We start from the raw sequence: 55,006 nt of genomic DNA, 5'->3' as shown, positions 1-55,006 counted from the left end.
TTAGCGTGAGTCATGAGTGGGTCTCTTCTGGCAGGTGGGTGGTGTAGGAACCTCCATCCTGCGGGGCGGGGCCCACTCGTCTCATCTCAGCCCGGTACCCATGTCAAGAACCTCATGACCCACAACAGTTAGCATCACAGGGTGAGTGAGAAACCCGTACGCCCCCGCATCTCTGTGGTCATCCCCGCGTACAACGCCGAGCGCTTTCTGCCGCTTCAGCTCGAGGCTCTCGATATGCAGTCGGACGCCCCGCCGTACGAGGTCATCGTGGTGGACAACCGGTCGTCGGACGGGACGGCCGCCCTCGTCGATCGACTGGTCGAGGAGGTCTCCTATCCCCTGCGGCGTGTCAGTGCTGACCAGCACCAGGGACCCGGCTATGCGCGGAATGTGGGCGCGGCCCACGCGCGCGCCGACCTGCTCATGTTCGCCGACGCCGACGACGTGGTCTCACGTTGGTGGGTGCGCAATGGTGCGCTGGCCTTCGAGACCTCCGTGCTCTGGTCCGGTGGCGCGCGGTTCATGACGGACGAGGAGATGATAGGTGGCGTCGAAGACATCCGGCGCGCGGCCGGTGATTCTGATGCGTGGTCACCACCCGAAGCTGCGGACGCGGACGAAGCCTTTCCAGTGCTCATGGGTGGGGATTTCGGAGTCACCCGTGACGTATTCCTCCGGATCGGCGGCTTCGACCACTCGCTCGGCGGCGTCTACGAGGACAACGACCTCGGTATCCGGGCCCATCTCGCCGGCGTCGTGATCGACCACGCGCCCGATGTGCGCATCGCCTTCCGCGGCAAGTGGGACGAAGGGTTCCGATCCCGGCTCGCCCGGCGATCCGCCCGGTCTCACGCTCTGGTGGCTCACCGCTATGGCCTCACCCGGAGGTCCCACTTCCCGAATCCCTGGGGGGAACTGGCTCGGAGCGCCGGCGCTGCTGTGCTGATGGCCGCGGGCAGGAAGAACCGCGACTGGGAGGGTGTCCGCCTACGGGCTGCGACGGCGCTCGGTCACGCCCACGGGACGGTCAAGTACCAGTGGCTGAAGCGGTCTGTCCCTCCGCAGATCGGCCTCGGCCTGGATTCGGCAGACGCGTCGGCGGCGCACCGGTGAGGTCCTCGGGAAAGTCAACCGCACGGCGGCTGGCTGCTCATGTCGTCCGATCGTCCATGGTGCTTGACCGGCATCGTCACGGATTCTTTTGCCGGCCTGGCCTCCGCGGCGCGGGGGATCCCTGGCTCTCCGGGGGGTGCCAATTCCGGATCCTCAGGACGCTGTCGCGAGAGCGAAGTCCTTCCTCAACGAGGAGGTGTTCTTCGACTGCGGGGGAGTCATCCGCAACGCCAACGTCGTCACCGGGAATCTCGCACCGCACGGCGTCTACGCCGGTGTGCCGACGACCCGCAAGAAAGCCCTCCCAGGAGCAGGAGAACAATGACCCACCCTCATGAGCCCCTCGCCACCGTGGTGATCCCTGCACGCAACGCCGAGGCATGGATCGGCGAGCAGCTGCAGTCCCTGGCCGAGCAGGTCGACGCCCCGCCGTTCGACGTCGTCGTCGCGGACAACGGCAGCACGGACGGGACCGCCCGCACTGCCGCAAACGCCATGGTGCCGTTCGAGGTAACGGTCGTGGACGCATCGCAGGTGGCCAGCGCGTCGCATGCCCGCAACGTGGGCGCGTCACTCGCGCGCGGGGAGGTCCTGCTCTTCTGCGATTCTGACGACCTCGTTGGACTGCACTGGGTTCGAGCGCTGCACCACGCAGTGGCCACGCATTCCCGTGTGGTGGCTCGGGGCGTGCTGGAACATGGCCGCTTCAATGGGCCGGACGTCCTGGCGGCGTATCGCATCGATCTGAGCGACGACGTCCGGACTCACCCCGGCGACCTCGCCGTCACGCCCGTCACCGGCGGCTTCGCGGGCTACCTGCCCACCGTGCCGGGTTGCAACTTCGCGATCCGGCGTGAGGACTACCTGGATCTCGGAGGGATGGACCCGCGCTATCCGGGCGGCTCAGAGGAGACGGACTTCGTCTGGCGCGCCCAGGAAGCGGGCTGGGCCGTGGTGCAGGTCCCCGGTGCCGTGGTCCACTACCGCCTGCGTTCAACCCAGCGGGCGATCCTCCGGCAGCAGCGGAACCAGCAGCGCGGGCGCATGTACCTGTGGACCCGGTTCCGTGACCGCGGCATGAACGGGCCGAGCGTCAAAGCATCCGTGCTGGCGTTGGCCAGGCAGATCGGACGCGCGCCCGGCGCGGTGGCCGACCCGGCCGCTCGGCTCGCCTGGGCGTACACCACCGGTGCCCACCTCGGGGCCCTGGAAGGGATGGCACGCTACCGGTTCCGCCGCACGCGGCGCCCGGACTCGCCCGTGACGGTCGAGGAGCAGCAGGCGTGACCTGGGTCGTCACGGGAGGGGCCGGGTACATCGGCGCGCACGTGGTGCGGGCGTTCCAAGCGTCCGGGATGGACGTGGCCGTCATCGATGACCTGTCCACAGGCCACCGCCGTTTCGTTCCCGAGGGGGTTCCCTTCTTGGAGGCGGACATCACAGCGACCACATCGGTGGCCCATTTCCTCCGCGCCCAGCAGGCTCGGGGCGTCGTCCACGTGGCCGGCTACAAGTACGCCGGTGAATCCGTGAGGTCGCCACTGCTGACCTACCGCATCAATGTGCAGGGCACCGTCAGCGTGCTCGAGGCGATGCAGTCTGCGGAGGTCGGCTCCCTGGTCTTCTCCTCGTCGGCGGCGGTCTATGGAACGCCTGAATCGGAGGTGGTCACGGAGGACACCGCGCTGCGCCCGGAGTCGCCCTATGGGGAGTCCAAGCTCATCGGAGAGTGGCTGCTCGCTGACCAGGGAAGGGCTGCCGACCTGAGGCACACGAGTCTGCGCTACTTCAACGTCGTCGGTTCGGGGTCGCACCAGGTATGGGACTCCAGCCCGCACAACCTCTTTCCGCTTGTGTTCGACGCACTGCAGCAGGGAAAACGGCCCCGCATCTTCGGGGACGACTATCCGACGGAGGACGGCACCTGCGTCCGGGACTATGTGCACGTCTCCGATGTGGCCGCCGCCCATGTCACCGCCGCACGGAGGCTGGCCGGCGGCGACCCCGTCGAGCCGGTCTACAACCTCGGGTCCGGTGCAGGGACCTCCGTGCGCTCCATCATGGACACGGTTCGGAAGGTGACCGGGGTCAATGTGGAACCGCTCGTTAAGGCTCGGCGCCCCGGCGATCCTGCACGGATCGTGGCTGATGGCTCCCGCGCGGCGCGAGACCTGGAGTGGCGTATGCGGCATTCGCTGGAGGACATGGTCCTCAGCGCGTGGCGGGCCCGGGCGGGCCGCTGAGGATCACACGTCATCCCACCGGGTCGGGGCGTCGCTCCGTAGCGCGCGCAGCGGGCCGCGGGGGTACCAGGCGGCATCCGTCAGGGGTTCTCCCGCCAACAGGGCCGCCCATGCCTCACGCAATGCGTCGTCGTCGAGTGATCCCAGGCGTCGCCAGTGGTAGGCAAGGTCCTCCGAGGTGCCTGCGAGCGCGATCGCCGCCGCCCCCTTGCGGTTCTTCCGGGCGAACTGATCGAAGGACCGCCACGGAAGGTGGAGAATGCGGAGCCCCTCGGCCCGAACCCCCGGGCGGAGAACGTCGTGGTTGCCCATCTGGATCACAGCGCCATCGCGCGGGGTGAAGGCCACCTTGACGTCGAAGTGCGGCGTGGGGTCGAGATCGAACGCGGAGCCGTCAGTACGAGGGAAGGCGTTGAACATCTGCGCACGCAGGACAGGGGCGTCCGACGCCTCCAGGGCCTCACGGAGGGAGCCATCCTGTCCGAACCAGAACTCATCAGCGTCGAAGGGAACCACCCGGGTGGCGCCCGCGCCGGAGACCAGGTCGGCAAGCCGGGTCATCTTCGCCGACTGCACATACGCAGGTTCAGCGTCGTCACCCACGATCAGCCCGGGGATCTCCGCGGACAACCGACGGAGGATCGTTCCCGTTCCGTCCTCGGACAGGTTGTCCACGACCACGATGTGCTCGATCCCCTGACCCGCGAGGTGCCGAATGGACCGCTCGATCACGTCCGCCTCGTCGCGCACCATGGCGATGGCGCACGGCCCGGTCATGGCGGGAAGCGGGGGAAGCTCGAACCCGGCCGTAGCCATCTCGTACTCCCGGCGAAACTGCTCGGAGCCTCTGAGCTCGCGGGCTTGCCGGATCAGCTCTCGGTTCCGTTGTGCGAGGAAGATCTGGTGCTTGGCCTTGCGCGCAAGGCCCAGAGGGGTCGTCACGGGCGGCTCCTAGTGATCAGAGGGTGCAATGGGGCGGTCGGTGGCGTGGCGTCATTCCACCATCTTGAACTCGCGCGCGAGGTCTGGGGTAACGGGCCAGCCGAGGGTGGTGGTGAGGTGATGCAGCCGGTGGCGCCAGTCGATCGTGGCCCGCGCCCGACGCTGCTGTGCGGTGGCCTTGGCGGCACCCCAGGACTCCGCCGCCTGCTGCAGCGCTGGCCAGGCCTCCGCGCGGTCTTCGGGGGAGATCTCGAGCGTCGCCCCCGGCCACAGCAGGTCTGTGGCGGTGGCGGGGGCCGTTCCCGCCACCAAGCATCCCGCGGCCAGCGCGTCCATCCAGCGGCCGGTCACGTACTCGCGGGTCGGGTGCGTGTAGGCCGCGGGGCTCACACGATTCGAGAATGCCAGGACCACCTTGGCCTCGAGGAGCGCCTGGCGGACGTTCTCCTGGTTCGTCAACGGATCGGCCGCCGCCGGGGGCCGTCCGCGGAAGGACAGCCCGTGCCGTTCGGCGTCCTTCGCCGTGACGGCGTCGTCGTCCCAGGCCGACGGTTGCCGCCCGAGCCGTAACAGGTCGATCGACTTCTCCCCGGCGACGGGCTCGAAGGCCAAGGTGTCCGCTCCCCAGGGGAGCACGTCCACGGGCCGCCCGGTGCGGTCTGCCCATTCGTCGACGAGGTCGGGGTCCGTGATGAACAGGTGGTCGAAATGTGGGCGATGCTTTGCAATCCCGGCGATCCGGTCAGTCCAGAAGGAGTCGATCACCCACGCCGTCGTGGATGCGTACCCGGGGAACCACAGGTGGCGACGAGCCGCGAAGGCGAGCGCGGCCGGGTTGCCCGCGATGACCAACAGGCGCCGTCCGCCGGCACGACGCCCCCGGGGGAGGAGCACGGCGCCGCGCTCGACTGCCGAGGCCCGACCGCGATCATCGATCTCCGTCAACGTCGCCCCGAGCAGGCGTGCCGTGAGGTGAGCCAGCTCCGCCACGGGGCCCCACCCGGTGCCTCCGGGACGGATGTAGACGACGTCGACGCTCATGCCTTCCAGGGTAGGCGGGGGTGGGACGTCTGGCCGCCGGGGGCAGTAATCTGGCGAGGGTTTGACCTCCGCCTTCTTCGAGAGAGGTCGGGACAGGAGAGCCATGCGACTTCCTTCAGCCAGAGACATCGCCGCCGGTGCCCTGAGTGGCATCCGCCGGGCCGATCCGCCGGTGATGTGGGGCGCTGAGCCGATGAACGGCGGCAACTTCCTGTACCTGTGGGCCACCGCGTGGGCGCGCCGTCGGGAGACCGGGCGGCCGTGGCTGGTGCGCTTCAAACCGAAGATGGAGCCCTGGCTGGCCGAGTTCCCGGCGTTGGACGCCTTGACCGTCATGGAGTCGGACGTCGGATTCCGGCAGGAGCGCACGGTGGAGTGGGGGCAGCAGACCTACCGTGATTGGTTCTTCCAGGATCTCCGCGACTTCTCCCGGGAGCTGCTCCTGGCCAGCGCGTCGTTCCAGGGCCGGCTCGAGCGGGTTGAGCGGGACGCTGTTGTGGTGAACGTCCGTCGCGGCGACTACTACTCCAATCCCACGTTCCGTGCCCAGTTCGGTTTCGACATTGCCGGATACGTCCGTGCAGCGGTCAGCAGGATCCCGTCCCCGGAGGTCTCGTCCTTCATTCTCGTCTCCGACGACGTGCCGTGGTGCCATGAGAATCTCGGCTTCCTGTCAGACCTGGCGCCGGTGGGGACGATTCCGGGCCCGCACGACATGTTCAATGACCTCGCGCAGATCGCCGGCGGTCGGCACCTGATCCTGGCCAACTCCACCTTCTCCTATTGGGGCGGCTACCTTGCGAGCTCCCTGCCGCCGGAGGAACGCGCCCGCTCCGTCCAGGCACCCCTGCATTTCAACCGTCTCTACGCACGCGGGGAGTCGCCGCTCCTGCTGCCGGAGTGGCGAGCTGTCCCGGAGGACGAATTCATTACCTCGTGCCCGGAGGCGGCCCCGGACCTCAGGAGAATCGTCGGCGGCCGGGTACCCTGAAGGTCCTGGAGTCCACACGTACGGAGGAGATGACAGATGGCCAGCGTTCTCCATGCCGCTCGACAAGTGAAGCATGCCGGATTCGTGGCGTTGAAGAAGGCGAAGTTCGCGGCAGGAGAGGTCAAGGACGTGGGCTATCGTGGCGCCACCGCGCTCCGGCCGTACGTCTTTGATGCCGGCCACTACCCGCTGGATTTCGTCAGCCTGGACACTCCGGACCCCGTCGGCCCGCCTCAGGCGGAGGTCCCCCGCGTCATCTGGTGCGTATGGAGCGGTGACAATCCTATGACGCCAAATCGGCTGGAAGCCATGGATTCTATTCGAAACACCACTCCTGGTGTCGAGATCCGCCTCGTGACTCCAGACAACTTGGAACAATGGGTGGTTCCAGGACACCCATTGCATGAGGCATACCCCTACCTGTCCAATGTCCATCGCTCGGATTACCTTCAGGCCTATCTCCTCCATCATCATGGCGGCGGGTACACGGGGGTGAAGAAGCATCCGACGCCGTGGACATCCGCATTCGAGACAATGGATCGGGATCCAGAGGCATGGGTTGTGGGATACCAGGTTCCCCGCTCCGCAGAATCTGCGTGGTTCGAGGGACGTCTCGGGCGAGATGTCCGCCGGAACTTCTCCCGCCTCGTTGGGCTTGGCGGCATGGTAGTTCGGGCCAATACTCAACTCACCTCGGACTGGCTGGGTGAGGTGGAGCGACGCCTCGATTATTACACCTCACTTTTGAAGCGCTCCCCGGGGAATGTATGGGGAGATAACCCTAGCTACCCTATCCCCTGGACGAAGATCTGCTCGCAGGTGTTTGAACCTCTGTGCTTGCGGCATTTGGACAGGGTGAGAATCGACCCCGCGGTGAAGCCACAGCTCTGGGGCCACCGGTGACTCCCTTCTCCAAGGTCACATACTGTCTCAGCGGTAGGCCTCGTCCGGCGGGGTGAACCCCTTCTCCAAACGGATGTGGTCATGGTGCTTGAGGGAGAGGGGATAGGCGATGTCAGCGAGGATCTGGGTCCATCCCACGGGGTACAGGTCGATCTCGTCCCGCACGCCTCCCGGGTTGTCCCTCAGAAGAGGGAGGAAGTAGTCCAGGCGCCGTTCGACCTCGTGGAACCACTCCGCCGTGAAGGGTGAGCGGGGGCGCGCGATCATGGCCATGGTCCCCATGACGCTGGCGAAGTGGATCCGCAGGTCCCGCTCCATGTGACCGCCATACGGGGGGATCCTCCCCTTGGAGTCCTCGGGATACCCGAGGACCCACGCCTCGGGATCGCTGTTCAGGCGGGTGAACTTGTCCGCCCATGAACCCGCAGGGGCCTTGAGGTCCATGTATCCGCCGCCATGGTGGTGGAGAAGGTAGGCCCGCAGATAATCCGAGCGGTGCGTCAGGGACAGATGCGGGTAGGCCGGGTGCAGAGGATGATGCTCCACGATCCAGTCATGCAGCGTGCCCGGAGTCACCAGTTCGACCGGGACCCCGACCGTCGCGCGGATCCGGTCCAGGTTGGCAGAGCGGATCGACGGCATCTCATTCATCCCCGTCCATAGAACGAAGACCCGTTCTGGCGCCGGCAATACCTCCTGTATCGGCTCATCGAAACGCAGAAAACGATGAAGTGGGTAACGGTAAGGGTTGAATTTCAGCGGCTGGAGACGCTGTGCCGTCGAATTCATGAACGCTCGGGCCTGCTGTACCGACGCCTTCCTGAGAGTCCAGGCCTGGTGCTTGGCGCTGCGGGCGGCCTGGAGCACCTTCTCGTCGGTCATGGTCATGATTCTTACCGTTCCTCTCGGTACGGCTTACACAGACCATCTGACACGCCCGGCGAGTGGGGCCCATGCCCGCTACAACTACTCCCCGATACCCTGACCCCATGCGCATCCTCGTCACCGGCGGCGCCGGGTTCATCGGCTCCAACTTCGTGCACCACCTGGTCCGCCACACGGACCACGACGTCGTCGTCCTGGACAAGCTGACCTACGCCGGCAACCGGGAGAACCTCGCCGGCCTGCCGGAGGACCGCGTCACTCTCGAGGTCGGGGACATCTGCGACGCGGCCCTGGTGGACCGCCTGGTCGCCGAGTCGGACGCCGTCGTGCACTACGCGGCGGAGTCCCACAACGACAATTCGCTGAACGATCCCTCGCCGTTCATCCAGACGAACATCGTCGGAACCTTCGTCCTCCTGGAGGCGGTGCGCAAGCACGGCAAGCGGTTCCACCACGTGTCCACGGACGAGGTCTACGGCGACCTCGAGCTGGACGATCCGGCGAAGTTCACCGAGTCCACCCCGTACAACCCCTCCAGCCCCTACTCGGCCTCGAAGGCCGGCTCGGACCACCTGGTGCGCGCGTGGGTCCGCTCCTTCGGCGTGCAGGCCACGCTGAGCAACTGCTCCAACAACTACGGCCCGTACCAGCACATCGAGAAGTTCATCCCGCGCCAGATCACCAACCTGATCGACGGCGTCCGCCCCCGCCTCTACGGCCAGGGCGTCAACGTCCGGGACTGGATCCACACGGAGGACCACTCCTCGGCCGTGCTGCGCATCCTCGAACGCGGCGAGATCGGCCGCACGTACCTGATCGGTTCGGACGGCGAGAGGAACAACAGGGAGATCGTGGAGATCCTCCTCGAGCTCTTCGACCGCCCCGCGGACGACTACGACCTCGTCGCCGACCGCCCGGGCCACGACCTGCGCTACGCGATCGACAACACCGCGCTGCGCACCGAGCTCGGCTGGGAGCCGCAGTTCACGGACATCCGCGCCGGTCTGGCGGACACGGTCCGCTGGTACCGCGAGAACGAGGCCTGGTGGCGCCCGGCCAAGGCCGCCGTCGAGGCCACCTACCGCGCCCAGGGCCAGTGAGGGGGCACCGCTGATGCGCATCACCGAGACCGCCATCCCCGGCCTGCTCGTCCTCGACCTCGACGTCCACGGGGACAACCGCGGCTGGTTCAAGGAGAACTGGCAGCGGGAGAAGATCCGCGCCCTCGCCGCCGGGCACCCCCGCCTGGCCTCGCTCGCCCCGGTGCAGAACAACATCTCCTTCAACGACGCCGTCGGCACCACGCGCGGCATCCATGCCGAACCCTGGGACAAGTACGTGGCCGTCGCCCACGGCCGGATCTTCGGCGCCTGGGTGGACCTGCGCGAGGGGCCGTCCTTCGGCGCCGTCGCCACCGTGGAGCTCGGCCCGGAGAAGGCCGTCTTCGTGCCGCGCGGGGTGGGCAACTCCTACCAGACGCTCGAACCGGACACCGCCTACACGTACCTGGTGAACGACCACTGGTCCGCCGACGCGCAGGGCCGGTACACGTTCCTCAACCTCGCGGACCCGACGGCGGCCATCGCCTGGCCCATCCCGCTCGAGGACGCCGAGCTCTCGGACAAGGACCGCGCCCACCCGATGCTCGCGGACGTCACCCCCATGCCGCCCGCCCCGATCCTCGTGCTCGGCGCCGGCGGGCAGCTCGGCCGTGCCCTCGTGGCCCGCGCCGAGGCCGCGGGGATCCCGGTCGAGGCCCACGGCCGGGACACGTGGGACATGACCGATCCGGTGTCCTGGTCGCGGGAGCACTTCCGCGGCCTGCGCGCCGTGGTCAACGCGTCCGCCATGACCGCGGTGGACGCCGCCGAGACACCCGAGGGCCGGGCCCAGGCCTGGGCCGTCAACGCGACCGCCGTCGCCGAGCTCGCGCGCCGCTGCACCGAGGCCGGCGTCCCCCTGGCGCACGTCTCCACGGACTACGTGTTCGACGGCGCCCTCCCCGTGGGGCAGGAGCACCCGGTGGATCACCCGCTCGCGCCGCTGGGCGTCTACGGCCAGTCGAAGGCCGCCGGCGAGGCCGCCGTGCGCACCGTGCCGCGGCACTGGATCGTCCGCACCTCCTGGGTGATCGGGGAGGGGAAGAACTTCGTGGCCACCATGGCCTCCCTCGCCGAGCGCGGGATCGACCCGGCCGTCGTCGCCGACCAGCACGGCCGCCTCACCTTCGCCGACGACCTCGCCGACGCCCTGCTGCACCTGGTCACCACGGACGCGCCCACGGGCACGTTCCACATGACCAACAGCGGCGACGTGGTCACCTGGCACGACGTCGCCCGGTGGGTCTTCGAGGACACCGGCCACGACGTCGGGCGCGTCTCCGCCACGACCACCGCCGCGTACTTGGCCGGCAAGGCGGGCGTGGCCCCGCGGCCGACGAACAGCGCCCTCGACCTCGGGCCCCTGGCCGCCGTCGGCTACACCGCCCCGGACCAGCGCGAACGGCTGCGAGACCACCTGTCAGAAATGACGGGTGGCACACGCTGATACTGTTGCCCCGGACGTGTCTGCACAGCGGAAATACATCAGGCACACGTAGTCCTCCCGAATCGGCACACGTTGTCTCCCTGGAAGGTCCCGTTATGAACGCTCACTCTGCTTCCACCACCGAGTCAGGCCTCGGCCGGCGCGCCGTCGCCACCGGTCTGGCCTGGTCTGTCCCCGCCGTCGCCATGGTCTCGGCGGCACCGTCCTTCGCCGCTTCGCTGCGCAAGGACCCCGGCATCAACGGCTGGGTGCTCAACTCTCCTGAGTATCACTACTTCTGCCGGCGGTCTCTCGAGGTGAATTCGGCGCCCTCCAACCCGGGCCCCACTCCCGACGGAGCGCCCTTCGGGCTCTACCTCTACGACGTCTCGAAGGACGCCAGCTACAGCGACGCCAAGCTGGTCTACTGGGTGCGTGGCGACCACGTGAAGCAGAACAAGATCACCTGGCAGACGGCCACCGGGCATTCCGCGAAGTGGGAAGGCCCTGAGACGGGTAGGCCGCAGACCAAGGCCGACGGTTTCGAGTACACCCCCTACACCTGGAAGTACACCGGCACCATCGACCCGGAGGACGTCAAGAGTGACGGGCGGCTCTACCTTGAGACCTTCCATGTGAAGGCCGTCAACTTCTCCATGTCCGAAAATGGCCAGTGCCTACCCTTGGACTACTGGACGTACCGGGAGATCGTCGTGGACCCGGACGGGCCCACCGGGCCGCAGCAGCCCACGACCCTGCACTTCGAACGCCGCAACGGGCCGAGCGGCCCCTACCCTCCCCGCGCTCAGGGGCGTTCGGCGGTCACGCCCGATGCCGAAGCCACGGCAGAACTGCAGCAGCTGAGCAGCTGAACCGGGCCACCCGTCCCCGTCGCGTGGGTGCTATCCTGTCCAGGTTGCCCAGGAGAGGGACCGCGCGCCGTGATCGACGAGGCCGCCGCCAGTACTGGCCGGCGCGCACAGACGCAGTGGGGCCCCGCACCGGAAGGTGCGGGGCCCCAGCGCGTGGAGGGGACTGGCGTCAGCCCTTCTTCGCGCGTGCGGCCCGACGGGACTTCTTTCCGCCCTTGCCGGCCGTGCCGGTTCCCTGCAGGTACTTGTCATGGGACTTGTGGTACGTGCTCTCGTACCCGTAGCCATAGGAGTAGCCGCCGCCGCGCTGGGAGCGCGCGACGCCGTTCATGACGACGCCCAGCAGATGCGCGTCCACCGCGGCGAGATTCTCCACAGCCGCCTCCAGGTGGTCCTTGCGGGTCCGCCCCTGACGCACCACGAGCACAGTCCCGTCCACGGCCGTGGCCAGGAGGGAGCCGTCCGTGACGGGCAGCAGGGGAGGGGAGTCGACGATGACGAAGAAGTCCTCCGATGCCAGCTTCAGCAGGGCCCGCATGCGCTTCGAGCCCAGCAGCTCCGACGGGTTCGGGGGCGTCCGGCCGGCGGGGAGCAGCGTGAGGTTCGGGATTCCGGTGGCCGCGAGGGCGTCGTCCGGCTGCACCTCACCGGCCAGCACCTCGGACAGGCCCACGTCGCCTGCCACCTGGAAGAGGTCGTGCTGCCGGGGCCGCCGCAGGTCGGCGTCCACCACGAGCACCCGTTCGCCGGCCAGGGCCAGGGCGCGGGCCAGGTTCGACGCGACCGTCGACTTGCCCTCGGAGGGGTCCGCGCTCGTGAACGAGACGACGCGCGGCGGCTCGTCGACGGAGACGAACTTGAGGTTGGTGCGCAGCGCCCGGATGGCCTCGCCGGCCCGGGGGTCGAGGTCCACGGCCTCCTCGCCCGTGCGGGTCAGGGACGCGTTCTCCGGAACGGCTCCGATCACGCCGGCGCCGGTGATCTCCTTCACGTCGGCGCGGCTGCGCACCTTCACGTCCAGGAGACGACGGAGCACGGCGATGGCGAGTCCCGCACCCAGCCCGGCCACCGCGCCCACGAGGACGTTGCGCCGGGTGTCAGGGCTCACGGGGGCAGAGGGCACGCGGGCGTCGGACAGCGGCACGACCTCCAGCGGGCTGTTCTTGTCCACGTCCGCCGCCACGTCCGCCGTCGCCTGCAGGGCGCTGTTCGCCAGCTGTGCGGCGGTCTCGGGGTCCGTCGAGGTGGCGGTCACCTTGATCATGCTGGACTCGGGGACGAGCACCGCGGAGAGCGAGCCGTCGCTGTCCTGCCCGGTGTCCTGCGCCACGCGTTCCCGCACGGCCTGGCTGTTGATCAGGGCGACGTAGGCCTGAGCCCGGCCCTCGGCGGGCAGGTTGCCGGTGATGAGGCTCTGATCTGCAGCCCGCGCGGCGAGGAACCCCTGAGATTCGGATGCGTAGATCCGGGGCTGCAGTGCGGAGTAGCCCCAGCCCAGCAGACCCCCCACGAGGGCTGCTGCCAGGAGCAGGAGGAGGTTGGCGCGCAGAAGGCGGAAGAAGTCGACGATCGTCACGGAGCACCTCGGGGGTCATGGACGTGGATGCGCGGGCCGTTGTGGCCGAGGCACGCGGGGTCTACGGTACCAACACCTACCGTGCGCTCTGAGGCCCCGAGGACGAGGCCCGCCACCGCGCTACGCTGAGCCGAGTATTGCCCGGCGTCCACGAAAGGTTCCGCACCATGCGCCCGAGCACGCCCCGTGACCGGACGGCTGCCCGCGCCATGGGGGCCGTCGCGCCACCCGAGGCCCGGCCTGCCAGGCGTCACGCCTCACTCGGCCTCGTCCCGGACGGTCAGGCCGCGTGGACCCGCTCCCCGTGGAACCCCTTGGTCACGCCGGCCTCACCGCGGCTGTTCGAGGCCGTGCTGGCCATCGGCCTGGTGATGGATGCGTTCACCGCTCCCGGCCTGCCGATCCCGTTCGCGGAGTTCTCCGCCATCCTTCTGCTGCTCCTCGCCTCATTCCGGCAGCCCCGCCGGGACCTCTCCCACTACGGCGTGCTGGCCCTCGTCGCACTGGCCCTGGTGGCGTATCTCGTCGCGGTGACTGTGCACAACGACCTCGACCCCACGCGTCGCGCCACGAGGATCACGCTCCTGATCCTGCTGATCTACGCCATCGCCAGCGAGAGGATCGACATCAAGGGCGTCCTCTACGGGATGACGGCCGGCGCACTGATCAACGTGCCCCTCTTCTACGCGGGCCTGGCCCCGGACACCTACGGCGGCTACCTCACCGGGTTCCTGGGGGACAAGAACGTCTCCGGCCTCTTCTACGCGCTCCTGCCCGTGCTGCTCGTGGCCACCATGCAGCGCATGGGCCCCAAGCTCCTCGTGCTGGGCGCCGGCTCCGCCCTGACGTTCCTCACCGGCTCGCGGACCTCGATGGCCGGTCTGCTCTGCGCCGTCGTGTGGATCCTCGTGAGCCCCTACCTGGGGCGGGTCCTCCGTATCGCACTCGCGGTCGTCATGGGCTGGTTCGTCAGCTGGGCCGAGGAGAACCTGGCCGACCTCGGCATCTTCGGAGACCGCACCGGCACGGACTGGTTCCGGGCCGAGATCCAGCAGGCGTCCGCGGAGAAGGTCGCGGACACGTCCTTCTTCGGCCAGGGCCTCTCCACAGCATTCGTGGAGCTGGACAACGTGACCATGTTCTTCCACAACTCCTATCTGGGGCTGCTGGTGGAGGGCGGCTGGCCGTTCCTGATCGTGGTGGTGGGCGCCTACCTGTGGCTGTGCCTGCGGCCCTTCGCCCGGACGCACCGATCGCCGTCCCGCGTGGCTGTCGAGGCCGCCGCGCTCATCATCCTGGTGACCTCCCTCCAGCTGGGGGAGGTGTTCATCACGATCTTCGGCGCCGTCGTCCTCGGCTGCGGCCTGCTGCTGAGCGCCCAGGAGGACGACGAATCCCACGGCGCGTCCGCGGGTGAACGGGCTCACCGCCGCAAGCTGGACCGCATCGTGGAGCGGTCCCGACGAGCGGGCCGCTGAGCGCGACGAGCATCACCGGTGCTATCCTGTCCAGGTTGCCCAGGCGAGGGAGCGCGCGCTCCGTGATCGACGAGGCCGCCGCCGCGTGTCAGCATGCTGGCCCGCTGCGGCACTGAAGCCCCCTCCTGGCCGCATCCCGCGCCGCCCCCGGCTGCGCGGCCGAGACCCCCACAGGAGGACGCATCATGTCTGACCAGCTCAAGATCAAGGTCACCCGCCGCACCGACTTCGGCAAGGGTGCCGCCCGCCAGGCCCGCCGTGCCGGCCTGATCCCCGCCGTCGTCTACGGCCACGGCCAGGATCCCGTGCACCTGCTGCTGCCGGCCCAGGAGACCACCCTGGCCGTCCGGAACCCCAACGCCCTGCTCACCGTCGTGAACGAGGCCGGCGAGGAGCACCTGGTCCTGCCCAAGGACATCCAGCGCCACGCCATCAAGGACACCGTGGAGCACCTGGACCTCATCGAGGTCCGCCGCGGCGAGAAGGTCATCGTCGAGGTCACCGTGCATGTCGAGGGCGAGGTCGCCCCCGGCAACGACTACGTGCTGGACTACGTCACCGTGCCGGTCGAGGCCGACGCCACCGACCTGCCCGAGGCCGTCACCATCTCCGTCGAGGGCCGCGAGGCCGGCGACCACGTGTACGCCCCGGACGTGCAGGTCCCCGCCGGCACCACCCTGCAGCTCGAGGACGACATCGTCATCGCCACCGTCTCGGAGGTCGTCGAGCAGGACCTCGGCGACGAGTCCGTGCAGGAGGAGCAGGCCGCCGAGGGCGAGTCCGAGGGCTCCGAGGACTGATCACGCCATGACGACGGGGACCACGCTCATCGTCGGGCTCGGCAATCCCGGGCCCGAGTACAAGCGCACCCGTCACAACGTCGGCCAGATGGTGGCGGATGAGCTCGCCTCCCGCATGGGGGTCGGGTTCACCCGCCACCGGGCCGGCGCCGTGGTGGCCACGGGTCGCCTCGGCATCGGGGGACCGCGGGTCGTGCTCGCGAAGTCCACCGGCTACATGAACGTCTCCGGACGCCCCGTCTCCGCGCTGGCGTCCTTCTACGGGATCGGCTCCGAGGACCTCGTGGTGGTCCATGACGAGCTGGACATCCCGTTCGACACCCTGCGCCTCAAGCGCGGCGGGGGAGAGGGCGGCCACAACGGCCTGAAGTCCATCACCGCCTCCCTCGGCACCAAGGACTACGCCCGCGTGCGCGTCGGCATCGGCCGGCCCCCGGGGCGCTTGGACGTGGCCGACTTCGTGCTGCGCCCCTTCACCAAGACCGAGCAGGACGTCCTGCCGCTGCACGTGGACCGCGCGGCGGACGCCGTTGAGAAGCTCGTCACGGACGGTCTCGAGCCCGCCCAGCAGGCGTTCCACTGACCTCCCGCCCCGCGCGGACGTCCTCGACGGGGGGCAGCCCCAGGCTCAGGGGGTCGGGGTCACGGCACGGGCCAGGGCATCCGCGATGGTCTCCAGCGCGGGATCCATGATCCGGATCATCTCCGCGTACCCCTCCACCGGCCCGCGGAACGGGTCCACGACGTCGAGGGGCTGGGTGGTCGACCGTGCGAGGGCCCGGTGGTGGGCCGCCTCCGCCGCGAAGGCACGCACTCCTCGGCCCGCGGGGATCCAGTCCCGTCCGTCCCGCGCGTCCAAGATGCGGACCAGCGCTGCGAGCTCCAGTACGGTGAACACCCGCGCGACGGCCTGCGGCACCTCCCGCAGCGCGAAGCGCATGTGCTCCTGAGCCGCCGCCAACACGAGATCCGCCTCCGCGACCATGAACGGCTGCAACGCGGCGGGACGGTGGCCTTCCAGCCCGGTGACGCCGGCCTCGGCGCCGAGCCGCACGAGCGGCGGCGGCACCGTCAGGGCCTGGTTCGGCTGGGAGCCGGCGCTGCCGACCTCCACCCGGCCGGGGGCCAGGACCGCCAGCCGGCCCTGCAGGGCCCGGCTCGCATAGGCCGAGCGGCACACGTTGCCGGTGCACACGATGAGCACGGCGTCCGGCGAGGGAAGGGCCCGGCGCCCCCTCCGGGCAGGCGGAGCCGAGCTCGTCGGTGCCGGGCGACGGGAGAACGAGATCAACCGCGCGCGGCTCCGCCGTCACGCTCGAGCCACGAGGACAGCGCCCGGGCCTGACGATTGACGACCTTGCCGACCATCGGCTCGGCCTTCGCCGCGAGCTTCGAGCCCACCAGCGGGATCCGGCAGACGAGGGTGCCGTCCAGGGAGAACTGGGAGCCCTCACCGGCGGCGGTCAGGCGGAGGGAGCCGTCCGCCGTCGCCTTGGCGGAGGGCACGGTGATGGTGGTGGTGCCGGTGCGGGAGCCGTCCGCGGCGGGCGCGTCCCACCGCTCCACCTGCTCCACCTGGAGGGCGGAGCCGATGAGCTTGCGGGCCATGTCCGGGACACGGTCCGGGATGCGGTCCGCGGGCAGGGAGCGCACGGCGGTGACGGTCATCGGGCCCTCCGGGGAGCCCTCCACGGAGAACGAAACCAGGGAGCCGCCGAAGGACTCGACCACGGAACGGTGGAAGTCCTCGGACGCCAGGGCGGCTGCCACGGCCGACGGCGGGTGCGGGATGGACTGCTGAGCGGAAAAGGCCACGGTGTCTCCTCGGGGTCAAGTCGGACCGCGCCCGGCGGGCCGTGAGAGGGCCGGCACCGGTTCGCCGACGGCGATGGGCGTCCAACCCTCACCTTATATGCTGGCCTCCGCGACCCGGGTCCCGTGCACGGCGCCGGGACCGGCCGCGCGACCCCTCGTGAACCCCCTGGAAGGTGTGTCCGCCATGTCGGCACTCTGGGCCGTGGCCCTCATCATGCTCCTGAGCGGGACGGCGAAGCTCCGTTCCGGCGAGGACGTGCAGGCCACGTTCACCCGACTCAGGGTGCCCCGCCCGTTCGCGGCTCCCGCCCTGGCGCGCGCGTTCCCCTGGCTCGAGCTGCTGCTCGCCGCCGCCCTCCTGCAGCCCTTCACCCTGCTGCGTCCCGTCGTCGGCCTGGTGGCCGTGGCCCTCTTCGCCGCCTTCCTCGCGCTCGTGGTCCGGGCCCAGGACGACGGCGTCTCGTGCGGCTGCTTCGGGGAGGCCTCGGCCGCCCCGATCTCCCGCACCACCGTGGTCCGCAACGTCGTCTTCCTGGCCCTCGCCGTCCTGGCCCTGGCCGAGGGGATCGTCTCGCTGGCGGTGCACGGCGCGGGCCTGGCCTGGCAGCCGCTCATCGCCTTCGGCGCCGGGGCGTGGGCGTGGGCCCTGCTCGTGTCCGTGCTGCTCGCCACCGCCGCGTTCCTGGCCGGGCGCGAGTCCGTCCCGGCCGCACCCGACGCCGCCCCGGCGACGCCCGAGGCTGAGGCCGCCGTCGACCCGGCCGACGGTGCCGAACCCGAACGCCACCCGTTCCCGGACGCCGTCGTGGTCGCGGACGGCGAGTACACCGGTCTGCACCGGCTGGTCACGGACGGGGCCGTGGTGGCTCTGCGCCTGTCCACCGGATGCGGCTCCTGCGCGCGGGTGATCGAGCGGCTGGACGAGTTCAAGGACGCGCTCGGGCCGGTCCGGCTGCGGGTCCTCATGCCCCAGCACGCCCCCGGCGCCGAGGGGGCGATCCACAGCGGCGCCGTCGACGCGTCGCTCGTGCTCGCCGACCCGGCCGGCGCCGCCTCGCAGGCCCTCGGCCTGCACTCGTTCCCCACCGCGGTGCTGCTCGGCACGGACCGGCTCACCGCCGGCGGCCCGGTGGGCGGCGCCGACGACGTCCTCGCCTTCCTCGAAGAGATCCGGGAGATCATGACCACCGAACTGCCCGCCGCCACGGACGGCTCCGCCGCCACCCCGGAGGTCCGCGCATGAGCGCCCCCGAGACCACCCCCGTCCTCGCCCCGCTGCTGCCGCGCCTGCGCGCCGAACGCGCCATCGAGGCGGCCGCCGCCTCCGCCGCCCGGCCGCTCGAGGCCCGGGGCGTCGAGCTGGAGATCGGCCTGCCCGACGGCGCCCGCGCGCCCCTGCTGACCGTCCTCGCCGAGGCGCTGGCCGAGGGCCACGGCGAGCGCGCCGCCGTCCTCGTGGTCACCGCGACCACCCGCGAGGCCGAGGACCTCGTGACCGACCTCGCCGCCTGGGCCCCCGCCGGTGCCGCCGCGCTGTTCCCGTCCTGGGAGACGTTGCCCCACGAGCGCCTGTCCCCGCGCTCGGACACCGTGGGCGCGCGCCTGGCCGTGCTGCGCCGCCTCGCCCACCCGGAGGAGCACGCGGAGGGTCCGCTGCGCATCGTCGTCGCCCCCGTGCGCGCCGTGCTGCAGCCCCTCGTGGCCGGGCTCGGCGAGCTGAGCCCCGTGACCCTGCGGACGGGGGAGGAACGGGACTTCGACGGCGTGGTGGCCGCGCTCGCGGACGCCGCCTACTCCCGCGTGGACATGGTCAGCCGGCGCGGCGAGTTCGCCGTGCGCGGCGGGCTGATCGACGTGTTCCCGCCCACCGAGGACTACCCCGTGCGCATCGAGTTCTTCGGGGACGAGGTGGAGCAGATGCGCTGGTTCTCCGTGGCGGACCAGCGCTCCCTCGAGGACACCACGGAGGACGGCTCGGGCCACCCGTCCGAGCTGTACGCGCCCCCGTGCCGGGAGCTGCTGATCACGGACCACGTGCGCCGACGCGCGAAGGAGCTGATCCCGGCCATGCCCGCCGCCGCGGACATGCTGGACCGGATCGCGGAGGGCGTGGCCGTGGAGGGCATGGAGTCCCTCTCGCCGCTGCTGGCCGAGGCCATGACGTCGCTGCCGCGCATGCTGCCCGCCGGGTCGCTGACCGTCCTCGTGGAGCCCGAGCGCCTGCGCGGCCGCGCCGACGACCTGCTGGCCACCAACGAGGAGTTCCTCCAGGCCGCGTGGGCCGGTGCCGCGCAGGGCGCGGTCGCCCCGGTGGACGTGGCCGGGGCGGACCAGTCCGCCGCGGGCGGCTTCCTCACGGTGGCCGAACTCCGCGCGGCCGCGCTCGAGCAGGACCAGGGGTTCTGGTCCGTCACCGCGCTGGTCTCGGACGATGAGCTGCTGCCCGACGCCGCCACCCTGCGCGCCACCCTCGGCGTCCCGCAGACCTTCTCGGGCGACATCGAGGCCATGGTCGCGCACACCCGCGTCCGGCTCGCGGAGGGGTGGCATGCCGTGGTCCTCACCGACGGCCCCGGCTCCGCCCGCCGTCTCGCCGAGCTCACCACGGAGGCCGGCCTCACGGCCTCCGTGGTGGACGGGCCCCTGCCCGCGGACCTCGCCCCGGGGCGGGTCTCCATCGCGACGGCGCCCGTCGGCTCCGGCTTCACGATCCCGGACGCGCAGATCGCCCTGATCACGGAGCACGACCTCTTCGGCCGGCACCGCACCGCGGGCACGCGCGCCCCCGGGGCGCGGCTGGCCCGGAAGCGGCGCAACGCCGTCGACCCGCTGACCCTGCAGCCCGGCGACCACGTGGTGCACTCCCAGCACGGCATCGCCCGCTTCGTGGAGCTGCAGCGCCGCAAGGTCACCGGCGGCCCGCGCACCGCCCCCGGCGCCGAGGAGTCCTACCGCGAGTACCTCGTGCTCGAGTACGCGCCCTCGAAGCGCGGCGCCCCCGGCGACCGGCTGTTCGTGCCCACCGACCAGCTCGACCTGATCTCCACCTACGTGGGCGGGGAGACGCCGTCGCTGTCCAAGATGGGCGGCTCGGACTGGGCGCAGACCAAGTCCAAGGCCAAGCGCGCCACCCGCGAGATCGCCGGCGAGCTCATCCGCCTGTACTCGGCCCGCATGGCCTCGCGCGGCCACGCGTTCGCCCCGGACACCCCGTGGCAGGGCGAGCTGGAGGAGGCGTTCCCGTTCATCGAGACGCCGGACCAGCTGACCACCATCGAGGACGTCAAGAAGGACATGGAGGCGGCCGTCCCCATGGACCGGCTCGTCTCCGGCGACGTCGGCTTCGGCAAGACCGAGGTGGCCGTGCGCGCCGCGTTCAAGGCGGTGCAGGACGGCAAGCAGGTGGCCGTCCTCGTCCCGACGACGCTGCTCGCCCGCCAGCACCACCAGACGTTCTCCGACCGGTTCGCCGGCTTCCCCGTGAAGGTGGCCGCGCTCTCCCGGTTCCAGACCGCCAAGGAGTCCAAGGAGGTCGTCGAGGGGCTCGCGCACGGTGAGGTGGACGTGGTGATCGGCACCCACCGGCTGCTCTCCGACCAGGTGCAGTTCAAGGACCTGGGCCTGGTGATCGTGGACGAGGAGCAGCGCTTCGGCGTCGAGCACAAGGAGGCGCTGAAGAAGATGCGCACCAACGTGGACGTGCTCGCCATGTCCGCCACGCCCATCCCGCGCACCCTCGAGATGTCCCTCACCGGCATCCGCGAGACCTCCACGCTGGCCACCGCCCCGGAGGAGCGCCACCCCGTGCTCACCTCGGTGGGCCCGTACTCGGACCAGCAGGTCACCGCGGCCATCCGCCGCGAGCTGATGCGTGAGGGCCAGGTGTTCTACGTGCACAACCGCGTCACCACCATCGACAAGGTGGCCAAGCGCATCGCCGAGCTGGTGCCGGAGGCCCGGATCGCCGTCGCCCACGGCAAGATGAGCGAGGCCCGGCTCGAGCAGATCATGGTGGACTTCTGGGAGCGGAAGTTCGACGTGCTCGTCTCCACCACGATCATCGAGACCGGCCTGGACATCGCCAACGCCAACACCCTGATCGTGGAGGACGCCCACCGCTACGGCCTCTCCCAGCTGCACCAGCTGCGCGGCCGCGTGGGCCGTGGCCGCGAGCGGGCGTACGCGTACTTCCTGTACGACCCGCAGAAGCCCCTCGGCGAGGTGGCCCTCGAACGCCTCAAGGCCGTGGCCACCCACAACGAGCTCGGCGCGGGCATGCAGCTGGCCATGAAGGACCTCGAGATCCGCGGCGCCGGCAACCTGCTGGGCGGGGAGCAGTCCGGCCACATCGCCGGCGTGGGCTTCGACCTCTACCTGCGGATGGTGGGCGAGGCCGTGGCCGACTTCAAGGGCGAGGAGGACACCGCGCCCGCCGAGGTGAAGGTGGAGCTGCCGGTCAACGCCCATCTGCCGCACGACTACGTGCCGGGGGAGCGGCTGCGCCTGGAGATGTACCGCAACCTCGCCCAGGCCGCGGACGACGCCGCCGTGGACGCCGTGGTGGAGGAGCTCAAGGACCGCTACGGCCCGCTGCCGGAGCCGGTGGAGGCGCTCGTCGCCGTCGCCCGGTTCCGCAACCGGGCGCGAGCCGCGGGCGTCACCGAGGTCATGCTGCTGGGGCAGAACGTGAAGTTCGGCCCCGCCGCGGACCTGCCGGAGTCCCGCCAGATGCGCCTGACCCGCATGTACAAGGGCGCCCAGGTCAAGCCGGCCCTGAACGGCGTCCTCATCCCGCGTCCCAAGACCAAGCCGGTCATGGGTCAGGATCTCGTGGACGTCCCGCTGCTCGAGTGGGCGCAGCAGGTGGTCGACGCGATCTTCGCGCCGGAGGGCTGAGCCGGGTCAGGCCGTCCTCACGCGGTCGAGGACGCCGTGCGTCTCGAGCATCTCGAGGAAGGCATGGACGTCGGCCGCGACGTCGGCGGGAGCGAGGCCGAACGCCTCCGCCACCTGGACCGTGACGTCCGTCGTCGACAGCGGCACCGGCGGATCCGCGATCAGGTCGTCCCCCGGGGTGCGGCCGCCCACGAGGACGTCCCAGATCACGTCGCCCGAGGCGCCCAACAGCAGCGGCTGACCGGCCTCGAGCGTCATGACGGCGGCCTGGCCGCCGGCGGTGCGGGCCCACGCGATGTCGGGGGCGAGCGCCCAGCCCTCGGTGGTCTCACCGGTCACGGCGCACCGCCTTCGTCCAGGCCCAGCCGGCGAGTGCGCCGAGCCGGGCGCGCTGCTCGCGCCACAGGTCTGCGCGGGTGACGGGTCGGCCCAGGCGCATCTGCAGATGGGGGCGGTTCACCGGGATCGTGCGGGCCACGAGGGCGGCCCGCTCCCGCACCGTGGCGGCCGACCGCCACCGGGTGCGGAACAGCTCAAGACCGCTCTGGCTCTCGTGCAGCGCCGCGAAGAGGGTCAGCTGCCGGGTGTCGACGCCGTCGGCGGCCTCGCCCGTGGCGACGTGCCAGGCCGCACCCGCGTCCAGCCGGTGGGCTTCCTCGCGCAGGGCGGCCCAGCTCTCGGCGGGGAGGGACTCCCGGATGTGCCGGACGTCGAGGCCACCGCGGAACGGGTCGCGGGCCGCGTGGACGATCACGACGAGCCGCTGATGGCGCGGGCTCGGCACCGGGACAGACCGGCCGGCGATCACGAGGTGGATGTGCTCGCTCCACAGGGCGTCGAAGGCCGCCTCGGGGGACGCGCCGAGGCCGGGGAAGAGCCGATGCACGTCCACGTACCCCAGCTGGTCATGCCAGAGCGTGGCCGCGTGCTGGAAGATCGACCCCTGAGAGAAGGTGGCGACCGGTTCCCAGCCGTGGGAGCCCAGGAGTGCGATGACGGCGTCGGCATCGGCCGGAGGGACCAGCAGGTCCACGTCCGAACTGCGGCGGTGGTCGGGGTAGACGCCGGGCTCGGTGGCGTAGCCCTTGAGATGCAGGCCGCGGATGCCGGCCCGGTCCAGCAGATGCGTGATGCGGGCGTGAGCGAGGCGGACGCGGACCTCGAGGTCCAGGGACGGCGGGGCGGCCGGTCGCTGTCCCGTCGCATGTTCCCCCATGGCCGCGAGCTTAGTCGAGCGAAAGGAGGGCCGTCGTCGACTGTGCTTGATACGTTGTTGGGCGAGGTTGAACTTCGGGTGAATTCATGGACCGGTGGCAGGAGATCCGCATGGTCCCGGGAGCCACGACGCGGCGCGCCCGCCAGGAATGTGCGAGAGGGCTGGCAATGAGCTGTGCGGCCCATCTACACTCAGCTGGAGAGTTCCACAGCAAATACTCACCGAGTATCCCGCGGTGCTCCGTCCACTCGCGTAACCCCGTTCGGGCGCGAAAGCCACACCTCGACTCGAAACGAGTGAAGCCATGCAGAAGAACACCTCCACCCTCTCCCGTCGCAAGGTGACCGCCGGCATCGCGTGGTCGGTCCCGGCCGTCGCCGCCGTCGCCGCCGCCCCGTTCGCCGCGGCCTCCCCGACCGGCTGTGCCGACGTGACCACGGGCACCGCCGTGAAGCACCAGGGCGGCGGCCACTCCGATGGCATCAAGCAGGCCTACGGCTTCACCATCACCATCACCAACACGTCGCCCACCCCCGTGTACGTCAACCCGGGCACGGTGACCGTGGTGTTCGGCGGTCATACCACCCGAAACGGTGAGGCGCGTCTCTACACCGACAGCCCGTGCGATGGAGGCAGGCGACTGGCCGCCATGGACCCCGAGCTGCTCCTGCAGCCGGGCGAGTCCAAGACCTACTACTACCTGGTGAACAACACCGGCAACTCGGCCAACGAGTCCGGCTGCGTCAAGGGCAAGCTGCAGCTGGCCCTGCCGACGAGCGCTCCTGAGGGCGCGGATCTCTGCAACGACGGTGTCGTCGAGTTCAGCAACTGCTTCGAGACCACCCCGCCCTCGGTGAAGTGCTGATCTTCTGAGCACCGCCACGAAGGGCCCCGCCTCCTCAGAGGCGGGGCCCTTCTGCATCCCCGTGCCCGCGTCGTCATTGCGACGACCTGGCCCTGCGGCCGGGCGCGGTCAGCGTCGTGACGTGTCGCCCGCGGTCCCGGCCGCGGCCTCGGCGGCGTCCCGGGGCGCCTGGTAGTAGGCGTCGTAGCTGCCGCCGTCCGCGCCGTAGCCCCCGCCGTAGTAGTCCGAGCCCACGCCGGAGGCCGGGGTGCCGTTGAGCACGACGCCGAGCACCCGGGCGTGGACGCCCGCGAGCATGTCCCGGGCCACCTCGAGGTGCTCCTTGCGGGTCTTGCCGTGGCGGATCACCAGGACGGTGCCGTCCACCGCCGTGGCGAGCAGGGTGGAGTCCGTGACGGGCAGCACGGGCGGGGCGTCCACGAGCACCATGTGCGTCTCGGCGAGGGCGGTGAGCAGGTCCTTCATCCGCTCGGAGCCGAGCTGCTCGGACGGGTTCGGGGGAGTGCGGCCGGCAGGCAGGAGGAGTAGCCCCTCCTCGCCCACGGGGATCAGCACGTCCTGGAGGGCGACGTCCCCGTTGAGGACCTCGGACAGACCCACGCGGCCGTCGACGCCGAACTGCATTGCCTGACGGGGGCGACGCAGATCGGCGTCGATGAGGATCACCGGCTGGCCGGCGGCCGCCACGGTCAGGGCCAGGTTGCCGATCACCGTCGACTTGCCCTCGCCGGGGTTCGAACTGGTGAACGCGATGGTGCGGGGCGGGTCGTCCACCGCGGCGAACCGCAGGTTGGTCCGCAGCTGGCGCACCGCCTCCGACGCGCGGGGGGAGAGGGGCGCCATCGGCGCCGTGCGGTCCGCCTTCATGCTGGGGTCCAGGGGGATGGCGCCGAGCAGGCCCGCCCCGCCCGCCACCTGGGCGTCCGTGGTCGTCCGCACGTTGACGTCCAGCAGCCGCCGCAGGAACGCGACGATCAGGCCGAGGACCAGACCTGCGCCCAGGCCGTACAGCAGGTGGCGGACGCGGTCCGGGCTCGAGGGCGCGGCCGGCGCGAGGGCGTCCTCCATGGCCGTGACCTTGACGTTGGACGTCGGATCGAGCTCGTTCGCCACGTCGGCGGTCGCCACGAGCGCCCCGTTGGCCAGCGCGGCGGCCTGCTGCGCATCGGGGGCCACGGCGGACACCGTGATGAGGTTGGAGTTCGGCACCAGGGCGGCGCTCAAGGTCGCGCCGGCGGTGTCCAGGCCCTCGGCGGCGATCCGCTCGCGGACCGTGCGGCTGTTGATCAGCGGGATGTAGGACTGGGCGCGGGTCTGGGCGGTCTCGGTGCCGGAGATGCTCGCCTCCCCCTCCACCGTGACGAACGCGGTCGAGGTGGCGGTGTACAGCGTGGGCTGCAGCAGCGAGTAGAGGAGGCCCAATGCCAGGCCCAGGGCGGCGCACCCCAGGATCACCAGGCGGTTCGCACGCAGCACACGAAGGAAATCGATGATGTTCATGGGGTCCCAGGATCGGAGGGCAGCGACTCAGGTCACTCTAACAAGCGGGACAGCCCATTCCTTCGCACTCGTCTACGCTGAGCGTGGGGCGGAGACGCGCCCCGGCAGGGCGACGGAGGAGCGGTCATGACGGTGGGGCACGGCGCGCACGGACCGCGGCACTCCGACCCCCGCTACGTGGCCCTGCAGACGGAACGGGAGAAGCACGCCCGCGCCGCCGCCCGCGGCACGTCCGTGTGGTCGGCCGACCAGGACGCCGCCGTCCCGCGCGAGCCCCTGCGCATCCCCGAACTGCTGCTCGGGGCCCTGCTGGCCATGGAGGCGTTCAGCGTCCCCCTCGGCCCCGTGGCGCTCCCGCTGAACGAGGCGGGCATGCTCCTGCTGCTGGCCCTGGCGCTGTGCCGACGGTCCCGCCGCGATGTCTCCGCCCTCGGGCTGACCGCCGTGCTCGCCGCCGCCGTGCTGCTGTTCCTCGCGATCGTCTCCGTGTCCCAGGGCATCCCGGACCTGGAATGGCTGCGCCGGTGGGTGCGGATGGCGGCCCTCGTCGGGCTCGTCGGCTGCATCGCCGGCGGCCGGCTCAGCCTGCGCTCGCTCGCCGTCGGGCTCGGCGCCGCCATGGCCCTGAACGTGCCCCTCTTCTACGCCGGCCTCGTCCCCGCGCCCTACGGCAGTTTCCTGACCGGCATCCTCGCGGACAAGAACGTGGCGGGCCTCTACTACGCGGCCATGCCGGTCCTGGCGCTCGCCCTGGTGCGGACGCGGCGGTGGAAGCTGATCCTGCTCGTCGCCGCCGCGGTGTGCGTCGTCCTCACGGGCTCCCGCACCTCCATGGCGGGCTTCGCCTGCGCCGTCCTGTGGCTCTGGCTGACGCCGCGGATGGGGGCGGGTCTGCGCCTGGTCCTGCTGGCGGTCCTCGCCTGGGCGGTCGCGTTCGCCGAGGAGAACCTGGCCCGCATCGCCTTCTTCGCGGACCGCACCGGCACGGACTGGCTGCGCTCGAACATCCAGGCCGAGACGGCCGTGCGCGTCGCGGAGACGCCGTGGTACGGCCGGGGCCTCACCACGGCGTACGTGGACTTCGGCGGTGCCACGTGGCACTACCACAACTCCTACGCGGGCCTCTACACCGAGGGCGGTGTCGTGCTCCTCCTCGCCGTCCTCGGCGCCTACGCGTTCTTCGGGCTGCGCCTGTTCAGCGCCCGGCTGCGCACCCCCTCGCGCGTGGCGGTGGAGGCGGCGGCCGTCGTCGTGTTCGTCTCCGCGACGCAGCTGGGCGAGGTGTTCATCACGATCCCGAGCATGCTCGTCGTCGCCGCCGGCGTGACCCTCTGGCTCGACGAGCGGGACGCCCCGCTCGAGAGCGAGGTGCTCGAGCGGCGCCGTCGTCGGGTCCTGGCCGCGGCGCGCCGGGGGCAGCACGCCCCGTCCTCCGGCGGGCACGCCGTCCCCGATCTCTGACGCCGGCCGGTCAGGCGCCCGTCGGCTCCTCCTCCACGAGGTCCCCGTCGAGGGCCCGGGCGATCTCCCACGCCAGCAGCTCGACGATCGGCTGCGCGGTCTGCGCCATGGCGGCGTAGCCCTCGGCGGGGCCGCGGAACGGGTCCGGCAGATCCGCGTCCGGTCGCTCCCCCTGGGCGATCAGGCGGGAGCGCAGCTCCGCCAGCGCCGTGACGAGCGCGGTGACGCCCGCGCCCGGAGGGACCGCCGCGGCGAGCTCCTCGCCGTGGTCGCGCAGGAGGGTGCCCATGCCGAGGATCGTGAAGGTCCGGCGCACCGCCGCGGGGTCCTCACGCAGCACCTCGTCCAGGTGGTCGTCCGTCGCGGTCAGGACGAGGTCCTGGTCCGCCAGCGAACGCCCGGTCAGCTGCTGCGGTCGATGCTGCGTCAACGCGGCGCGGACTCGGCGGCTCGGCGCGAGGTCGAGCAGCGGGCCGGGGACGGTCAGCGCCTGGTTCGGTTCCGTGCCCGCGCTCGTGACCACCGCGCGGCCCCGGTCGCCGAGCAGGGCGTTGAGCTGCGCCTGCAGCGCGTACTCCACGTAGGCGGAGCGGCAGATGTTGCCCGTGCATACGACGAGGACGCGGGCGCTCGGCAGGGGGCCGGGGACACGGTCGGCCGGTGAGGCAGGCGAGGCTGGCTCAGCGGCCCTGACGGGCGCGGGAGCCACCGTGCGCTCGGTCGGCGTCGCACGCTGCCGCGGCGTGGCGGGGTCGGCCGGGTGGGGGCGGAATGCCGGGCCGAGCCGGAACTCGGCGAGGCGATCCTCCCGCGCCGTGGAGGCCGCCGGGGCGTCGGCGTCGCCGCCGTCACCCGCCGGGTGGCCGCCGTCGCGGGCCGGCACCTCGGGCTCCTCCGGCGTCGGCGGCAGGAACGGATTGCGGATCGGGGGGCGATGATCCCTGCTCATGGGTGTGTCCTCTCCGAGGCGGTCGTGACGCGCGGCAGCGCGGACGTGACGGGGTGCGGGGGCTCCACGTGTCGCAGGCGGTGCACCGGGTGCCAGCGGCGGCGCGCCCCCGTGAACGGCTTGGACAGGGGGGTGGCGAGCAGGGCGAGGCCTGCCAGCCAGCTGAGGGCGAGCGCGAGGGCGAACTTGGCGGCGTTGTCCTCCACGCCGTGGCGCGTGACCCACATCAGCACCCAGCCGTGCAGCAGCACCACCACCGTGCCCGTCCGGACCAGGGCGGTGATGGCGCGGCGCAGGGCCTGACCCGTCCCGGTGCGTCGGGCGAAGGAGCGCAGCAGCCTCTCCACCGTGGAACCGAACACGAGCACCATCCCCGCGGACATCAGGACGCCCACGGCGGGGGTGAGCACCGGCGTGCCGAAGCCGCCGAACTTGATGTTGGGCGGCTCCAGGCCCAGCCGGACCGCGACCATCCCGAGCAGCACCAGGCCGACGCCGATGAGCGTCCGGTGGCGCCGCACGTGCGGCTGGACGCGGCGGCGGAACATCTCCCCGCTGAGGACGAACAACAGGCACGGCAGGGCCAGCCCGACGCCCAGCGGCGTGCGGGCGATCGCGGAGTCCGGCACGAGGTGGGCCCACGCCAGCCCGGCCAGGCCCACGGCCCAGGCGACGGCGGACGGGAAGCGCTCGAGGAATCGGCGCAGCACCGTGGTGAAGAACAGGACGGAGATGAACCAGAACGCCCACCACGGGGGCTCCTGGTCCGCGCCCCCGTACCAGCCGGTGATCATCAGGCGCCGCAGGAGGTCGGGGTCGTCGGCGAACCACGCGAATGCGGCCACGGACATGAGCGCCGCCCACACCAGGTACGGCACCATCAGGCTCCGGAAGCGGCCCCACACGTCCGTGGCCCAGGGGCGGCCGCGCGTCCAGAAGTAGCCGGTGAGGAAGAAGAACAGCGGCATCCGCCAGATCTCCAGGTACCGGCTGAAGATGAGGTCCGTCAGGTATGCGTGACCCAGCACCACCGCCGCGATGGAGACAAGCCGAAGGGCGTCCACCCCCGTGTTGCGGGTGGACGCCCTTCGGCGCGCGGCGGCCGGACGACCGGTGTCAGCGATCCTCGGCTCCGGGACGGCTCAGCGGTGCGCGGCGCCGGTCTCGACGGCGTGGGCGCCGGAGGCGGCGTGCTCGACGACGGGACGGGTGTGGATGGCGGTGGTGTCCACGGTGTCGCTGCGGCCCAGGAACGCCTTGGGGATCATGAAGGCCACAGTGGCCAGGGCCAGCGCGATCAGGCCGGGGATCCAGACCGACTCGAGCGACCAGAAGCCCATGGCGTAGAGGCAGCCGAGGAACGCGCCGAAGGCGACGATGGAGGCGATCAGGGAACCCCAGACGCCGCCCACGTTGGAGTGGTCGATGGCCTTGCCGTTGCGGATCACGTGATGCTCCTTCGGTGCGGTCCCGGCCGGGGCGGACGCCCGGCCGAAGTGATGCGAGTCAGTCGGATCCCAGGATAGCAAGCGCGGAGCTGGCCCCGATCCGGGTGGCGCCGGCCTCGATCATCGCCAGGGCGTCCGCGCGGGTGCGCACCCCGCCGGAGGCCTTCACGCCGATGCGCTCGCCCACGGTGCGGCGCATCAGCGCGACGTGCTCGACGGTGGCGCCCGCGGTGGAGAAGCCCGTGGAGGTCTTCACGAAGTCCGCCCCGGCCTCGACCGCGGCCTCGCAGGCCAGGACGATCGCGTCGTCGTCCAGCAGGGCGGTCTCCACGATCACCTTGAGCAGCGCCCCGCCGTCGCCTGCGGGGCCATCCGCGTGCGCGGCCTCGGCCACGGCGCGGACGTCCGCGACGAGCCGGTCGCGGTCCCCGGCGCGGGCCGCGGCGACGTCGAGGACCATGTCCACCTCGTCCGCGCCGGCGTCGATCGCCTGCCGGGCCTCGAAGGCCTTGACCTCCGAGGCGTTGGCGCCGAGGGGGAAGCCGATCACGGTGCAGGTCAGCACGTCCGAGCCCGCGAGCTCGGCGGCCACCAGCGGCACCCACACGGGGTTGATGCAGACGCTCTTGACCCCGGCCTCGCGGGACTCGGCCACGAGGCGGCGCACGTCCGCCTCCGAGGTGTCGGCCTTCAGGGCGGTCGCGTCGATGTACTTCGCCAGCTCGGCGGTGGTGAGGGAGACGGTCATGTCCGCCAGCCTACCGAGGCTCAGCCGCCCACGAGGGCCGTCACCTCGGCGCGCAGCGCCTCGAGCCGCTCGGCGGCCGCGGCCGGGTCGGCGTCCCGGGTGCCGAGGTAGCACTTGAGCTTCGGCTCGGTGCCGGAGGGGCGCACGAGGACGCGGGTGCCGGAGTCGGTGGCGAACAGCAGTGCGTCCGTCGGCGGCAGCCCGTCCCCGCCGGCGGCCAGGTCCCGGCGCACGGTGACCGGTTCCCCCGCGAGCGTGGCCGGCGCCTGCTGACGCAGGGCCGTCATGGTGCGGGCGATCAGGGACAGGTCCGCCACGCGGACCGAGACCTGGGCGCTGGGCATGGCGCCGGTGACCGCGTCGACGTCGGCCAGGGCGTCCATCAGGCCGCGTCCCTGCGCTGTGAGGGCGGCGGCCAGCTCCGCGGCCATGAGGGCGGCCGTGATGCCGTCCTTGTCCCGCACCATGTCCGGGTCCACGCAGTAGCCGAGGGCCTCCTCGTAGCCGAAGCCGAGGTCCGGGGCGCGGGAGATCCACTTGAAGCCGGTCAGCGTGACGTGGTGCCTCACCCCGTTCGCCTCCGCCAGGGCGGCCAGCTGCGGGGAGGAGACCACGGAGTTCGCGGCGCTGCGGCCGGCCGCGTGCAGGGCCGGCATCGCGTGCGCGCCCAGCAGCGTCCCGACGGCGTCGCCCGAGAGCATCCGCCACGTGCGGACGCCGTCCACGTCGGTGACGGGCGCGGCCAGGGCCAGGCGGTCTGCGTCGGGGTCGTTGGCGATCACCAGGTCCGCGTCCACCTCGGCGGCCAGGGCGAGGGCGAGGTCCATCGCCCCCGGCTCCTCCGGGTTGGGGAACGCGACCGTGGGGAAGGCCGGGTCCGGGGCGGCCTGCTCGGCCACCACGTGGACGGGGCCGAAGCCGGCGTCCTCGAGCAGGCCCGGGACCACGGCGCCGCCCACCCCGTGCAGGGGCGTGTAGACCACGCGCAGGTCGCGGTGGCCGTGCCGGTCGTCGTCGAGCACGCCGAGGGCCGCCGCGCGGTAGGCCTCCAGCAGGTCCGGCCCGGCCACGGTCCAGCCGTCGTCGGCGAGCGGGATGTCCGCGGCCCACGCGGCGTGGTCGATACGGGCGGCGATCTCCGCGTCCGCGGGGGAGACGATCTGCGCCCCGCGACCCGCCTCGTCCGTGAGCCGCCCGCCGAGGTAGACCTTGTAGCCGTTGTCCGCGGGCGGGTTGTGGCTGGCCGTGACCATCACGCCCGCGTCCGCGCTGAGATGGCGCACCGCGAAGGCGAGCACCGGCGTCGGCAGCGGGTCCGGCAACAGGACGGTCTGCACGCCCGCGGCCGTCAGGACGGCGGCCGTGTCCGCGGCGAAGGCGGCCGAGCCGCGTCGCGCGTCGTACCCGACGACGGCCAGCGGCGGGGCCGCGTCCCGTCCGACGCCGTCCCACAGGTGGGCGGCCAGACCCGCCGCGGTGCGGCGCACCACGAGCCGGTTCATGCGGGACTCGCCCGGGCCCTCCTCGGCGCGCAGGCCGGCGGTGCCGAAGACGAGCGGCCCGGCGAAGCGGGCGGCGAGCGCCGCCCGGGCGGCCGCGGCCTCCGGGCCGACGCCGGCGGCCGCGTCGAGCTCGGCGCGCAGGGTGTCCCGGTGCGCGGGATCGGGGTCCTCCGCCGCCCACCGCTCAGCCCGGGCGAGGACGTCCTCCGGGAGCGCGGCGACGTCGTCGTGCGGGGGATGCGCGGGCATCAGAGCCGCCCCACGATGTCCGCGAGCAGGCGCGCGATGCGCGGGCCGGCGGCCTGGCCGGCCTCGACGACCTCGGCGTGGGACAGCGGCGTCTCCGAGATGCCGGCGCCGAGGTTGGTCACCAGCGAGATGCCGAACACCTCCAGCCCGGCGTGACGGGCCGCGATCGCGTCCAGTGCCGTGGACATGCCGACGAGGTCGCCGCCGAGGGTGCGCGCCATCCGCACCTCGGCGGGGGTCTCGTACTGCGGGCCGGCGAACTGGACGTACACGCCCTCGCGCAGGGACGGGTCCACCTCACGGGCGATCGCACGCAGCCGCGGGGAGTAGAGGTCGGTCAGGTCCACGAACGTGGCGCCGACGAGCGGGGTGGCGCCGGTGAGGTTGATGTGGTCCGCGATCAGGACGGGAGTGCCCGGGGCGATCTCCGGGTCCAGGCCGCCGCAGCCGTTGGTCAGCACCACGGTGCGCGCCCCGGCGGCGGCGGCGGTGCGGACGGTGTGCGCCACGGCCTGGGCGTCGCGGGACTCGTAGAAGTGCGTGCGCGAGCCGAAGACGAGGGCGTGCGTGCCGTCCGGCAGTCGGACCGAGCGGATCACCGCGTTGTGGCCGGGCACCTTCGGGGCGTGGAAGCCGGGCACCTCGGCCAGCGGCACGGCGGCGACCTCGTCGCCGATCAGGCCGGCGGCCTCGCCCCAGCCGGAGCCGAGGACGACGGCGACGCGGTGCTCCGCCACGCCCGTCGCCCGGGCGATGGTGTCGGCGGCCGCGCGGGCCTCGGCGAAGCCCGGATGGTCGCCGGTCAGGGGGGAGTCGGGGGAGGGGATGCTGGTCTGGTCGGTCACGTCGTGGAGTCTAGGCGGTGTCCCGTGGGCGCGGGCTAGGACTTTCCCGTCCGCGGCGGACACAATGGAGCCCGTGACCGAGGAAAACAGCACCTTCATCCCGTCCCTGACCATCATCGGCGGCGGCCCCGGCGGCTACGAGGCCGCCATGGTGGCCGCGAAGCTGGGCGCCCGCGTGACCCTGGTCGAGCGCCAGGGGTTGGGCGGCGCGGCCGTCCTCACGGACGTGGTCCCCTCCAAGACGCTGATCGCCGCCGCCGACTCGATGCGCCGCGTGGGCGCCTCCGTGGACCTGGGCGTCGATCTCGGCGGGGCCGAGGTCCACGCGGACATGGGCCAGGTCGGCCGCCGCATCCTGAACCTGGCCCACGAGCAGTCCTCGGACATCCGCGCGGGCCTCGAGCGGGTCGGCGTCCGGGTGATCGACGGCGTGGGCCGCGTCGTCGGCCCCCACGAGGTGTCCGTCCGCGCCCTCGACGACGCCGACGCCGGCGCCGAGCCCGAGATCATCACCTCGGACGCGATCCTCGTGGCCGTCGGCGCGAGCCCCCGCGAGCTGCCCACCGCCGTCCCGGACGGCGAGCGGATCTTCAACTGGAAGCAGGTCTACAACCTCAAGGAGCTGCCCGAGCACCTGATCGTCGTGGGCTCCGGCGTCACCGGCGCCGAGTTCGCCTCGGCCTACAACCGCCTCGGCGCCAAGGTCACCCTCGTCTCCTCGCGCGACCGCGTGCTCCCCGGCGAGGACGCCGACGCCGCCGAACTGCTCGAGAAGGTCTTCGAGGGCAACGGCCTCAGGGTGATCGCCCGCTCCCGCGCCGAGGCCGTCGAGCGGACCGAGACCGGCGTGCGCGTGCACCTCTCCGGCGAGGGCGCCGAGGACACCCCGTCGATCGAGGGCTCCCACGCCCTCGTCGCCGTCGGCGGCGTGCCGAACACGGCGGGCCTCGGCCTCGACGACGTGGGCGTGAAGCTGACCGGCTCCGGCCACGTGCTCGTGGACGGCGTCTCCCGCACGTCCGTGCCGAGCATCTACGCGGCGGGCGACTGCACGGGCAAGCTCGCCCTCGCCTCGGTGGCGGCCATGCAGGGGCGCATCGCCGTCGCCCACCTGCTCGGCGACGCCCTCAAGCCGCTGCGCCCGCACCTGCTGGCCTCGAACATCTTCACCTCGCCGGAGATCGCCACCGTGGGCGTCACGCAGGCGCAGGTGGACTCCGGCCAGTACCAGGCGGACGTGCTGCGCCTGGACTTCCACACCAACCCCCGCGCCAAGATGTCCGGCGCGGAGGAGGGGTTCGTGAAGATCTTCGCGCGACAGGGTTCCGGCACCGTGATCGGCGGCGTGGTGGTCTCGCCGCGCGCCTCCGAGCTGATCTACGCGCTCGCGCTCGCGGTCACGCACAAGCTGCACGTGGACGACCTCGCGGACACCTTCACCGTGTACCCGTCCATGTCCGGGTCGATCGCGGAGGCGGCGCGACGCCTGCACGTGCGCATCTGACCCAGAGACGACTTTCGGTCGTGAGATAGGGCCTATCTCACGACCGAAAGCGTCCATTCCCCCGATGTCACGTTCGACAGTGCGGGCGGGGGCCGGCCGGGGTCAGCGTGCGGCGCGGCGCTCCCGGGCCGAGGTGACGGTGTCGAGGTCCGTGTGGCGGGTCTCGGGGGAGAGGGCCAGCGCGATGACGGTGATCGCCGAGGCGGCGGCCAGGTAGTAGCCGACGTAGGAGACGTCGAACTTCTGCACCAGCCAGGCGGCGATGAACGGGGTCAGCGCGGCGCCGAGGATGGAGGACACGTTGTAGGCGATGCCGGAGCCGGTGTAGCGCGTGTTCGTGGGGAACAGCTCGGGCAGCACCGCGGACATCGGCCCGAAGGTCAGGCCCATGAGCGTCATGCCCGTGGCCAGGAACGCCAGCATCAGCGGCACGTTCAGCTCCGCGCCCACGCCCATGTTCTCCGGCGAGAGCCACAGGCCGAACGAGAGGCCGAACACCACCATGAGCACCGAGATCACGATCAGGGTGGGGCGGCGGCCGAAGCGGTCCGCCAGCAGGCCGGAGACCGGCACGAACGCCGCGAAGAACAGGATGCCGACCAGCTGCAGCACGAGGAACTCGGCGTAGGGGACACCCAGGAAGCCGTTGGCCGGCTTGCCGATCGCGTAGGAGAGGATCCACGTGGTCATCAGGTAGAAGAGCACGTAGGTGGCGTACATGACGAAGGTGCCCAGGATCAGCTCCCACCAGTTGCGGCGGAACACCTCGCCCAGCGGCGCCTTCACACGCTGGTCGCGGTCGAGGGCGCGCTGGAAGACCGGGGTCTCCTCGAGCTTGACGCGGACGTAGAGGCCCACGGCCACCATCACGATCGAGAGCAGGAACGGCACGCGCCACACCCACGTGAGGAACGGGCCGTCGAGCACCGGGCTCGTGGAGTCGTGGCTGAAGCCGAGCACGAGCGCGAGGAACAGGCCGTTGGCCAGCAGGAAGCCGATCGGCGCGCCGAGCTGCGGCCACATGGCCGCCTGCGCGCGCTTGCCGTCCTTGGCATACTCGGTGGCCAGCAGGGCGGCGCCGGACCATTCGCCGCCGAGCCCCAGGCCCTGGAAGAAGCGCAGCAGCGTCAGCATGGCCGGCGCCCACAGGCCGATCTGGTAGTACGTGGGCAGCAGGCCGATGAGGAACGTCGCGATGCCCATGGTCAGCAGCGAGCCGATGAGCGTGGTCTTGCGGCCCACGCGATCGCCCAGGTGGCCGAAGACGACGGCGCCCAGCGGCCGGGCGACGAACGCCGCGCCGAAGGTGGCCATGGAGGCCAGCAGGGCCGTGTTGTCGTCGCCGCCCGCGAAGAAGATCAGCGGGAACACCGAGACGGCGGCCGTGGCGTAGATGTAGAAGTCGTAGAACTCGATCGAGGTGCCCACGAGCGAGGCGATGATGACCCGCGAGCGGGGCACCTCCTCCGCAGTGGCGACCGCGTCCGACGTGAGATCGGTGGGGGCGCCCGGGTTCGCGGGCGGGGTGGAGTGGGACATGGTGTCTCCCTGGTATGACGGGCACAGGGGGTCGCGAACGACCACGATGTGAGACGAAGATGCGTGTCAGGTTAAGCCTCGTCGCGCCGATCTGCGAGAGTCATGTCCCCGTCGTCCACCATGTGGAACCAGCCCACGACGCCGGCGCTCCCCGCCGTCGTCGCCGGCGGCTCACTCCGCGTCGGCGATGGTGGCGATCACCGTGCCGGCCGTGACCGTCTGGCCCGGCTCGACCTCGAGACCGCTGACCACGCCCGCGCGGTGGGCCGCGAGCGGCTGCTCCATCTTCATGGCCTCCACGACCACGATCAGGTCGCCCTCGGCCACGGTCTGGCCGTTCTCGGCGGCGACCTTCACCACGGTGCCCTGCATCGGGGCGGTCAGCGCGTCCGTGCTGACGGCCGCGGCCACCGGTGCGCCGCGCTTGCCGCGGGGCCGGCGTCGTCCCGCACCGGCCCGCTGGGCGGCGCCGGAGATCGTGTGCAGGGCCTCGCCCCACGTGGGCAGGGTGACGTCCACGCGCTTGCCGTTGACCTCCACGGTCACGGTGTGGCGCGCCTCGCGGGGGGCCGGCTCGGCCGGGGTGAGGGCGCTCGGCTCGATGCGGTTCGCGAACTCCGTCTCGATCCACCGGGTGTGCACCGAGAACGGCTCCTCCGAGCCGGCGATCTCGGGGGCGAAGGCGGGGTCGCGCACCACGGCGCGGTGGAAGGGCAGCACCGAGGGCATGCCGACGATCTCGGCCTCGCGCAGGGCGCGGGCGGCGCGCTGCAGGGCCTGGCGGCGGTCCGCACCGGTGACGATCAGCTTGGCGACCATGGAGTCGAAGGCCCCGGACACGGTCTCGCCCTCCACCACGCCGGAGTCCACGCGCACGCCCGGGCCGCTGGGCATGCGGAACGTGGTGAGCCGGCCGGGGGCGGGCAGGAAGTTGCGGCCCGGGTCCTCGCCGTTGAGGCGGAACTCGATCGAGTGGCCGCGGGGCTGCGGGTCCGTGTAGCCGAGGGCCTCGCCGCGGGCCAGGCGGAACTGCTCGCGCACGAGGTCGATGCCGGTGATCTCCTCGGAGACCGGGTGCTCCACCTGCAGACGCGTGTTCACCTCGAGGAAGGAGATGGTGCCGTCCTGGCCCACGAGGAACTCGCACGTGCCCGCGCCGACGTAGCCGGCCTCCTGCAGGATCGCCTTGGAGGACTCCACGAGGCGGGCGTTCTGCTCATCCGTGAGGAACGGCGCCGGGGCCTCCTCCACGAGCTTCTGGTTGCGGCGCTGCAGCGAGCAGTCGCGGGTGGAGATCACGACGACGTCGCCGTGCACGTCCGCCAGGCACTGCGTCTCCACGTGGCGCGGCTTGTCCAGGAACCGCTCCACGAAGCACTCGCCCCGGCCGAACGCGGCCACGGCCTCACGGACCGCGGACTCGTAGAACTCGGGGATCTCCTCGCGCGTGCGGGCCACCTTGATGCCGCGGCCGCCGCCGCCGTAGGCCGCCTTGATGGCCACCGGCAGGCCGAACTCGTCCGCGAACGCGACGACCTCCTCCGTGCCGGTCACGGGGGAGGTGGTGCCCGGCGCCAGCGGGGCGCCGACCTTGGTGGCCAGCTGGCGGGCCGAGACCTTGTCGCCCAGCCGGTCGATCGCCTCGGCGGGCGGGCCGATCCACACGAGGCCGGCGTCAGCCACGGCGCGCGCGAAGTCCGCGTTCTCGGAGAGGAAGCCGTAGCCGGGGTGCACGGCGTCCGCGCCCGCGCGCTCGGCGGCGTCGAGGATCTTGCCGATCACCAGATAGGAGTCGGCGGCGGTCTCCCCGCCGAGGGCCACGGCCTCGTCTGCGAGCCTCACGTGCAGGGCGTCCCGGTCCGGCTCGGCGTAGACGGCCACGGAGGTCAGCCCCTCGTCCTGGCAGGCCCGGATGATGCGCACGGCGATCTCGCCGCGGTTGGCGATCAGCACCCGGGAGAACCGGCGCTCCGCCGCGGGGTCGACGGGCGGGACGACCGAGGCCTGCGGTGCGTCGGCGATGCTCATGGGCGATGGACTCCTCGGACGATCACGGCTGGGGGTGCGGGCGCCACGTCCGGGGTCGTGCCCCTCACCCGGTGGGGCGAAAGGCGCGGGACGGCGCCGACTCTGACCAGCACCCTACTCGTTGTGGCGGAACCCTCCGAGGCACGCGGCCCTGTCGCGCCGGATCAGCGCTGCGCGTTGGAGGGTTCCCACAACCGGGTGAAGTCCTGGCCCAGGGCCGCCGTGGCCCGCCGCAGCCACGCCACGGACAGCCCGATCACCGCGTTGGGGTCCCCGTCCACGCCGTCCACGAGGGCCGCGCCCGCACCGTCCACCGTGAACGCGCCCGCGCAGTGCAGCGGCTCGCCCGTGGCCACGTAGGCCTGGATCTCGGCCTCGGTGACGGCGCCGAAGCGCACGACGGCGGACACCACGCCCGCCTCCTCCGCCATCCCCGACGCGGCCCCGGACTCCGGCAGCACCAGGCCCAGCCAGTGGCCCGAGTGCAGCACGCCCTGCCGGCCGGCCTGGGCGCGCCAGCGCTCGACGGCGACCTCGGGCTCATAGGGCTTGCCGTGGGCGCGGCCGTCGAACTCGAACACGGAGTCGCAGCCGAGCACGAGCGTGGGCGCGTCGACGCCGGCGGCCGCCACCCGGGCGGCCACGTCGCGGCCCTTGGCCTCCGCCAGCAGGCCCGCCAGCTCCGCCGGCGACGGGTCGCCCGCCGCCGCGCCCACGGCCGCCTCGTCCACCCCCGAGACGACGACGCGGAACGGCACCCGCGCCCGGGTCAGGACCTCCGCTCGGCCGGGGGAGGCCGAGCCGAGCACCAGCCGCAGGCCCGTGCCGGGGCCGGCCGCGCCGTCGTCGTGCGGGATCACGCGAGCGCCTCCCGCAGGGTGTCCAGGCCCATGCCGCCCAGGCGCAGGGCCCGGGTGTGGAAGGCCTTGAGGTCGAAGTCGGCGCCCTCGGCCTGCTCGTGCTCGGCGCGGATCTGCTCCCAGATGCGCTGGCCCACCTTGTACGCCGGCGCCTGCCCCGGCCAGCCGAGGTAGCGCGTGAACTCGAAGCGGCGCTGGCCCTCGGACATCATCAGGTGCTTGGCCAGGAACGCGTAGCCCTTCTCCGGGGTCCACGCGCCGCCGCCCTCGGACTCGGGGGCGTCGAAGCCGCAGTGGTAGCCGATGTCGAACACGACGCGGGCCGCGCGCATGCGCTGCATGTCCAGCATGCCGAGGTGGTCGCCCGGGTCGTCGAGGAAGCCGAGCTCCTCCATGAGCTTCTCCGCATACAGCGCCCAGCCCTCGCCGTGGCCGGACGTCCAGCAGAAGCTGCGGCGCCACAGGTTGAGGTTCGCCCGGTTCATCATGGCGGTGGCGATCTGCAGGTGATGGCCCGGCACGCCCTCGTGGTAGACCGTGGTGGTCTCCGCCCACGTGGTGAACTCGTCCTCGCCCGGGGGCACGGACCACCACATGCGGCCGGGCCGGGAGAAGTCGTCCGAGGGGCCGGTGTAGTAGATGCCGCCCTCCTGGGTGGGGGCGATCATGCACTCGAGCCGGTCCATCGGGGCCGGGATCTCGAAGTGCTCCTTCATGGCCTCGACCGCGTCGTCGGAGAGCCGCTGCATCCATGTGCGCAGGGCCTCGGTGCCCTTCAGGGTGCGCTCCGGGTCCGCGTCCAGGATCGCGCGCGCCTCCTCGATCGTGGCGCCCGGCCGGATGCGCTCGGCGTCCGCCTGCTGCGCGGCGATGATGCGGGCCAGCTCCTCCTGGCCCCAGCGGTAGGTCTCCTCGAGGTCGATCTCGGCGCCGAGGAAGACGCGGGAGGCCAGCCGGTAGTACTCGATCCCGACGCCGTCCGCCTCCGGGGCGTGCGGGCGCAGCTCGGCCTCGAGCGTGTCCGCGAAGTCGCGGTAGGCCTGCGCTGCGGTGTCCGCGCCGGAGCGGATGCGGGCGGCCAGGGCGTCGTCCACGACGTCGGCCGCCTCGGCCCGCTCGACCAGGCCCGGGAAGAACCCGCCCACGGCGCCGTGGGCGCGGGCCTGCTCCACCACGATGTCCACCTGGCGCACCGCGGCCACGTGGCCGGCGTCGCGGGAGGCGAGCAGGGACTCCGTGTAGCCGCGCAGGGCGGCCGGCAGGTTCTCGAGGCGGCCGGCGATGTGGCCCCACTGCTCCGCGGTGTCCGTGGGCATGAGGTCGAAGACCGCGCGGATGCCCTGGGCAGGGGAGGCGATGTTGTTCAGCTCGGTGCGGCCGGTCGCGTGGATCTCCCGCTCGAGGCCGATGCGCTCCTGCATGGCCGCCTTCGTGACGCGGTCCGTTTCGTCCTGCGGCTCGAGCGCGGCCAAGTCCTCGAGCAGGCGGGCGTTGAGCTCGTCGTCGGCGCGGGCGCCGGCGGGGGAGAAGTCCGTGTACTCGGTCTCTCGGCCGGGGAAGCCGAGCTCGGTGGCGGTGTCCGGATGCAGGGCGAGGAGGTCGGTCACGTAGCGCTCGGCGAGCGCGTCGATGGCGGACGGGGTGCGGGCGCCGTCGGCGGCGGCCTCGGAGGTGTGCTGGGTCATACCGGCACTCTAGGCGCTGGCGCCCGCCTCCCGGCTCACTGCGGGCCCGCGCCCTGACGCCACTGGCCGCGGCCGGGCCGGGCCCACAGGCCCAGGTCGCCGCGACGGCGGAGCGTGCGGTCCAGGGGACGGGGGTCGGCGGCCGCGGCGGCGAGCCGGGCGGCTTCGGCCCGGGCCGCGGCGGCCGCCTCGAGGACGGCGGCCAGCGCCGCCATCTCCTCCGGCTCCAACTCCGGGCCGCTGAGCTGCAGCGGGTCGGCCGGCGCCGGCGTGGCCTGCGTGGACTCGTCGTTCTCGTCCGGGGTGCCCGGACCCAGCGGGGCGCTCACAGCGGCATGTTCCCGTGCTTCTTGGCGGGGCGGGCCTCGCGCTTGTGCAGGGTGGCGCGCAGGGCGCGGATGAGCTGGCCGCGGGTGGCGTGCGGGGGCACCACGGCGTCCACGTAGCCCAGCTCGGCGGCCTGGTACGGGTTGAGCAGCTCGGCCTCGTAGTCGGCCACGATCTCGGCCCGGCGCGCGTCGACGTCGCCGCCCGCCTCCGCCGTCGCCTTCAGGTCGCGCCGGTACAGGATGTTCACGGCGCCCTGGGCGCCCATCACGCCGATCTGGGCGCTCGGCCAGGCCAGGTTCAGGTCCGCGCCGAGCTTCTTGGAGCCCATCACGATGTACGCGCCGCCGAAGGCCTTGCGCGTGATCACGGTCAGCTTCGGCACGGTGGCCTCGGCGTAGGCGTAGATCAGCTTGGCGCCGCGGCGGATGATGCCGTTGAACTCCTGGTCCGTGCCGGGCAGGAACCCGGGCACGTCCACGAGGGTGATGATCGGGATGTTGAACGCGTCGCAGAAGCGCACGAACCGCGCGGCCTTCTCCGAGGCGGCGATGTCCAGGGTGCCGGCGAACTGCATCGGCTGGTTCGCGACGACGCCCACGCTCATGCCGTCCAGGCGGGCCAGGCCGGTGATCACGTTGGGCGCGTACAGCTCCTGCAGCTGCAGCAGGTGGCCCTCGTCCACGATCGAGGCGATGACCTCGAGCATGTCGTAGGGCTGGTTGGCGGAGTCCGGGACGATCTCGTCCAGGGCCAGGTCCTCGTCCGTGGGCTCCGGGTCCGCGGCCTCGAAGGTCGGGGCCTCCGCAAGGTTGTTGGAGGGCAGCAGCTCGAGCAGCTCCTGCACGTAGGCGATCGCGTCCTCCTCCGAGGAGGCCATGTAGTGGGCGGTGCCGGAGGTGGCGTTGTGCGAGCGGGCGCCGCCGAGGGTCTCCATGTCCACGTCCTCGCCCGTGACGGTCTTGATCACGTCCGGGCCGGTGATGAACATGTGCGAGGTCTGGTCCACCATCACCACGACGTCCGTCAGCGCCGGCGAATAGGCCGCGCCGCCGGCGGAGGGGCCCATGATCAGCGAGATCTGCGGGATCATGCCGGAGGCCAGGACGTTGTTCCGGAAGATGTCCGCGAACTGGGCGAGGGAGGCCACGCCCTCCTGGATGCGCGCGCCGCCGCCGTCGAGGATGCCGATCACGGGGCAGCCGTTGCGCGCGGCGAACTCCTGGACCTTCACGATCTTCTGGCCGTTGCGCTCGGACAGCGAGCCGCCGAACACGGTGAAGTCCTGGGAGTAGACGGCCACTTGGCGCCCGTCCACGGTGCCGAAGCCGGACACCAGGCCGTCGCCTGCCGGGTGCTTGGCGTCCATGCCGAACGCGGTGGTGCGGTGCACGGCCAGCGCGTCCAGCTCCACGAAGGAGCCCTCGTCCAGGAGGAGGTCGATCCGCTCGCGCGCGGTGTGCTTGCCGCGCGCGTGCTGGCGCTCGACGGCGTCCGGGCCGCCGGGCGCGGCCGTCGCCTCGAGCCGCCGATGCAGGTCGGCCAGCCGGCCGGCCGTGGTGGTCAGATCGGGATCGGTCACACGTCCTCCTTGTGGTGGTCCGCCAGATGCGGAGGCTCAGTCGGCCAGTCTACGGGCCGCCGCGGACGCCCTCGGTTGGAGGAAGCCCACAAACGACGAGGACGTCGGCCCGGGCCGCCCCTCCGCGCGCCCCGGGAGCGGATCGGCCCGCCCAGACCGCCCCCGGGAACGCCGTGTATATCTAGGGGCATGCACCCCGACGACGCCCCCACACCGGATCTGACCTGGCTGGACTCCGCCGGCTCCACGCAGGATGAGCTCCTCGCACGGCTGGACCGCGAGGGACACCGGCACGGTGCGGCCGTGGCCACCGCGGACCAGCGGGCCGGCCGGGGACGGCACTCCCGCGTGTGGAGCGCCGCGCCGGGGGCGGCGCTCGCCCTGTCCGTGTACCTGCGTCCCGAGTCCGGCGGGGTGCCGGTCTCCCCGGCCCATCTGAGCTGGCTCTCGCTCGTCGCCTCCGCCACGGTCGCCGAGCGCCTCGCGGCCCGGGGCGTCCCGACGCACGTGAAGTGGCCGAACGACGTGCTCGCCACGGACGGGCGCAAGCTGTGCGGCGTGCTGGCCACGGTGGCGCTGTCCTCGGACGGCAAGGGGCCCGGCGTCGTCGTCGGGATGGGCGTGAACCTGGACCACCGCGGGGCCGCCCCGGTGGACACCGCCACGGACCTGGCGGAGTGGATCGGCGCGGACGCCGTGCCCGCCCCCCGGGACCTCGCGGTCGAGCTGCGCGACGCCGTCGTGGCGGCCGTGGACCGCTTCGCGGCGGGCGTGGCGGGGCAGACGACGGCCGTCGACGGGCGTCACCCGGCCGTGGCGGCCGTGGCGGACCGGCTCTCCACGCTGGGCCGCGCGGTGCGCGCCGAGCTGCCCGGCGGCGGCGTGCTGGAGGGCACGGCCGTGGGCCTCGGCCCCGGTGGCACCCTGCGCGTGAAGCGCGTCACACCGGACCGTGGCACAATCGAGACCGAGGTCAGTGCGGGGGACGTGGCCCACCTGCGCGGAGACGTCCATCGCGGCGCATGACACACCCGTCCCGGTCAGGAGGTGACCGCCGTGCGACTCGAGCCCGGTGAGCAGGTGATGGTCCGCACCCGCACCCACCCGCGCGCGCTGCTGCGCCCGGCCGCGGTCCTCGTGGCCGTCGCGTTCCTGCTCGGCCTGGCCGTCGGCGTGCTCGCACGCCCCGACCTGCCCGGGATCGTCGCCGCGAACCGCGCCGTGCTCGAGGCGGCCGCGTGGGTGGTCGCGGCGTTCGTCCTGCTCCCCGGCACCGTCCGCCCGCTGTGGCGCTGGGTCTTCCGGCGCACCGTGCTCACCGACCGCCGCATCCTCCAGGGCGCCGGCGTCGGCGGCTCCGGTGCCGCCATGCCGCTCGTGTCCATCGCCGACGTGCAGCGGCGCCGCCGCGGCTCGGGTGCCGGAGACCTGCACATCCTCTTCCAGGAGCCCGCCCGCCAGGTTCACTGGCGGCTGCGCGACGTCCCCGAGGCCGCGCGCTTCGAGGAGGCCCTGGCCCACCTCACCCGCCAGGCCCGCACCGCAACCTGGCCCGCCCCCGCCCCGACAGGAGACCTCCGATGAGCCGTCCGGAGACACCGGACACCGCACCGCTGCCGATCGTCCCGTCGGCCGAGGACGAGACCGCCCGCGACGTCGAGGAGCGCTCCGCCCAGCCCGCCGGCTGGACGAGCGCGATGCGCACGCTCGACGCCGGCCTGGTGGTGGGCCCGCGCGCCTACACCTCACGGGAGGTGGCGCAGCGCCTCGGCGTCTCGATGGCCTCCGCCCGGAAGATCTGGCGTGCGCTGGGCTATCCGACGTCGCCGGAGGGGCACAAGGCCTTCACCGAGGCGGACATCGAGGCGTTCGAGTCCGTGCTCACGCTCGTGCGCTCGGGGACCCTGAACGAGGACACCGCCATCTCGCTGGCGCGCTCGATCGGGCAGATGACGGACCGCATGGTGGTGTGGCAGATCGAGGCGCTCGTGGAGGACAAGATCGCCTCCGAGGACCTGACGGACCCGGAGGCACGGCGGGCCGCCGTCGACATGCTCCCGGACATGGTCGGACCGCTCGAGAAGGCCATGCGGATCGTCTACCGGCGCCAGCTCAACCGCGCCGTGCAGCGCCTGACCGTGCGCGTGGAGGCCGGGCTGGCGGCCAGCGCCCGGGGCCGCGACGGCTCCGAGTCGGACGCGCCGCTGCCGCTGGCCCGCGCCGTCGGCTTCGCGGACATGGTCTCCTACACGACGCTCTCCCGGACCATGGACGACCGGACGCTGGCCCGCATGGTACTGCGCTTCGAGTCCCTCGCCGCGGAGACCATCTCCGCCGGCGGCGGCTGGCTCGTGAAGACCATCGGCGACGAGGTCATGTTCAACGCCGAGACCCCCGAGGCCGGTGCCGCGATCGCGCTCTCCCTGGCCGAGACCATCGCCGCGGACGAGGAGCTGCCCTCGGCGCGCGTCGCCCTGACGTGGGGACGGGTGCTCTCGCGCATGGGGGACATCTACGGGCCCACCGTGAACCTCGCCGCGCGGCTGACGTCCCTGGCCGATCCGGGTACCGTGCTCGTGGACGCCATGACCGCTGCGGCCCTGTCCCGGGACGAGCGCTTCGTGCTCGTCCCGCAGCCGCCCAGGATCGTCCGCGGGTTCGGAGAGGTCCGCCCCTCCCTGCTCATGGACGGGTCGGCCCAGACCCTGCTCGCCGACTGATCGAGGACCCCGTGGACCCCCGCCCCGAGACCCCGTCCGCGCCGCGGCCCCAGGCCGCCGGCGCCACCCACGTGGGCGTCGTCCGCGACCTGAACGAGGACGCGTGGACCCTCGTCGGGGAGCCGCTGGTGCTCGCCGCCGTGGCCGACGGCATGGGCGGGCACGAGGCCGGCGAGGTGGCCTCGGCCGCCGCGATCGAGACCCTGCGCCGCCGCGCCCCCGAGGTGCTCGCCCCGGGCACGGCCCACACGCCCCAGGAGCTCGGCCACCTGATCCACGAGGCGGACGCCGCCGTCGTCGAGGCCGGGCTGGGGCGCTCCGGCACCACCCTGACCGTCCTGGCCTGCCTGGACACGGAGCGGGGCCGCTGGGCCGTGGCGAACGTCGGCGACTCCCGGGTGTACCTGCGGCCCGTTGGCTCGCCGGTGCTCCAGCAGCTCACGGTGGACCACTCGGCGGTCCAGATGCTCGTCGACGCGGGGGAGCTCACCCCCGCCGAGGCCCGCGTCCATCCCCGCCGCAACGTCATCACCCGCGCGCTCGGCTCGCGCGAGGCGCTCACGGTGGACGTGGCCGAGATCCCCCTGGCCTCCGGGGACCTCGTCCTGCTGTGCAGCGACGGCCTGACCGGCGAGCTGCTGGACGAGGAGATCCGCGTGCTGATCGACGACGCCGGCACCCTCGAGGACGCCCTCGAGAAGCTCATCGCCGCCGCCCTGTGGCGCGGCGGCCGGGACAACGTCACGGCGGTGCTCGTGCGCATCCCCTGACCCGGGTGCGCCGTCCGGGACGCCGACTACGCTGGGCCGGGTGAGCACCCCCAAGGAATCCGCCGCCCAGCCCGATCCGCAGGACATCCCCGCCGCGGACCTGCGGGAGGAGTACGAGGACCTCGTGGAGCGGGTCCGGGACGCCCGGACCGCCTACTACCAGCGGGACGCCCCGGAGATCTCGGACGCCGAGTACGACGCGCTGTACCGCCGTCTCGAGGACCTCGAGGCCCTGCACCCCGAGCTCGTGTCCAACGACTCGCCCACCCAGGAGGTCGGCGGCGAGGTCTCGGAGGCGTTCGCCCCCGTCCGGCACGGGTCCCGCATGTACTCGCTCGAGGACCTGTTCTCCGTCGAGGAGCTCGAGGTCTGGTTCCGCCGCGCGGCGCAGGCCCTGACGCAGGTGCGGCCGGGCGTGGCGCCCCGCTGGCTCGTGGAGGTGAAGATCGACGGGCTCGCCGTCGCCCTGCGCTACCGGGACGGGCGGCTCGTGCAGGCCGCCACCCGCGGCGACGGCGTCACGGGCGAGGACGTCACCGCCAACGTGCGCACCATCGGGGACATCCCGCACGAGCTCTCCGGCGAGGGCTGGCCCGCCGAGTTCGAGGTGCGCGGCGAGGTGTTCATGTCCTCTGCCGCCTTCGCCGAGCTCAACGCGCGCCGTGCGGAGGAGGGCCAGACGCCGTTCGCGAACCCGCGCAACGCCGCCGCCGGCGCCCTGCGTCAGAAGGACCCGGCGGTCACCGCGCAGCGCCCGCTGGCCATGTTCGTGCACGGCATCGGCTCGGTCGAGGCGTTCGGGCTGGAGTCCCAGCACGAGGTGTACGACGCGCTCGCGGACTGGGGCCTGCCCGTGAGCCCCTACACCCGCCGAGTGGAGGGCGCGGACGAGGAGGCGTTGGCCGCCGTCGTCGCGGTGATCGAGGAGTACGGCCGGCGCCGGCACGAGCTGATCCACGAGATCGACGGCATCGTGCTGAAGGCGGACGCGTTCGCGGACCAGCGCTACCTCGGCCACACCTCCCGCGTGCCCCGCTGGGCCGCGGCGTACAAGTACCCGCCGGAGGAGGTGCACACGCTGCTGCGGGACATCGCGGTCTCGGTGGGCCGCACCGGGCGGGTGACCCCGTTCGCGGTGATGGAGCCGGTCACCGTGGCCGGGTCCACCGTCTCCCTGGCCACCCTGCACAACCAGGACGTGGTCAAGGCCAAGGGCGTGTTGATCGGGGACACCGTGGTGGTGCGCAAGGCCGGGGACGTGATCCCCGAGGTCGTGGGCCCCGTGCTGCCCCTGCGCGAGAAGGCGATCGAGGCGGGCCGGGAGCTGCGCGAGTTCGTCATGCCCGCGCACTGCCCCTCGTGCGGCACGCCGCTGGCCCCGGCCAAGGAGGGGGACGTGGACCTGCGCTGCCCCAACGCCCGCTCCTGCCCGGCCCAGTTGGCCGGCCGCGTCGAGCACCTGGCCAGCCGCGGCGCGTTCGACGTGGAGGCCCTCGGCGAGGAGGCCGCCCGCTGGCTCGTCCAGGGCCCCGGCGAGGACCCGGCCGAGCACGAGGGACATGTCCGGCCCGAGGGCCCGGGCCCCATCACGGCGGAGGCGGAGATCTTCGACCTCGCCTCCGGCACGCCGGAGGAGATCACGGGCCCCCGGGGCGAGGACGGGCTGACCGACCTGCAGCGCTCCCTCGGCGCGGTGCGCGTGTGGCGCGAGGGCCGCACGAAGGTGGACGGCCGCATGGTGCCCTCGGGCGTGTTCACGCTCAAGCCGTACTTCTTCACCGCCGGCACCGCGAAGAAGCCGTCCGCGCCCACGGCCAACACGCTGCGCCTGTTCGACGAGCTCGAGAAGGCCAAGTCCCAGCCGCTCTGGCGCACCCTCGTGGCGCTGTCCATCCGGCACGTGGGCCCGACGGCGGCCCGCTCGCTGGCCACGGCGTTCGGCTCGATGGCGGCGCTGCGCGCGGCGGCCGAGGCCGGCGACCGGGACCGGCTGGCCGAGATCGACGGCGTCGGCCCGATCATCGCGGACGCGCTCATCGAGTGGTTCGCCGAGGACTGGCACCGGGAGATCGTGGACCGGTGGGCCGCGGCGGGCGTGGTCATGGAGGACGAGCAGGACGAGTCCACCCCGCGCACGCTCGAGGGCCTGACCGTGGTGGTCACCGGCTCGCTCGAGGGCTTCTCCCGCGACTCCGCGAAGGAGGCGATCCTCGTGCGCGGCGGCAAGGCCTCCGGGTCCGTGTCCAAGAAGACCGACTTCCTGGTGGCCGGCGACGCCGCCGGCTCCAAACTGGACAAGGCGCAGTCCCTCGGTGTGCCCGTGCTGGACGAGGCCGGGTTCACGGCGCTGCTGGCCGGCGGCCCGGACGCGGTGCGCCCGGCGGACACGGACGACGCCACCGACGGCGCCGCAGACGGGGAGGCCTCGGCATGAGCGCGCGCATCACGGTCCCGGGCCTGCTCGTGGTCGCCAAGGCCGCCGCGCGCGCCGGCGCGGACGTCCTGGCCCGGCGCTGGACCGGTCACCACCCGGCCGTCCCGCTGGGCATCGAGGAGATCGGCGCGGAGACGAAGTCCTCCGGCTCCGACTGGGTCACCGACTACGACCGCCGCGCCGAACAGGCCGTCCGGCAGGTCATCGCCGGCTACCGCCCCTCGGACGAGATCACCGGCGAGGAGTACGGCGCCACCCTCCCGGCCGAGCCGTCCGGGTACCGCTGGTCCATCGACCCGCTGGACGGCACCACCAACTTCGTGCGCGGGCTGCCGCAGTTCTGCACCTCGGTGGCCGTCACCGGCCCGGTGGACGCCGAGACCGCCGACCTGCTGGGGGTGGCCGAGGGCACCGAACGCTGGCTGGCCGGCGTCGTGGCGGCACCCGCGCTGGGGCGCACCTGGTTCGCGAGCGCGGGCCGGGGCGCCTTCAGCACCGCGGACGCGACGACGGCGGGCGTGGACGTGCCCGACCGGGACGCCGCCCCCGTGCGGCTCACCGGTCCCGTGGCGGGGCGCTCCGGGCGGCTGCTCGCCACCGGCTTCGGCTACGACCCCGCTCGCCGGGCCCTGCAGGTGCGCGCGCTCGCGGCCCTGCTGCCCGCGTTCGGGGACGTGCGGCGGATCGGCTCGGCGGCGCTGGATCTGTGCATGGTCGCGGACGGCACCCTGGACGCCTACGCCGAGTTCGGCACGCAGGAGTACGACTGGGCCGCCGGCGCGCTGGTGGCGGAGGAGGCCGGCGTCGCGGTGACGCGGCCCGCCTCGGCGGACGGCACGGCACATCCCGACTGGATGGTGGCCGGCGACGTGGACGCGGCCGCCCTGGCCGCCGTGACGGGGGAGACGGCATGAGGCGGATCGTCGGAGACCCGTGGTTCTACCCGGTCCTGTTCGTGGCCGGCGGCCTGACGTTCATGATCGCGGGGACGCGCCTGCAGCAGGTCGGCATGATCGTGGCCGGGCTCGTCCTGGCCGGCTACGCGGTCACGTACCGGTGGGCGGTGCGGGTCCGCTCGCGGCCGTTCGCCGGCGCGCAGGCGCACGTCGAGGGCGGCGGCGTCGTCGTGTTCTGGCGGCCGGGCTGCGCGTTCACGAAGCGGCTGATCAAGGAACTGACGGCGCAGGAGCGGGGCCGCGCCTACTGGGTGAACATCTGGCAGGAGCCGGCCGCCGCGACGTTCCTCGAGGGGCTGCACGAGGCGCGCGACGGCCACCCCCACCAGGCCGTGCCCACCGCCTGGCTGCGTCGGCGCGACTACGTCGTGGCCACGGACGCGACCCGCGCCCGCCTGAAGGACACGCTGCGCCAGCACGCCGGAGGTGACGCATGAGCGCCCTCGTCCGCCCGCTGCGCCCCGAGGACCACGAGGCGGTCGCCGAGCTCACCCTGGCGTCCTATGTCGACGGCGGCCACATCGCCCCCGACGACGCCTACGTGAAGACCCTCATGGACGTGGCCGACCGGGCCGGCCGCGCGGAGGTGCTCGTGGCCGAGATCGACGGCGAGGTGGCCGGGTCCGTGGTGCTCACCCCGCCCGGCTCGCCCCTGGCCGAGACCTCCGGCGACGGGGAGTACGAGTTCCGCATGCTCGCCGTGCACCCGCGGTTCCACCGCCGTGGGGTGGGCGGCGCCCTGCTGGCCGAGATCGTGGCGCGGGCCCGCGCCGAGGAGGGCGTGGACGCCGTCGTGCTGACCACCATGCCCTCCATGACCGACGCCCACCGCATGTACGAGCGCGCCGGCTTCGTGCGTGTCCCCGAGCGGGACTGGCTCCTCGTGGACGTGATGCCGGACCTCGACCCGGCCGACGAGACCGGCCCGTTCCTCGTCTACCGGCTCGCGCTGGACTGACCCCGGGCGGGACATCGGCACCGGGACCCCATTCGGGGCGGGAAATCCCTGTCATGCGGGCCCGGAGCGCCGCGGTGGGGTGGATCTCCCGCCTCGAAGCGGTGGCGGCGGCCGGGCAGGCCCCGGCACTAGACTCGACCCCGATGTGGCCGCCGCCGCGCCGGCGTCGTCCACCCCGCCCCGACCCGTCACACGAGGAGATCCATGCCTGAGATCACCCGGGATCAGGTGGAGCATCTGGCTCGCCTGGCCCACATCCGGATGACCGACGAGGAGCTGGACACGATGTCCGGCGACCTGGAGAAGATCCTGGAGCACGTCTCCGCCGTCCAGGCCGCCGCGGGCGACGACGTGACGCCGACGTCCCACCCCATCGCGCTGGAGAACGTGTTCCGCGAGGACGTGCCCGCCGGCATGCTCACGCAGGAGGAGGCCCTCGACCAGGCGCCGGACTCCGAGGACGGCCAGTTCAAGGTCCCCGCCATCCTGGACGGAGAGTGATCACCCCCATGACCGAGACGTTCGACGTGAACGCGACCCTCGGCTCCGACGAGCTCGTCCGGCTCACCGCGCTGCAGATGGCCGAGCGCCTGCGCGCCGGCACCACCACGTCCGTGGAGCTCGTCCAGGCCCACCTGGACCGCATCGCGGCCCATGACGGCGACGTGCGCGCCGACGCCGACGGCGACCGCGGCGTGCGCGCCTACCTCCACGTGAACACGGACGAGGCCCTCGCCGTCGCCGCCGAGGTGGACGCGATCCGCGCCGCCGGCGGCCCCGAGGCCGACGCCCTGCACCCGCTGGCCGGCGTGCCCGTGGCCGTGAAGGACAACATCGTCACGCGCGGCCAGCCGACCACGGCCGCCTCCCGCATGCTCGAGGGCTGGCTCAGCCCGTACGACGCCACGGTGGTGGCCCGCCTCCGCGAGGCCCGCCTGCCGATCCTCGGCAAGACCAACCTCGACGAGTTCGCGATGGGCGGCTCCACCGAGCACTCCGCGTTCGGCATCACCCGCAACCCGTGGGACGGGGACCGCGTGCCCGGCGGCTCGGGCGGCGGGTCGGCGGCCGCCGTCGCCGCGTTCCTGGCCCCCTTCGCCCTCGGCTCGGACACCGGCGGCTCCGTGCGTGAGCCCGCCGCGTTCACCGGCACGGTCGGCGTGAAGCCCACCTATGGCGCCGTCTCGCGCTACGGCCTGATCGCCATGGCCTCCTCGCTGGACCAGATCGGCCCCGCCGCCCGCACCGTGGCCGACGCCGCGGCGCTGCAGCAGGTCATCACCGGCCACGACCCGCAGGACTCCACGTCCCTGGCCGAGGCGCCGGCGGACCTGACCGCCGCGGCCCGCGGCCGCGACCTGGCGGGGCTGCGCGTCGGCGTCGTGACGGACCTGCCGGCGGACGCGTTCCACCCGGGCATCCGGGCCGGCTTCGACGAGCACGTCGCCGCCCTGCGGGAGGCCGGCGCGGAGATCGTGGAGGTCTCCTGCCCGAGCTTCGACGCCGCCCTCGGCGCGTACTACCTGATCATGCCCTCGGAGGCCTCCTCCAACCTGGCCCGCTTCGACGGCGTCCGCTACGGCCACCGCGTGGTGCCGGACGGCGGCGGCACCATCGAGCAGGTCATGGGCGCCACCCGCGCCGCCGGCTTCGGCGCCGAGGTCAAGCGCCGCATCATCCTGGGCACCTACGCGCTGTCCGCCGGCTACTACGACGCCTACTACGGCTCCGCGCAGAAGGTCCGCACGCTCGTGCAGGAGGACTTCGCCCGCGCCTTCGAGCAGGTGGACGTCATCCTCACGCCCACCGCGCCGACCCCGGCGTTCGAGCTGGGCGCCAAGACGGACGACCCGATGACCATGTACGTCAACGACCTGGCCACCATCCCGGCCAACCTCGCCGGCATCCCGGGCATGTCCGTGCCGGGCGGCGTCGTCGACGGGCTGCCCTACGGCCTGCAGCTGATGGCGCCGGCGCGCGAGGACGCGCGCCTGTACGAGGTCGGCGCCGCGCTCGAACGCCTCGTGGCCCAGCGCCGGGGCGGGCCGGTGTGGGCCGAGGCCCCCGAGCTGGAGAAGGGCGCGCAGCGCGCCACCACCGCGACCACGGCAGGAGGCCGGGCATGAGCCACGCAGAGCAGACCATGGACTTCGCGGAGGCGATGGAGCGCTTCGACCCCGTGCTGGGCTTCGAGGTGCACGTGGAGCTGGACACCGCCACGAAGATCTTCTCCTCGGCGCCCAACGCGTTCGGCGACGAGCCGAACACCAACGTGACCCCGCTCGACCTCGGCCTGCCCGGCACCCTGCCGGTGCTCAACCGCGAGGTCGTGGAGTACGCGATCCGCCTGGGCGTGGCCCTGGACGCGCAGGTAGCCGAGACCTGCCGGTTCGCGCGGAAGAACTACTTCTACCCGGACACGCCGAAGAACTTCCAGACCTCCCAGTACGACGAGCCGATCGTCTTCGACGGCCACCTGGACGTCGAGCTGGAGGACGGCGAGGTCTTCCGCGTGGAGATCGAGCGCGCGCACCTCGAGGACGACGCCGGCAAGCTCACCCACGTGGGCGGCTCCGGACGGATCCAGGGCGCCTCCGCGTCCCTCGTCGACTACAACCGTGCGGGCGTGCCGCTCATCGAGATCGTCACCAAGCCGATCGTCGGCGCCGGCGCGCGAGCCCCCGAGCTGGCCCGCGCCTACGTCACCGCGATCCGGGACATTGTGCAGGCCATCGACATCTCCGACGCGCGGATGGAGCGCGGCAACGTCCGCTGCGACGCGAACGTCTCGCTGATGCCCAAGGGCGCCACCGAGTTCGGCACCCGCACCGAGACGAAGAACGTGAACTCCACGCGCGCCGTGCAGCACGCGGTCACCCACGAGATCCAGCGCCAGGCCGCGGTGCTCGCCGCGGGCGGCACCGTGACGCAGGAGACCCGCCACTGGCACGAGGACACCCGCAGCACCACCTCGGGCCGCCCGAAGTCGGACGCGGACGACTACCGGTACTTCCCCGAGCCGGACCTCGTGCCCGTGCACGTGGACGCCGCGTGGGTCGAGCGCGTGCGCGCGGCGATGCCCGAGCTGCCGGCCGTGCGGAACAAGCGGCTCAAGGCCGAGTGGGGCTTCTCGGACGAGGAGTTCCGCGACGTCGTCAACGCCGGCGTCCTGGACGAGATCGTCGCGACCGTGGAGGCCGGCGCCTCCGCGGCGGCCGCCCGCAAGTGGTGGATGGGCGAGATCGCCCGCCTGGCGAACGCCCGTGAGGTCGCCGTCGCCGAGCTGGGGATCACCCCGGCGCACGTGGTGGAGGTCGAGGAGCTGATCGCCGCCAAGACGATCAACGACAAGATCGCCAAGCAGGTGCTCGGTCTGGTGGCCGACGGCGAGGGCGCCCCCAAGGAGGTCGTCTCGGCGAAGGGCCTGGCCGTGGTGTCCGACGACGGCGCGCTCACCGAGGCCGTCGACGCCGCGATCGCCGCCAACCCGGACGTGGCCGAGAAGATCAAGGGCGGCAAGATGGCCGCCGTCGGCGCCCTGATCGGCCCGGTCATGAAGGCCACCCGCGGGCAGGCCGACGCCGGCCGCGTCCGCGAGATCGTCCTGGAGCGCCTGGGCGTGTCCTGACGACCGCGCGGGCCCTCAGCCGTCCAGGGCGGTGAGGGCCCGCGCCACGCGGGGCAGGGTCTTGCGCAGCAGACGCCGCCAGGACCCCGCGGCCAGCCCGCCGACGATCGCGTCCCGGGCCGCCGCGTCGTCGAGCGTCTCCATGGCCATCGCCCCGAGCCACACGCGGGCCCGCCGCGCCTCGGCCGCGTCCCGGGCCAGGTCGGGCACCTTCTGCTCGCCGTGCCACAACGCCAGGTAGGCGACGTTGAGGGCCGGGTCCCACGCGCACGCGAGGTCCCAGTCGAGCACACCGGCCAGCGCCCAGCGCAGCGGGGCGCGCGGGTCCTCGTCCTCGGGCACGGCACGCCAGCGCATGTTGTGCCCGGCCAGGTCGCCGTGCACCAGCGACGGCGGCACGGGCGGCGCGGCGGTCCACGCCGTCACGGCGTCCGTGACGGCGGCGACCGCGTCCGGCCACGCCTCGGCGCCCAGCCGCGCGTCGACGTCGTGCCCCTCCCACGCGCCCAGGCGCGCGGCGACCGCCCCCGGCAGCGCCGCGACGTGCCGGGCGCGCTCCGGCGTCCACGGGCCGCGGAAGGCGAACGGGCGGCCGAGGTGCGGGGCGATCCGCGGGTCGGTGACGTCCACGGCGGCGAGGTCGTCGAGGACGCCGCGCAGCACGGCCGGATCGCCCTCGTGCGGCGGGTGTGGTCCGCCCGGGAGGAAGCGCTGCAGCACCGCGGCGCCCGGGCCCGCGGGGACGGGGTCCGAGAGGGCGATCGGCACGGTCCACGGCACGCGGCGCTCGGCCAGGGCCGCGGCGAGCCCGTCGAGGAGGGCCAGGCGCCGGGGCAGGTGCGCTGCGGGGTCCCGCTCGGGCGCCCACCGCGCGGCGGGGGCGGCGCCGACCTCGTGGGCCCGCGTCATCCGGAGGACGCCGACGTCCTCGAGCACGAGCACGCGGTGGAACTGCCCGCCCTCCTCCACGGACGCCGCGGCCCAGTCGGCTGTGCGGAGCCGCCGGGCGAGGGCGGGGTCGAGGCCGGGGCGGAGGTGCTGCAGGGCGCGGTGGACCAGCTCGAGCTCGCTGGGGGCAGGCGGGGAGACCACACGACCACGCTAACGCTCCCGCCGCCCCCCTCCCGGACTTTCGAACGCGATATCGGGGG

General features: G+C 72.6%; 49 protein-coding genes. 27 read left to right on the top strand and 22 right to left on the bottom strand.

The annotated features are described in order from the left end of the window. The first annotated feature begins 141 nt into the window (after nucleotides 1-141). The 3 genes from J1M41_RS08110 to galE all read left to right on the top strand — a co-directional run bounded on the left by J1M41_RS08110 (nucleotide 142) and on the right by galE (nucleotide 3,356). Nucleotides 142-1,113, top strand: coding sequence for a glycosyltransferase family 2 protein (locus J1M41_RS08110; RefSeq protein WP_113914020.1), 972 nt, complete (start codon nucleotides 142-144; stop codon nucleotides 1,111-1,113). Nucleotides 1,114-1,434: 321 nt separating this feature from the next. After that, nucleotides 1,435-2,400 (top strand): glycosyltransferase family 2 protein, encoded by a 966-nt coding sequence (locus tag J1M41_RS08105; RefSeq protein ID WP_158530779.1) that lies wholly within the window; start codon nucleotides 1,435-1,437, stop codon nucleotides 2,398-2,400. After that, nucleotides 2,397-3,356 (top strand): UDP-glucose 4-epimerase GalE, encoded by a 960-nt coding sequence (gene galE / locus J1M41_RS08100; RefSeq protein ID WP_113914022.1) that lies wholly within the window; start codon nucleotides 2,397-2,399, stop codon nucleotides 3,354-3,356. The genes J1M41_RS08105 and galE overlap by 4 nt, the downstream gene beginning before the upstream one ends. A 3-nt stretch (nucleotides 3,357-3,359) precedes the next feature. On the opposite strand, the gene J1M41_RS08095 is transcribed toward galE, so the two are convergent. Then, nucleotides 3,360-4,298, bottom strand: a complete 939-nt coding sequence (locus J1M41_RS08095; RefSeq protein ID WP_206451525.1) for a glycosyltransferase family 2 protein — start codon at nucleotides 4,296-4,298, stop codon at nucleotides 3,360-3,362. Between the two features lie 51 nt (nucleotides 4,299-4,349). Next, nucleotides 4,350-5,339, bottom strand: a complete 990-nt coding sequence (locus J1M41_RS08090; protein ID WP_206451524.1) for a glycosyltransferase — start codon at nucleotides 5,337-5,339, stop codon at nucleotides 4,350-4,352. A gap of 103 nt (nucleotides 5,340-5,442) precedes the next feature. On the opposite strand from J1M41_RS08090, the gene J1M41_RS08085 reads away from it, so the two are divergent. Continuing rightward, nucleotides 5,443-6,330, top strand: a complete 888-nt coding sequence (locus J1M41_RS08085) for an alpha-1,2-fucosyltransferase (protein ID WP_206451523.1) — start codon at nucleotides 5,443-5,445, stop codon at nucleotides 6,328-6,330. A 36-nt stretch (nucleotides 6,331-6,366) separates the two neighbouring features. Next, nucleotides 6,367-7,233, top strand: coding sequence for a hypothetical protein (locus J1M41_RS08080; RefSeq protein ID WP_206451522.1), 867 nt, complete (start codon nucleotides 6,367-6,369; stop codon nucleotides 7,231-7,233). A 27-nt stretch (nucleotides 7,234-7,260) separates the two neighbouring features. Here the strand turns inward: J1M41_RS08080 and J1M41_RS08075 are convergent, their stop codons facing one another. Continuing rightward, the gene (locus J1M41_RS08075) at nucleotides 7,261-8,115 is read right to left on the bottom strand and encodes a hypothetical protein (protein ID WP_206451521.1); all 855 of its coding nucleotides are present in this window, start codon (nucleotides 8,113-8,115) and stop codon (nucleotides 7,261-7,263) included. A 107-nt stretch (nucleotides 8,116-8,222) separates the two neighbouring features. Here J1M41_RS08075 and rfbB point away from each other — a divergent pair, with 107 nt between their 5' ends. The 3 genes from rfbB to J1M41_RS08060 all read left to right on the top strand — a co-directional run bounded on the left by rfbB (nucleotide 8,223) and on the right by J1M41_RS08060 (nucleotide 11,516). After that, complete coding sequence (gene rfbB, locus J1M41_RS08070; protein ID WP_206451520.1) at nucleotides 8,223-9,218, top strand: dTDP-glucose 4,6-dehydratase; 996 nt, start codon at nucleotides 8,223-8,225, stop codon at nucleotides 9,216-9,218. Between the two features lie 13 nt (nucleotides 9,219-9,231). After that, complete coding sequence (locus J1M41_RS08065; protein WP_206451519.1) at nucleotides 9,232-10,665, top strand: sugar nucleotide-binding protein; 1,434 nt, start codon at nucleotides 9,232-9,234, stop codon at nucleotides 10,663-10,665. Nucleotides 10,666-10,760: 95 nt separating this feature from the next. Next, on the top strand, nucleotides 10,761-11,516 hold the full coding sequence (locus J1M41_RS08060; protein ID WP_206451518.1) for a hypothetical protein: 756 nt from the start codon (nucleotides 10,761-10,763) through the stop codon (nucleotides 11,514-11,516). A gap of 169 nt (nucleotides 11,517-11,685) precedes the next feature. On the opposite strand, the gene J1M41_RS08055 is transcribed toward J1M41_RS08060, so the two are convergent. Then, a complete protein-coding gene (locus J1M41_RS08055) occupies nucleotides 11,686-13,092 on the bottom strand; it encodes a polysaccharide biosynthesis tyrosine autokinase (RefSeq protein WP_206451517.1) in 1,407 nt (468 codons plus the stop codon). A gap of 314 nt (nucleotides 13,093-13,406) precedes the next feature. Between J1M41_RS08055 and J1M41_RS08050 the strand changes: the two genes are divergently transcribed. The 3 genes from J1M41_RS08050 to pth all read left to right on the top strand — a co-directional run bounded on the left by J1M41_RS08050 (nucleotide 13,407) and on the right by pth (nucleotide 15,953). After that, on the top strand, nucleotides 13,407-14,570 hold the full coding sequence (locus J1M41_RS08050) for an O-antigen ligase (protein ID WP_241247855.1): 1,164 nt from the start codon (nucleotides 13,407-13,409) through the stop codon (nucleotides 14,568-14,570). Between the two features lie 185 nt (nucleotides 14,571-14,755). After that, the gene (locus tag J1M41_RS08045; RefSeq protein WP_036340557.1) at nucleotides 14,756-15,370 is read left to right on the top strand and encodes a 50S ribosomal protein L25/general stress protein Ctc; all 615 of its coding nucleotides are present in this window, start codon (nucleotides 14,756-14,758) and stop codon (nucleotides 15,368-15,370) included. Between the two features lie 7 nt (nucleotides 15,371-15,377). After that, nucleotides 15,378-15,953, top strand: a complete 576-nt coding sequence (gene pth / locus J1M41_RS08040; RefSeq protein ID WP_206451516.1) for an aminoacyl-tRNA hydrolase — start codon at nucleotides 15,378-15,380, stop codon at nucleotides 15,951-15,953. A 45-nt stretch (nucleotides 15,954-15,998) separates the two neighbouring features. Here the strand turns inward: pth and J1M41_RS08035 are convergent, their stop codons facing one another. Continuing rightward, entirely contained in the window at nucleotides 15,999-16,574 is a 576-nt protein-coding gene (locus tag J1M41_RS08035; protein WP_206451515.1) for a phosphotyrosine protein phosphatase, read from the bottom strand. 83 nt (nucleotides 16,575-16,657) lie between these two features. Beyond that, nucleotides 16,658-17,185 (bottom strand): DUF2505 domain-containing protein, encoded by a 528-nt coding sequence (locus J1M41_RS08030; protein ID WP_206451514.1) that lies wholly within the window; start codon nucleotides 17,183-17,185, stop codon nucleotides 16,658-16,660. A 184-nt stretch (nucleotides 17,186-17,369) separates the two neighbouring features. Here J1M41_RS08030 and J1M41_RS08025 point away from each other — a divergent pair, with 184 nt between their 5' ends. Then, nucleotides 17,370-18,428, top strand: coding sequence for a MauE/DoxX family redox-associated membrane protein (locus tag J1M41_RS08025; protein ID WP_206451513.1), 1,059 nt, complete (start codon nucleotides 17,370-17,372; stop codon nucleotides 18,426-18,428). Further along, complete coding sequence (mfd, locus tag J1M41_RS08020) at nucleotides 18,425-22,081, top strand: transcription-repair coupling factor (protein ID WP_206451512.1); 3,657 nt, start codon at nucleotides 18,425-18,427, stop codon at nucleotides 22,079-22,081. The genes J1M41_RS08025 and mfd overlap by 4 nt, the downstream gene beginning before the upstream one ends. A gap of 6 nt (nucleotides 22,082-22,087) precedes the next feature. Here the strand turns inward: mfd and J1M41_RS08015 are convergent, their stop codons facing one another. Both J1M41_RS08015 and J1M41_RS08010 read right to left on the bottom strand, forming a co-directional pair. Continuing rightward, nucleotides 22,088-22,420: a PqqD family protein gene (locus J1M41_RS08015; protein ID WP_098093389.1), complete on the bottom strand. Its 333-nt coding sequence runs from the start codon at nucleotides 22,418-22,420 to the stop codon at nucleotides 22,088-22,090. Then, on the bottom strand, nucleotides 22,410-23,297 hold the full coding sequence (locus tag J1M41_RS08010; RefSeq protein ID WP_095695445.1) for a nucleotidyltransferase family protein: 888 nt from the start codon (nucleotides 23,295-23,297) through the stop codon (nucleotides 22,410-22,412). The genes J1M41_RS08015 and J1M41_RS08010 overlap by 11 nt, the downstream gene beginning before the upstream one ends. 304 nt (nucleotides 23,298-23,601) lie before the next feature. On the opposite strand from J1M41_RS08010, the gene J1M41_RS08005 reads away from it, so the two are divergent. Beyond that, nucleotides 23,602-24,162: a hypothetical protein gene (locus tag J1M41_RS08005; RefSeq protein WP_170747769.1), complete on the top strand. Its 561-nt coding sequence runs from the start codon at nucleotides 23,602-23,604 to the stop codon at nucleotides 24,160-24,162. Between the two features lie 108 nt (nucleotides 24,163-24,270). Here J1M41_RS08005 and J1M41_RS08000 read toward each other — a convergent pair whose 3' ends face one another. Next, nucleotides 24,271-25,662 carry a polysaccharide biosynthesis tyrosine autokinase gene (locus tag J1M41_RS08000; protein ID WP_170747770.1) on the bottom strand — a complete coding sequence of 464 codons (1,392 nt, stop codon included), beginning with the start codon at nucleotides 25,660-25,662 and terminating at the stop codon, nucleotides 24,271-24,273. Nucleotides 25,663-25,788: 126 nt separating this feature from the next. Between J1M41_RS08000 and J1M41_RS07995 the strand changes: the two genes are divergently transcribed. After that, the gene (locus tag J1M41_RS07995) at nucleotides 25,789-27,123 is read left to right on the top strand and encodes an O-antigen ligase (protein WP_122054093.1); all 1,335 of its coding nucleotides are present in this window, start codon (nucleotides 25,789-25,791) and stop codon (nucleotides 27,121-27,123) included. A 10-nt stretch (nucleotides 27,124-27,133) separates the two neighbouring features. Here the strand turns inward: J1M41_RS07995 and J1M41_RS07990 are convergent, their stop codons facing one another. The 6 genes from J1M41_RS07990 to J1M41_RS07965 all read right to left on the bottom strand — a co-directional run bounded on the left by J1M41_RS07990 (nucleotide 27,134) and on the right by J1M41_RS07965 (nucleotide 32,864). Continuing rightward, nucleotides 27,134-28,072, bottom strand: a complete 939-nt coding sequence (locus tag J1M41_RS07990) for a low molecular weight phosphatase family protein (protein ID WP_119217471.1) — start codon at nucleotides 28,070-28,072, stop codon at nucleotides 27,134-27,136. Further along, entirely contained in the window at nucleotides 28,069-29,136 is a 1,068-nt protein-coding gene (locus J1M41_RS07985) for an acyltransferase (RefSeq protein WP_206451511.1), read from the bottom strand. The genes J1M41_RS07990 and J1M41_RS07985 overlap by 4 nt, the downstream gene beginning before the upstream one ends. A 78-nt stretch (nucleotides 29,137-29,214) precedes the next feature. Further along, the gene (locus tag J1M41_RS07980) at nucleotides 29,215-29,520 is read right to left on the bottom strand and encodes a hypothetical protein (RefSeq protein WP_206451510.1); all 306 of its coding nucleotides are present in this window, start codon (nucleotides 29,518-29,520) and stop codon (nucleotides 29,215-29,217) included. Between the two features lie 58 nt (nucleotides 29,521-29,578). Then, entirely contained in the window at nucleotides 29,579-30,268 is a 690-nt protein-coding gene (deoC, locus tag J1M41_RS07975) for a deoxyribose-phosphate aldolase (protein ID WP_036340586.1), read from the bottom strand. Between the two features lie 20 nt (nucleotides 30,269-30,288). Further along, nucleotides 30,289-32,019 (bottom strand): phospho-sugar mutase, encoded by a 1,731-nt coding sequence (locus tag J1M41_RS07970; RefSeq protein WP_206451509.1) that lies wholly within the window; start codon nucleotides 32,017-32,019, stop codon nucleotides 30,289-30,291. After that, nucleotides 32,019-32,864 carry a purine-nucleoside phosphorylase gene (locus J1M41_RS07965; protein WP_044659714.1) on the bottom strand — a complete coding sequence of 282 codons (846 nt, stop codon included), beginning with the start codon at nucleotides 32,862-32,864 and terminating at the stop codon, nucleotides 32,019-32,021. The genes J1M41_RS07970 and J1M41_RS07965 overlap by 1 nt, the downstream gene beginning before the upstream one ends. Nucleotides 32,865-32,928: 64 nt before the next feature. On the opposite strand from J1M41_RS07965, the gene J1M41_RS07960 reads away from it, so the two are divergent. Continuing rightward, nucleotides 32,929-34,368 carry an NAD(P)H-quinone dehydrogenase gene (locus J1M41_RS07960; RefSeq protein WP_199489689.1) on the top strand — a complete coding sequence of 480 codons (1,440 nt, stop codon included), beginning with the start codon at nucleotides 32,929-32,931 and terminating at the stop codon, nucleotides 34,366-34,368. A gap of 102 nt (nucleotides 34,369-34,470) precedes the next feature. On the opposite strand, the gene J1M41_RS07955 is transcribed toward J1M41_RS07960, so the two are convergent. The 6 genes from J1M41_RS07955 to J1M41_RS07930 all read right to left on the bottom strand — a co-directional run bounded on the left by J1M41_RS07955 (nucleotide 34,471) and on the right by J1M41_RS07930 (nucleotide 42,389). Further along, nucleotides 34,471-35,907, bottom strand: coding sequence for an MFS transporter (locus J1M41_RS07955; protein WP_163721068.1), 1,437 nt, complete (start codon nucleotides 35,905-35,907; stop codon nucleotides 34,471-34,473). Nucleotides 35,908-36,078: 171 nt separating this feature from the next. After that, nucleotides 36,079-37,935 (bottom strand): biotin carboxylase N-terminal domain-containing protein, encoded by a 1,857-nt coding sequence (locus tag J1M41_RS07950; protein ID WP_206451508.1) that lies wholly within the window; start codon nucleotides 37,933-37,935, stop codon nucleotides 36,079-36,081. Nucleotides 37,936-38,099: 164 nt separating this feature from the next. Next, a complete protein-coding gene (locus J1M41_RS07945; RefSeq protein ID WP_206451507.1) occupies nucleotides 38,100-38,795 on the bottom strand; it encodes a nucleoside triphosphate pyrophosphatase in 696 nt (231 codons plus the stop codon). After that, complete coding sequence (locus J1M41_RS07940; protein ID WP_206451506.1) at nucleotides 38,792-40,480, bottom strand: DUF885 domain-containing protein; 1,689 nt, start codon at nucleotides 40,478-40,480, stop codon at nucleotides 38,792-38,794. Before J1M41_RS07940 ends, J1M41_RS07945 begins: the two co-directional genes overlap by 4 nt. Nucleotides 40,481-40,515: 35 nt before the next feature. Beyond that, the gene (locus J1M41_RS07935) at nucleotides 40,516-40,809 is read right to left on the bottom strand and encodes a hypothetical protein (RefSeq protein WP_239664491.1); all 294 of its coding nucleotides are present in this window, start codon (nucleotides 40,807-40,809) and stop codon (nucleotides 40,516-40,518) included. Beyond that, complete coding sequence (locus tag J1M41_RS07930; RefSeq protein WP_041103546.1) at nucleotides 40,806-42,389, bottom strand: acyl-CoA carboxylase subunit beta; 1,584 nt, start codon at nucleotides 42,387-42,389, stop codon at nucleotides 40,806-40,808. Before J1M41_RS07930 ends, J1M41_RS07935 begins: the two co-directional genes overlap by 4 nt. 189 nt (nucleotides 42,390-42,578) lie before the next feature. On the opposite strand from J1M41_RS07930, the gene J1M41_RS07925 reads away from it, so the two are divergent. The 11 genes from J1M41_RS07925 to gatB all read left to right on the top strand — a co-directional run bounded on the left by J1M41_RS07925 (nucleotide 42,579) and on the right by gatB (nucleotide 53,855). After that, a complete protein-coding gene (locus J1M41_RS07925) occupies nucleotides 42,579-43,415 on the top strand; it encodes a biotin--[acetyl-CoA-carboxylase] ligase (protein WP_123243883.1) in 837 nt (278 codons plus the stop codon). 30 nt (nucleotides 43,416-43,445) lie between these two features. After that, nucleotides 43,446-43,973 (top strand): PH domain-containing protein, encoded by a 528-nt coding sequence (locus tag J1M41_RS07920; protein ID WP_206451505.1) that lies wholly within the window; start codon nucleotides 43,446-43,448, stop codon nucleotides 43,971-43,973. Next, nucleotides 43,970-45,109, top strand: a complete 1,140-nt coding sequence (locus tag J1M41_RS07915) for an adenylate/guanylate cyclase domain-containing protein (protein WP_206451504.1) — start codon at nucleotides 43,970-43,972, stop codon at nucleotides 45,107-45,109. Before J1M41_RS07920 ends, J1M41_RS07915 begins: the two co-directional genes overlap by 4 nt. Before the next feature lie 11 nt (nucleotides 45,110-45,120). Next, nucleotides 45,121-45,879, top strand: a complete 759-nt coding sequence (locus J1M41_RS07910) for a protein phosphatase 2C domain-containing protein (protein WP_206451503.1) — start codon at nucleotides 45,121-45,123, stop codon at nucleotides 45,877-45,879. A 40-nt stretch (nucleotides 45,880-45,919) separates the two neighbouring features. Then, nucleotides 45,920-48,313: an NAD-dependent DNA ligase LigA gene (gene ligA / locus J1M41_RS07905; RefSeq protein ID WP_206451502.1), complete on the top strand. Its 2,394-nt coding sequence runs from the start codon at nucleotides 45,920-45,922 to the stop codon at nucleotides 48,311-48,313. After that, nucleotides 48,310-49,227 (top strand): inositol monophosphatase family protein, encoded by a 918-nt coding sequence (locus tag J1M41_RS07900; protein WP_144919186.1) that lies wholly within the window; start codon nucleotides 48,310-48,312, stop codon nucleotides 49,225-49,227. The genes ligA and J1M41_RS07900 overlap by 4 nt, the downstream gene beginning before the upstream one ends. Beyond that, the gene (locus J1M41_RS07895; RefSeq protein WP_101962508.1) at nucleotides 49,224-49,706 is read left to right on the top strand and encodes a hypothetical protein; all 483 of its coding nucleotides are present in this window, start codon (nucleotides 49,224-49,226) and stop codon (nucleotides 49,704-49,706) included. The genes J1M41_RS07900 and J1M41_RS07895 overlap by 4 nt, the downstream gene beginning before the upstream one ends. Next, nucleotides 49,703-50,227, top strand: coding sequence for a GNAT family N-acetyltransferase (locus J1M41_RS07890; RefSeq protein WP_206451501.1), 525 nt, complete (start codon nucleotides 49,703-49,705; stop codon nucleotides 50,225-50,227). The genes J1M41_RS07895 and J1M41_RS07890 overlap by 4 nt, the downstream gene beginning before the upstream one ends. Before the next feature lie 204 nt (nucleotides 50,228-50,431). Beyond that, nucleotides 50,432-50,728, top strand: a complete 297-nt coding sequence (gene gatC, locus J1M41_RS07885) for an Asp-tRNA(Asn)/Glu-tRNA(Gln) amidotransferase subunit GatC (RefSeq protein ID WP_002854348.1) — start codon at nucleotides 50,432-50,434, stop codon at nucleotides 50,726-50,728. A gap of 8 nt (nucleotides 50,729-50,736) precedes the next feature. Continuing rightward, nucleotides 50,737-52,353, top strand: a complete 1,617-nt coding sequence (gatA, locus tag J1M41_RS07880; RefSeq protein ID WP_206451500.1) for an Asp-tRNA(Asn)/Glu-tRNA(Gln) amidotransferase subunit GatA — start codon at nucleotides 50,737-50,739, stop codon at nucleotides 52,351-52,353. Continuing rightward, complete coding sequence (gene gatB, locus J1M41_RS07875) at nucleotides 52,350-53,855, top strand: Asp-tRNA(Asn)/Glu-tRNA(Gln) amidotransferase subunit GatB (protein ID WP_206451499.1); 1,506 nt, start codon at nucleotides 52,350-52,352, stop codon at nucleotides 53,853-53,855. Before gatA ends, gatB begins: the two co-directional genes overlap by 4 nt. A 15-nt stretch (nucleotides 53,856-53,870) precedes the next feature. Here the strand turns inward: gatB and J1M41_RS07870 are convergent, their stop codons facing one another. Then, complete coding sequence (locus J1M41_RS07870) at nucleotides 53,871-54,947, bottom strand: phosphotransferase (RefSeq protein WP_206451498.1); 1,077 nt, start codon at nucleotides 54,945-54,947, stop codon at nucleotides 53,871-53,873. Between the last annotated feature and the right edge of the window lie 59 nt (nucleotides 54,948-55,006).

Source organism: Micrococcus sp. KRD096, assembly GCF_017168495.1.
Taxonomy (GTDB): Bacteria; Actinomycetota; Actinomycetes; order Actinomycetales; family Micrococcaceae; genus Micrococcus; species Micrococcus luteus.
The sequence above is the reverse complement of the archived record's forward strand: the minus strand, read 5'-3'. Positions and strand labels throughout refer to the sequence as shown.

Excerpts from the sequence above, each read along its gene's own strand:
- J1M41_RS08105 (WP_158530779.1), top strand. The coding sequence starts at position 1,435 with ATGACCCACCCTCATGAGCCCCTCGCCACCGTGGTGATCCCTGCACGC.
- J1M41_RS08090 (WP_206451524.1), bottom strand. The coding sequence starts at position 5,339 with ATGAGCGTCGACGTCGTCTACATCCGTCCCGGAGGCACCGGGTGGGGC.
- J1M41_RS08085 (WP_206451523.1), top strand. The coding sequence starts at position 5,443 with ATGCGACTTCCTTCAGCCAGAGACATCGCCGCCGGTGCCCTGAGTGGC.
- J1M41_RS08080 (WP_206451522.1), top strand. The coding sequence starts at position 6,367 with ATGGCCAGCGTTCTCCATGCCGCTCGACAAGTGAAGCATGCCGGATTC.
- J1M41_RS08075 (WP_206451521.1), bottom strand. The coding sequence starts at position 8,115 with ATGACCGACGAGAAGGTGCTCCAGGCCGCCCGCAGCGCCAAGCACCAG.
- rfbB (WP_206451520.1), top strand. The coding sequence starts at position 8,223 with ATGCGCATCCTCGTCACCGGCGGCGCCGGGTTCATCGGCTCCAACTTC.
- J1M41_RS08065 (WP_206451519.1), top strand. The coding sequence starts at position 9,232 with ATGCGCATCACCGAGACCGCCATCCCCGGCCTGCTCGTCCTCGACCTC.
- J1M41_RS08060 (WP_206451518.1), top strand. The coding sequence starts at position 10,761 with ATGAACGCTCACTCTGCTTCCACCACCGAGTCAGGCCTCGGCCGGCGC.
- J1M41_RS08045 (WP_036340557.1), top strand. The coding sequence starts at position 14,756 with ATGTCTGACCAGCTCAAGATCAAGGTCACCCGCCGCACCGACTTCGGC.
- pth (WP_206451516.1), top strand. The coding sequence starts at position 15,378 with ATGACGACGGGGACCACGCTCATCGTCGGGCTCGGCAATCCCGGGCCC.
- J1M41_RS08025 (WP_206451513.1), top strand. The coding sequence starts at position 17,370 with ATGTCGGCACTCTGGGCCGTGGCCCTCATCATGCTCCTGAGCGGGACG.
- mfd (WP_206451512.1), top strand. The coding sequence starts at position 18,425 with ATGAGCGCCCCCGAGACCACCCCCGTCCTCGCCCCGCTGCTGCCGCGC.
- J1M41_RS08010 (WP_095695445.1), bottom strand. The coding sequence starts at position 23,297 with ATGGGGGAACATGCGACGGGACAGCGACCGGCCGCCCCGCCGTCCCTG.
- J1M41_RS08005 (WP_170747769.1), top strand. The coding sequence starts at position 23,602 with ATGCAGAAGAACACCTCCACCCTCTCCCGTCGCAAGGTGACCGCCGGC.
- J1M41_RS08000 (WP_170747770.1), bottom strand. The coding sequence starts at position 25,662 with ATGAACATCATCGATTTCCTTCGTGTGCTGCGTGCGAACCGCCTGGTG.
- J1M41_RS07995 (WP_122054093.1), top strand. The coding sequence starts at position 25,789 with ATGACGGTGGGGCACGGCGCGCACGGACCGCGGCACTCCGACCCCCGC.
- J1M41_RS07990 (WP_119217471.1), bottom strand. The coding sequence starts at position 28,072 with ATGAGCAGGGATCATCGCCCCCCGATCCGCAATCCGTTCCTGCCGCCG.
- deoC (WP_036340586.1), bottom strand. The coding sequence starts at position 30,268 with ATGACCGTCTCCCTCACCACCGCCGAGCTGGCGAAGTACATCGACGCG.
- J1M41_RS07970 (WP_206451509.1), bottom strand. The coding sequence starts at position 32,019 with ATGCCCGCGCATCCCCCGCACGACGACGTCGCCGCGCTCCCGGAGGAC.
- J1M41_RS07960 (WP_199489689.1), top strand. The coding sequence starts at position 32,929 with ATGGAGCCCGTGACCGAGGAAAACAGCACCTTCATCCCGTCCCTGACC.
- J1M41_RS07955 (WP_163721068.1), bottom strand. The coding sequence starts at position 35,907 with ATGTCCCACTCCACCCCGCCCGCGAACCCGGGCGCCCCCACCGATCTC.
- J1M41_RS07950 (WP_206451508.1), bottom strand. The coding sequence starts at position 37,935 with ATGAGCATCGCCGACGCACCGCAGGCCTCGGTCGTCCCGCCCGTCGAC.
- J1M41_RS07940 (WP_206451506.1), bottom strand. The coding sequence starts at position 40,480 with ATGACCCAGCACACCTCCGAGGCCGCCGCCGACGGCGCCCGCACCCCG.
- J1M41_RS07925 (WP_123243883.1), top strand. The coding sequence starts at position 42,579 with ATGCACCCCGACGACGCCCCCACACCGGATCTGACCTGGCTGGACTCC.
- J1M41_RS07915 (WP_206451504.1), top strand. The coding sequence starts at position 43,970 with ATGAGCCGTCCGGAGACACCGGACACCGCACCGCTGCCGATCGTCCCG.
- J1M41_RS07900 (WP_144919186.1), top strand. The coding sequence starts at position 48,310 with ATGAGCGCGCGCATCACGGTCCCGGGCCTGCTCGTGGTCGCCAAGGCC.
- J1M41_RS07895 (WP_101962508.1), top strand. The coding sequence starts at position 49,224 with ATGAGGCGGATCGTCGGAGACCCGTGGTTCTACCCGGTCCTGTTCGTG.
- J1M41_RS07890 (WP_206451501.1), top strand. The coding sequence starts at position 49,703 with ATGAGCGCCCTCGTCCGCCCGCTGCGCCCCGAGGACCACGAGGCGGTC.
- gatC (WP_002854348.1), top strand. The coding sequence starts at position 50,432 with ATGCCTGAGATCACCCGGGATCAGGTGGAGCATCTGGCTCGCCTGGCC.
- gatA (WP_206451500.1), top strand. The coding sequence starts at position 50,737 with ATGACCGAGACGTTCGACGTGAACGCGACCCTCGGCTCCGACGAGCTC.
- gatB (WP_206451499.1), top strand. The coding sequence starts at position 52,350 with ATGAGCCACGCAGAGCAGACCATGGACTTCGCGGAGGCGATGGAGCGC.